This is a genomic window from Campylobacter concisus, assembly GCF_902460845.1.
Taxonomy (GTDB): Bacteria; Campylobacterota; Campylobacteria; order Campylobacterales; family Campylobacteraceae; genus Campylobacter_A; species Campylobacter_A concisus_X.
The window spans coordinates 228662-286332 of the sequence record NZ_CABPVS010000001.1; the positions used below are offsets into that span (position 1 = coordinate 228662).

At 38.2% G+C, this 57671-nt stretch carries 51 protein-coding genes, 1 other RNA gene and 1 pseudogene (3 of these 53 only partly in view); 24 read left to right on the forward strand and 29 right to left on the reverse strand.

What is annotated here, in order from left to right; genetic code table 11:
- The 4 genes from F3H00_RS01230 to F3H00_RS10275 form a co-directional block, all read left to right on the forward strand.
- Positions 1–1423, forward strand: the 3' portion of a protein-coding gene (locus tag F3H00_RS01230; RefSeq protein ID WP_188115303.1) for a ribonuclease J. Its footprint begins 707 nt before the window's first position; only the last 1423 of its 2130 coding nucleotides appear in the window; its start codon lies off the left edge, out of view; the stop codon is at positions 1421–1423.
- Between the two features lie 9 nt (positions 1424–1432).
- Complete coding sequence (locus tag F3H00_RS01235) at positions 1433–2386, forward strand: KpsF/GutQ family sugar-phosphate isomerase (protein WP_149703655.1); 954 nt, start codon at positions 1433–1435, stop codon at positions 2384–2386.
- A 1-nt stretch (position 2387) separates the two neighbouring features.
- Positions 2388–3161, forward strand: coding sequence for a pseudouridine synthase (locus tag F3H00_RS01240; RefSeq protein WP_009295179.1), 774 nt, complete (start codon positions 2388–2390; stop codon positions 3159–3161).
- Between the two features lie 72 nt (positions 3162–3233).
- A complete protein-coding gene (locus F3H00_RS10275; protein ID WP_148799433.1) occupies positions 3234–4496 on the forward strand; it encodes a tetratricopeptide repeat protein in 1263 nt (420 codons plus the stop codon).
- A gap of 57 nt (positions 4497–4553) precedes the next feature.
- Here F3H00_RS10275 and F3H00_RS01250 read toward each other — a convergent pair whose 3' ends face one another.
- From F3H00_RS01250 to pyrE, 15 genes are all read right to left on the reverse strand, one after another.
- Positions 4554–5063 carry a hypothetical protein gene (locus F3H00_RS01250; RefSeq protein WP_103649230.1) on the reverse strand — a complete coding sequence of 170 codons (510 nt, stop codon included), beginning with the start codon at positions 5061–5063 and terminating at the stop codon, positions 4554–4556.
- The gene (locus F3H00_RS01255; RefSeq protein ID WP_148799431.1) at positions 5060–6013 is read right to left on the reverse strand and encodes a hypothetical protein; all 954 of its coding nucleotides are present in this window, start codon (positions 6011–6013) and stop codon (positions 5060–5062) included. The genes F3H00_RS01250 and F3H00_RS01255 overlap by 4 nt, the downstream gene beginning before the upstream one ends.
- Positions 6010–6678, reverse strand: a complete 669-nt coding sequence (locus F3H00_RS01260; RefSeq protein ID WP_148799429.1) for an ABC transporter ATP-binding protein — start codon at positions 6676–6678, stop codon at positions 6010–6012. The genes F3H00_RS01255 and F3H00_RS01260 overlap by 4 nt, the downstream gene beginning before the upstream one ends.
- Positions 6675–7784: an ABC transporter permease gene (locus F3H00_RS01265; RefSeq protein ID WP_148799427.1), complete on the reverse strand. Its 1110-nt coding sequence runs from the start codon at positions 7782–7784 to the stop codon at positions 6675–6677. Before F3H00_RS01265 ends, F3H00_RS01260 begins: the two co-directional genes overlap by 4 nt.
- The gene (locus F3H00_RS01270) at positions 7774–7959 is read right to left on the reverse strand and encodes a hypothetical protein (RefSeq protein ID WP_103625229.1); all 186 of its coding nucleotides are present in this window, start codon (positions 7957–7959) and stop codon (positions 7774–7776) included. The genes F3H00_RS01265 and F3H00_RS01270 overlap by 11 nt, the downstream gene beginning before the upstream one ends.
- A gap of 1 nt (position 7960) precedes the next feature.
- Entirely contained in the window at positions 7961–9082 is a 1122-nt protein-coding gene (locus F3H00_RS01275) for a nitrous oxide reductase accessory protein NosL (RefSeq protein ID WP_148799425.1), read from the reverse strand.
- A 73-nt stretch (positions 9083–9155) separates the two neighbouring features.
- Positions 9156–9980 carry an SEL1-like repeat protein gene (locus F3H00_RS01280; RefSeq protein ID WP_148799423.1) on the reverse strand — a complete coding sequence of 275 codons (825 nt, stop codon included), beginning with the start codon at positions 9978–9980 and terminating at the stop codon, positions 9156–9158.
- 8 nt (positions 9981–9988) lie between these two features.
- Positions 9989–12604, reverse strand: a complete 2616-nt coding sequence (locus F3H00_RS01285) for a cytochrome c biogenesis protein (protein ID WP_149703656.1) — start codon at positions 12602–12604, stop codon at positions 9989–9991.
- 14 nt (positions 12605–12618) lie between these two features.
- Positions 12619–13584 (reverse strand): NrfD/PsrC family molybdoenzyme membrane anchor subunit, encoded by a 966-nt coding sequence (gene nrfD / locus F3H00_RS01290; protein WP_054197341.1) that lies wholly within the window; start codon positions 13582–13584, stop codon positions 12619–12621.
- A gap of 1 nt (position 13585) precedes the next feature.
- Positions 13586–14257 (reverse strand): 4Fe-4S dicluster domain-containing protein, encoded by a 672-nt coding sequence (locus tag F3H00_RS01295; protein WP_072595319.1) that lies wholly within the window; start codon positions 14255–14257, stop codon positions 13586–13588.
- 20 nt (positions 14258–14277) lie between these two features.
- A complete protein-coding gene (locus F3H00_RS01300) occupies positions 14278–15036 on the reverse strand; it encodes an FKBP-type peptidyl-prolyl cis-trans isomerase (RefSeq protein ID WP_021090397.1) in 759 nt (252 codons plus the stop codon).
- Positions 15037–15080: 44 nt separating this feature from the next.
- Positions 15081–17147 carry a multiheme c-type cytochrome gene (locus tag F3H00_RS01305; RefSeq protein WP_021090404.1) on the reverse strand — a complete coding sequence of 689 codons (2067 nt, stop codon included), beginning with the start codon at positions 17145–17147 and terminating at the stop codon, positions 15081–15083.
- Positions 17148–17243: 96 nt separating this feature from the next.
- Complete coding sequence (locus F3H00_RS01310) at positions 17244–18671, reverse strand: c-type heme family protein (RefSeq protein WP_107775664.1); 1428 nt, start codon at positions 18669–18671, stop codon at positions 17244–17246.
- Positions 18661–19350 (reverse strand): response regulator transcription factor, encoded by a 690-nt coding sequence (locus F3H00_RS01315; protein ID WP_148799416.1) that lies wholly within the window; start codon positions 19348–19350, stop codon positions 18661–18663. Before F3H00_RS01315 ends, F3H00_RS01310 begins: the two co-directional genes overlap by 11 nt.
- A 245-nt stretch (positions 19351–19595) precedes the next feature.
- A complete protein-coding gene (pyrE, locus tag F3H00_RS01320) occupies positions 19596–20204 on the reverse strand; it encodes an orotate phosphoribosyltransferase (RefSeq protein ID WP_148799414.1) in 609 nt (202 codons plus the stop codon).
- A 119-nt stretch (positions 20205–20323) separates the two neighbouring features.
- Here pyrE and F3H00_RS01325 point away from each other — a divergent pair, with 119 nt between their 5' ends.
- From F3H00_RS01325 to thyX, 3 genes are all read left to right on the forward strand, one after another.
- On the forward strand, positions 20324–21691 hold the full coding sequence (locus F3H00_RS01325) for a Na+/H+ antiporter NhaC family protein (protein ID WP_148799412.1): 1368 nt from the start codon (positions 20324–20326) through the stop codon (positions 21689–21691).
- A 121-nt stretch (positions 21692–21812) separates the two neighbouring features.
- Positions 21813–24287 (forward strand): flagellar hook protein FlgE, encoded by a 2475-nt coding sequence (gene flgE, locus F3H00_RS01330; protein WP_148799410.1) that lies wholly within the window; start codon positions 21813–21815, stop codon positions 24285–24287.
- A gap of 118 nt (positions 24288–24405) precedes the next feature.
- Positions 24406–25035 (forward strand): FAD-dependent thymidylate synthase, encoded by a 630-nt coding sequence (gene thyX / locus F3H00_RS01335; protein ID WP_072595296.1) that lies wholly within the window; start codon positions 24406–24408, stop codon positions 25033–25035.
- 52 nt (positions 25036–25087) lie between these two features.
- Here thyX and F3H00_RS01340 read toward each other — a convergent pair whose 3' ends face one another.
- From F3H00_RS01340 to ruvC, 4 genes are all read right to left on the reverse strand, one after another.
- Complete coding sequence (locus F3H00_RS01340) at positions 25088–26194, reverse strand: DNA adenine methylase (RefSeq protein ID WP_148799408.1); 1107 nt, start codon at positions 26192–26194, stop codon at positions 25088–25090.
- A 1-nt stretch (position 26195) separates the two neighbouring features.
- Positions 26196–26711: an S-ribosylhomocysteine lyase gene (gene luxS / locus F3H00_RS01345; RefSeq protein WP_148799406.1), complete on the reverse strand. Its 516-nt coding sequence runs from the start codon at positions 26709–26711 to the stop codon at positions 26196–26198.
- A 135-nt stretch (positions 26712–26846) separates the two neighbouring features.
- Positions 26847–27536: an MOSC domain-containing protein gene (locus F3H00_RS01350; RefSeq protein ID WP_148799404.1), complete on the reverse strand. Its 690-nt coding sequence runs from the start codon at positions 27534–27536 to the stop codon at positions 26847–26849.
- A gap of 17 nt (positions 27537–27553) precedes the next feature.
- Positions 27554–28033 carry a crossover junction endodeoxyribonuclease RuvC gene (gene ruvC / locus F3H00_RS01355; protein ID WP_180378673.1) on the reverse strand — a complete coding sequence of 160 codons (480 nt, stop codon included), beginning with the start codon at positions 28031–28033 and terminating at the stop codon, positions 27554–27556.
- Between the two features lie 122 nt (positions 28034–28155).
- Here ruvC and dnaA point away from each other — a divergent pair, with 122 nt between their 5' ends.
- The 5 genes from dnaA (at position 28156) to F3H00_RS01380 (ending at position 34888) form a co-directional block, all read left to right on the forward strand.
- Positions 28156–29466, forward strand: coding sequence for a chromosomal replication initiator protein DnaA (gene dnaA / locus F3H00_RS01360; protein WP_054195855.1), 1311 nt, complete (start codon positions 28156–28158; stop codon positions 29464–29466).
- Positions 29467–29620: 154 nt separating this feature from the next.
- On the forward strand, positions 29621–30694 hold the full coding sequence (gene dnaN / locus F3H00_RS01365; protein WP_149703657.1) for a DNA polymerase III subunit beta: 1074 nt from the start codon (positions 29621–29623) through the stop codon (positions 30692–30694).
- Between the two features lie 14 nt (positions 30695–30708).
- On the forward strand, positions 30709–33018 hold the full coding sequence (gene gyrB, locus F3H00_RS01370) for a DNA topoisomerase (ATP-hydrolyzing) subunit B (protein ID WP_148799402.1): 2310 nt from the start codon (positions 30709–30711) through the stop codon (positions 33016–33018).
- A 17-nt stretch (positions 33019–33035) separates the two neighbouring features.
- On the forward strand, positions 33036–33653 hold the full coding sequence (queF, locus tag F3H00_RS01375) for a preQ(1) synthase (RefSeq protein WP_223155217.1): 618 nt from the start codon (positions 33036–33038) through the stop codon (positions 33651–33653).
- Positions 33653–34888: an HD domain-containing protein gene (locus F3H00_RS01380; protein WP_148799400.1), complete on the forward strand. Its 1236-nt coding sequence runs from the start codon at positions 33653–33655 to the stop codon at positions 34886–34888. Before queF ends, F3H00_RS01380 begins: the two co-directional genes overlap by 1 nt.
- Here F3H00_RS01380 and ffs read toward each other — a convergent pair.
- Positions 34875–34972, reverse strand: an RNA gene (ffs, locus tag F3H00_RS01385) — signal recognition particle sRNA small type. The two genes, F3H00_RS01380 and ffs, sit on opposite strands and share 14 nt — an antisense overlap.
- A 112-nt stretch (positions 34973–35084) precedes the next feature.
- Here ffs and F3H00_RS01390 point away from each other — a divergent pair.
- The gene (locus F3H00_RS01390; RefSeq protein ID WP_148799397.1) at positions 35085–35510 is read left to right on the forward strand and encodes a hypothetical protein; all 426 of its coding nucleotides are present in this window, start codon (positions 35085–35087) and stop codon (positions 35508–35510) included.
- Between the two features lie 45 nt (positions 35511–35555).
- Here F3H00_RS01390 and F3H00_RS01395 read toward each other — a convergent pair whose 3' ends face one another.
- The 3 genes and pseudogenes from F3H00_RS01395 to fliK all read right to left on the reverse strand — a co-directional run.
- Positions 35556–37157 carry a flagellar hook protein FlgE gene (locus F3H00_RS01395; RefSeq protein ID WP_187424089.1) on the reverse strand — a complete coding sequence of 534 codons (1602 nt, stop codon included), beginning with the start codon at positions 37155–37157 and terminating at the stop codon, positions 35556–35558.
- A 5-nt stretch (positions 37158–37162) separates the two neighbouring features.
- Positions 37163–37870, reverse strand: a complete 708-nt coding sequence (locus F3H00_RS01400; RefSeq protein WP_021090228.1) for a flagellar basal body rod modification protein — start codon at positions 37868–37870, stop codon at positions 37163–37165.
- Positions 37871–37991: 121 nt separating this feature from the next.
- A pseudogene (gene fliK / locus F3H00_RS10810) lies at positions 37992–38235 on the reverse strand (flagellar hook-length control protein FliK); the annotation flags it as partial.
- Positions 38236–39437: 1202 nt separating this feature from the next.
- Between fliK and typA the strand changes: the two are divergent.
- The 6 genes from typA to F3H00_RS01435 all read left to right on the forward strand — a co-directional run bounded on the left by typA (position 39438) and on the right by F3H00_RS01435 (position 47228).
- Positions 39438–41240 (forward strand): translational GTPase TypA, encoded by a 1803-nt coding sequence (gene typA / locus F3H00_RS01410; RefSeq protein WP_148799393.1) that lies wholly within the window; start codon positions 39438–39440, stop codon positions 41238–41240.
- Between the two features lie 532 nt (positions 41241–41772).
- A complete protein-coding gene (locus F3H00_RS10465; RefSeq protein ID WP_223155218.1) occupies positions 41773–42150 on the forward strand; it encodes a hypothetical protein in 378 nt (125 codons plus the stop codon).
- Positions 42147–43061 (forward strand): pyrroline-5-carboxylate reductase, encoded by a 915-nt coding sequence (gene proC / locus F3H00_RS01420; RefSeq protein WP_148799390.1) that lies wholly within the window; start codon positions 42147–42149, stop codon positions 43059–43061. The genes F3H00_RS10465 and proC overlap by 4 nt, the downstream gene beginning before the upstream one ends.
- Before the next feature lie 20 nt (positions 43062–43081).
- Positions 43082–43771, forward strand: a complete 690-nt coding sequence (locus F3H00_RS01425) for a tetratricopeptide repeat protein (protein WP_148799388.1) — start codon at positions 43082–43084, stop codon at positions 43769–43771.
- A gap of 425 nt (positions 43772–44196) precedes the next feature.
- Entirely contained in the window at positions 44197–44766 is a 570-nt protein-coding gene (locus F3H00_RS01430; protein ID WP_107785600.1) for a hypothetical protein, read from the forward strand.
- A gap of 20 nt (positions 44767–44786) precedes the next feature.
- On the forward strand, positions 44787–47228 hold the full coding sequence (locus F3H00_RS01435) for a molybdopterin-dependent oxidoreductase (protein ID WP_148799386.1): 2442 nt from the start codon (positions 44787–44789) through the stop codon (positions 47226–47228).
- A gap of 31 nt (positions 47229–47259) precedes the next feature.
- Here the strand turns inward: F3H00_RS01435 and F3H00_RS01440 are convergent, their stop codons facing one another.
- Together F3H00_RS01440 and F3H00_RS01445 are read right to left on the reverse strand one after the other, a co-directional pair.
- A complete protein-coding gene (locus tag F3H00_RS01440; protein ID WP_148799384.1) occupies positions 47260–47568 on the reverse strand; it encodes a YolD-like family protein in 309 nt (102 codons plus the stop codon).
- Entirely contained in the window at positions 47558–48820 is a 1263-nt protein-coding gene (locus tag F3H00_RS01445; RefSeq protein ID WP_148799382.1) for a Y-family DNA polymerase, read from the reverse strand. Before F3H00_RS01445 ends, F3H00_RS01440 begins: the two co-directional genes overlap by 11 nt.
- Positions 48821–49136: 316 nt before the next feature.
- Here F3H00_RS01445 and F3H00_RS01450 point away from each other — a divergent pair, with 316 nt between their 5' ends.
- Positions 49137–50039, forward strand: coding sequence for an autotransporter outer membrane beta-barrel domain-containing protein (locus F3H00_RS01450; RefSeq protein ID WP_187424088.1), 903 nt, complete (start codon positions 49137–49139; stop codon positions 50037–50039).
- A gap of 45 nt (positions 50040–50084) precedes the next feature.
- Here the strand turns inward: F3H00_RS01450 and aroC are convergent, their stop codons facing one another.
- The 4 genes from aroC to F3H00_RS01470 are packed head-to-tail and all read right to left on the reverse strand — an operon-like array spanning position 50085 to position 53272.
- Positions 50085–51152 carry a chorismate synthase gene (gene aroC / locus F3H00_RS01455; RefSeq protein WP_103580300.1) on the reverse strand — a complete coding sequence of 356 codons (1068 nt, stop codon included), beginning with the start codon at positions 51150–51152 and terminating at the stop codon, positions 50085–50087.
- A gap of 8 nt (positions 51153–51160) precedes the next feature.
- Positions 51161–51832 (reverse strand): ribonuclease III, encoded by a 672-nt coding sequence (rnc, locus tag F3H00_RS01460; RefSeq protein WP_103559543.1) that lies wholly within the window; start codon positions 51830–51832, stop codon positions 51161–51163.
- Positions 51829–52263, reverse strand: coding sequence for a ribonuclease HI (gene rnhA, locus F3H00_RS01465; protein WP_021090299.1), 435 nt, complete (start codon positions 52261–52263; stop codon positions 51829–51831). The genes rnc and rnhA overlap by 4 nt, the downstream gene beginning before the upstream one ends.
- Entirely contained in the window at positions 52241–53272 is a 1032-nt protein-coding gene (locus F3H00_RS01470) for a tetratricopeptide repeat protein (RefSeq protein ID WP_223155219.1), read from the reverse strand. Before F3H00_RS01470 ends, rnhA begins: the two co-directional genes overlap by 23 nt.
- 55 nt (positions 53273–53327) lie before the next feature.
- Between F3H00_RS01470 and dnaG the strand changes: the two genes are divergently transcribed.
- The gene (gene dnaG, locus F3H00_RS01475) at positions 53328–55004 is read left to right on the forward strand and encodes a DNA primase (RefSeq protein WP_148799703.1); all 1677 of its coding nucleotides are present in this window, start codon (positions 53328–53330) and stop codon (positions 55002–55004) included.
- 104 nt (positions 55005–55108) lie between these two features.
- Positions 55109–56344, forward strand: a complete 1236-nt coding sequence (locus F3H00_RS01480) for a M20 family metallo-hydrolase (protein ID WP_148799373.1) — start codon at positions 55109–55111, stop codon at positions 56342–56344.
- A gap of 10 nt (positions 56345–56354) precedes the next feature.
- On the forward strand, positions 56355–57671 hold the 5' portion of the coding sequence (locus tag F3H00_RS01485) for an amidohydrolase (RefSeq protein ID WP_148799371.1). It continues 3 nt past the right edge of the window; the window shows 1317 of its 1320 coding nt (coding positions 1–1317); the start codon lies at positions 56355–56357; its stop codon lies beyond the right edge, outside the window.
- Position 57671, forward strand: partial view of a dipeptidase PepE gene (pepE, locus tag F3H00_RS01490; RefSeq protein WP_148799369.1) — a 1-nt sliver only. Its footprint extends 698 nt past the window's final position; only 1 of the gene's 699 nt is visible here; its start codon straddles the right edge of the window (only 1 of its three bases is visible, at position 57671); its stop codon lies beyond the right edge, outside the window. Before F3H00_RS01485 ends, pepE begins: the two co-directional genes overlap by 4 nt.

Consider the following 57671-nt stretch of genomic DNA (forward strand, 5'->3'; position numbering starts at 1 on the left):
CTACTTTTATAAAGAGTTTAAATTTCCGATTTACGCCACGCCTTTGCCACTTGGTATGATAAATAACAAATTTGAAGAGCACGGCCTAAAACAAGAGCGCTCGCTTTTCCGCTCGGTCGAGAAGAGAAAGCCATATCTCATAGGCGACTTTGAAGTAGAGTGGATACACATAACGCACTCTATCATCGACGCCTCCGCACTTGCTATCACGACAAAGGCTGGCACTATCATCCACACAGGCGACTTTAAAATCGACCACACTCCGATAGACGGCTACCCAACAGATCTTGGCAGACTAGCGTATTATGGCGAGCGTGGCGTGCTCTGTCTATTAAGCGATAGCACAAACAGCTACAAAGAGGGCTTTACAAAGAGTGAAAGTAGCGTTGGCAAGACCTTTGACGCGATATTTTCAAAAGCAAAAGGGCGCGTCATCATGAGCACATTTAGCTCAAACATCCACCGCGTCTATCAAGCGATCGAATGGGGATTAAAATACAACCGCAAAGTCTGTGTCATCGGCAGATCAATGGAGCGAAATTTATACACTGCGATGGAGCTTGGCTACATCAAGCTCGATAAGAAAATTTTTATCGATGCAAACGAGGTTGGTAAATTTAAAGATGACGAAGTGCTTATCGTCACTACTGGCTCTCAGGGCGAGACTATGAGCGCGCTTTACCGCATGGCGACAGATGAGCACAAATATATAAAGATAAAGCCGACTGATCAGATCATAATCAGCTCAAAAGCGATCCCAGGCAACGAAAACAGCGTCTCAACGGTGCTAAATTTCTTACTAAAATCAGGTGCGAGCGTCGCTTACCAAGACTTTAGCGAGATCCACGTCAGCGGTCACGCAGCGCAAGAAGAGCAAAAGCTGATGCTTCGCCTCATAAAACCAAAATTTTTCTTGCCGGTGCATGGTGAGTACAACCACATCGCAAAGCACAAAGAGACGGCCATTAGCTGTGGTGTGGATGAGAGAAACATCTATCTAATGAGCGATGGCGATCAAATGGAGATCTGTCAAAAATACTTAAAACGTGTAAAAACGGTAAAAACCGGCAAAGTCTTCATAGACAATCAAATAAATAAACAAATCTCAGACGATGTCGTCATCGATAGACAAAATCTTGCCGAAGCAGGTGTCGTCATGATAATCGCTCAAATTTCACGTCATGGTGCAAAACTTATAAACAAGCCTCGCGTCATTAGCTACGGCCTTGTGGGCAATAAACAAGATGCGGAGTTTAGCAAAGAGATGCAAGAAATTTTGACGCAGTTTTTAAGCAACGTCAAAGAGGAGCTTTTAAAAGATGGTAGACTGCTCGAGTCACAAGTACGCCAAGTGATTAGAAAGCATATCTTTAGAAAGGTCAAAAAGTACCCAACTATCGTGCCAATTATCTATCTAATGTAAGGGAAATTTATGCAAACAATCAACCAAATCGCAGCCGAAGTTTTAAAGATAGAAGCAAACGAGCTTTTAAGACATGCTAAAAACTTAGAGATAGAAGATGCTGTAAATTTGATATATAACGCAAAAGGCAAAGTCATAGTCACAGGCGTGGGCAAGAGCGGTCATGTAGGTGCAAAGATCGCCGCCACGCTTGCAAGCACCGGCACGCCAAGCTTTTTCTTGCATCCAACAGAGGCTATGCACGGCGACCTTGGCATGATAGGAAAAGATGATGTTTTGTTAGCTATTAGCTTTAGTGGCGAAAGCGATGAGCTTATCAAAATTTTACCTCACGTAAAGCGCTTTGGCGTAAAGATCGTCGCAATGGCAAGAAGTAAAACAAGCTCGCTTGGTAAATTTAGCGATGCATTTATTAGCATAGATGTAGAGAAAGAGGCCTGCCCACTAAATGCCGCTCCAACAGCATCAACTACACTAACGTTAGCTCTTGGCGATGCGTTGGCTGTTTGTTTGATGCAAAGGCGAGGCTTTAAAAAAGAGGACTTTGCAAATTTTCATCCAGGTGGTAGCCTTGGAAAGAGGCTATTTTTAAAGGTCAAAGATGTGATGAGAAGCGAAAATTTACCGATAGTTCACTGGAATGCGAGCCTAAAAAAAGCAATCGATACTATGACACACGGTAAACTTGGCACGGTCCTAATCGTCGATAAAGATGGTGTGTTAGATGCTATTTTAAGCGACGGCGATCTTAGACGTGCACTTATGCGAGAGGACTTTGACCTAGACGAGCCAGCAATGAAATTTGCAACCTTACATCCAAAAGAGATAAACGACAAGGAAATGTTAGCCGTGGATGCGTTAGCTTTAATAGAAAAGTATAAAATTCAGCTTCTAGCCGTTGTAGAAAATGGCGTGCCCGTAGGTGTTTTACACATCCATGACCTTACAAATTTAGGACTATAAAATGGAAAAAACAAGACTAAATAAATTTATCTCACATAACACAAATTACTCACGCCGTGAGGCAGATGAGCTGATAAAAGCTGGTAAGGTTAGCATAGCAGGACGAGTGGTTAGCGACCTTGCCACAAGCGTAGATGAAGATGACAAAGTACGTATAAATGGTCGTTTGATAAAGCTAAAAAAGGAATTTACTGTTATCGTCTATCATAAACAAAAGGGTGAACTAGTTAGCAAAAAAGATGACCGCGGACGAAAGACGATCTATGATACACTAGATAAGAAATTTGCAAAATTTGTTAGCGTAGGACGCTTAGACTATGCGAGCGAAGGGCTACTTTTACTAACTGACGCTCCAGCAATCGCCACAGCTTTGATGAATAGTGACTTAGAGCGCGAATACTATCTAAAAGTAAAAGGTGAAGTAACGAAAGAGGTTATTGAGGCCATGACAAATGGCTTTTTTGCCAAGGACGCTACCAAAGGCGCTCACGCAAAAACCACTATAAAATCAATGGAATTTAAGCCATTTCTAGCCTATAAAGTCTTTGGCTCAAGCGGCGGCTATACAAAACTAAAGGTCATCATCAACGAGGGGCAAAATAGGGAGCTTCGCCGCTTCTTTGGCTACTTTGACCTTGAAGTGATGGATCTAAAAAGGGTTAGTTTTGGGCGCGTTAGCCTTGATATGCTAAAGCCTGGCAAATGGCGCTACTTCGAAAATAGCGAATATGAAGACCTAAGAGACTTTTTAAAAGTTAATAACGTTAGATACTAACTTAGGCTTGTTTCTCCATCAAAGAGGCAAGCCAAACCACAATAACTACAAATTTACAAAAATGGAGAAAAAATGAAAAAGGCTGTTCTTTTATACACAATCTTACTAACTATTGGATTCTCCAAGGATCTAGTAGAACTTGGACTTGAGGCTTACAGCAAAGGTGACTACAACAAAGCAGTCGAGATATTTACTAAAACTTGCAATGATGGAAATAATGGCAATTGCTATAATTTAGGACTTTTGTATATAAATGGCCAGGGTGTAAAACAAGACTACAATAAAGCAGCTAAATTATACGAAAAGGCTTGTAATGGTGAAATTATTCAAGCTTGTTATAACTTAGGATTTTTATACTATAACGGTCAAGGCACTACACAAGACTACTATAAAACTGCTCAATTGTGGCAAAAAGTTTGTGATGCCAAATATAGTATTGGTTGTTATAATTTAGGGCTTTTATATGAGGATGGTCAAGGTGTAGAGCAAGACCACAATAAGGCGGCTAGATTATACGAAGAAGCTTGCAATAATGGACATGCACTAAGCTGTTCTAATCTAGGTGTTTTATATATAAAAAACCAAGGTGTAGAACAAAACTATAACAAAGCCATAGAGCTATACAATAAATCTTGTGACGGTAAAAATGCTATAGGTTGTTTTAATTTAGGAAATTTATACGAAGAAGGCAAATATCTAAAGCAGGACTACTATAAAGCGGCCAATCTATATAAACAAGCTTGTGATGGCGGATATGCTAATGGCTGCTATAATCTAGGTAATTTTTATGAAAGAGGACAAGGGGTAGAGCAGGACTACACCAAAGCTACCAAACTATACGAAAAAGCTTGCGATGGCAATATCGCCCAAGCCTACCACAATTTGGGAGTTTTATATGTAAATGGTCTGGGTGTAGAGCAAGACTATTATAAGGCAGCTCAATTATGGCAAAAAGCTTGCAATGACAGATACAGTATGAGTTGTTACAACTTAGGAATTTCATACAATAATGGCCAAGGTGTGAAACAAGACTATTATAGAGCGGCTGATCTATACAAACAAGCTTGTGACGATGGAGTTAATGATAGTTGCTCTAATTTAGGAATTTTATATGAAAACGGTCAAGGTGTAGAGCAAGACTACAGTAAATCCCTAGAATTATATGAAAAAGCTTGCAATAATGGATACAATCGCGGTTGTTTTAATTTAGGAGCTTTTTATCTAAAAGGCAAAGGCGCAAAACAAGACTACCACATAGCAAAAGAATATTTTTATAAAGCTTGCGAATTAGGGCTTCAACCAGGGTGTGACGTTTATAAAAAGTTAAACAAATAAGGCTTTCAATACCAAAAACAACCCAGCGAGCTTTAATAAATTTAGAGCTACGCAAATTTATATCTTATTTTCTGAAAGTAGGATGTTTATATATGGATTTAGTAGCGTCTCACCACGTGCTGCGTATAGCAAGACCTCTTTAAAATAGTTATCGCATATGCCATACAAGTGAAACTCATATGCCCCTATGCCGTACCCCATCGGTGTGATGTCGACCCTTGAGTACCAAGCGTCTTGTGCTAGGATATAGCGGTTTGTATCCTTTGTGTATACATATAGCTTTATCTTTTCTTTATCTTTTTCTGCCATATACCAGATAAAAGAATTTGTAATATCGTTAAAGAAGTAGATATTGCCATTTGGCATGATAGCTTGAGCTGTGTCGTTGTTATCAGCTATAAGCGTCCTACTCTCATAACATATATATTTATTTGGTGTTAGCTCTTCGATCGGCTCTGATTTGCCGTTATTTAAAACCAAAATTTTATCATCGCTTATATCAGCATTATAGGCAAGTACGGCTAAGACTAGAGCTAACAAACATAAAGAAAAAATTTGTTTTATCAAAATAAAAATCCTCTTAACAAATAATATTTTAGGACATAAAGCGCGCAGATCAGCACACAAGCACTTAGCCAGATAGATGAAAATTTAAGCTTGTGTGAGTAGTTAGTCTTTGTGATAATCTCAACAAGATATGGCATAAGGCCGTAAAAAACGCCCAGAAACAAACTGCCCCAGATGAGGTAGCCAACGTAAAAATAGTTACCTTTTAGCATGCAGTATGGGCATTTATGGTTTGGCTGCTCGTAAACATAAAGGCCAAAAAAGTAGGTGATGGCATAGTAACTAAGCACCAAAAACAATAAATTTGCCACAAAGCTCGCCATACTTTGCTTTAAAAAATTTAGCACCAAAATAACAAAAAAGAGCACATAAAATGCACTCACTAAGCCAAAATTTGTATAGCCAAATGGTAGCTTTGGAGCTTGAAAAGTAACAGAACAGCAAAAGACCGGCACTTTTAGTGGAATGTTGTAAAAAAACGAAATTTCTATACCAAGTTCGAGCAATATCATGACAAAAAGACAGATGAAAATGGCGTATTTTTTCTTTAGATAAGGGAAATTTAGAGCCTGCAAGTCAAGCTTATTTATAACCAGCCAAATGCCAAGCCCAAAGATCAGCAAAATTTTAGTGAGCATCAATATGCCACCAAATTTATTTGAGCCGATCACGCCAGCTGAGCACATAGCACCAGGTACAATATCAGAGAGTTCATTTAGGCAAAGTGCAAAAAATATAAACAATACGATCTTGATACAGACGCAAAAAAGTAAGATCGTATTTACAAGGTAGTTTTGTTTTTCAAGCGAGTATTGAAGCGATGTTAGCGCGTTGTAATCCCACGACCTCACGATCCTAACGACGTAAAAGAGCGAAATACTCATCAAAACTAACAGTACAAACTCCGCTAACAAAAAGGCAATAACGGCGTTTGATAAAAAGACACTCATACTATCTCTCCATTTTGTAAGCTGACAACTCTATCTGTTGCACTTAGCTCATCAAAAATGCTATCGTGAGTAGCAACGATAACACTCTTTTTTAGAGCTTTAAAAGACTCTAGTAAGCCTAAAAAAGCACGTGCATTTTGTCTGTCTAAATTTGCCGTTGGCTCATCAGCCAAGATGATGTTAGCATCCATAGATAAAGCCCTAGCTACCGCACATCTTTGACGCTCGCCACCACTTAAATTTGATACGTTTTCATCTTTTTTATGAGCGATATTTGCAAGCTCAAGAGCCTTTTTTATCATCTCATCTCTCACGTTTGCTTTAAAATTTGTTAGAGCAAATGGAGCTAGTAAATTTTCATATACACTCAAGCCATCAATAAGGTTAAAATTTTGAAAAACTAATCCAAGCCTTTTGTGTCTAAGCTCAGAGCAAAAGGCATCAGGCAACTTTGCGATGTTAGTGCCATCTATCAAAATTTCTCCACTAGTTGGCTTTTGAAGTAGGGCAATGAGCGAAAGCAAGGTACTTTTACCGCTTCCACTAATGCCTTTTAGTATCACTAGCTCGCCGTCATTAATATCTAAATTTATATTTTTTAAAGCACAAAACTCATTTTGTTTGTTTTGGTTATAAACTAGGCTAACACCTCTTATATTTATCATTTTAGCCCCTCATTTATGTCACTACTTGCTACTCGCCATGAAGGTATGAGCACAAATGCTAAAAATGGTATCACACCAAAAACAAAGATCAAAAAGAGTTTATCAAACTCTAAAATAGGCGTGAAATTTGTAAAATTTAAAAGCTCATCACCTAAAAATATCCCCTTTAAAAGTGGAGCGTTAAATACAAAAACAAAAAGATAAGCCAGCATAACACCGAGCAAAAAAGCACTAACACTAACGATGAAATTTTGTATAAATTTTAAAAATATAATATCTTTTATACAAAAACCAATGCTTCTTAAAATAGCTATTTCACGCTTTTTGCTACCATAGGCGAGTGAGATTTGGTTTTTAAGCAAGACAAAGAATATAAGCATAACGCTAACGTAAATGCTCATAAAAATTCCACCCTTATAATAGTAAAGGTGCCTAACCTTAGCCACTTCATCTTCTATACTAAGAGCGAAAGAATTTGGATATAAATTCTCTATCTTTAAAGCTACTTCACTGATCTCATCTGTGTTTGGCACCTCAACGTAGAGCTTTGTATACTCTTCATCTTTTAAATTTAATATAGCTCTTAGCGTATTTGGATGCAAAAATATAGCGTTATTTGTGATTAAACCACTTTGTGCCGGCATAGTCTTTAATATCTTTACTGGTATCATGCGCTCTTCAGTTAGAAAATTAAAGCTCTCGTCGTAGTAAAGCTCATTCATCGCTGCCTTTACACCTTCTCCGACGATCATCTCATCCTCTTTTAAGCTATCATCTTCATATAGATGAAACCAAACATGCTTTTGAACGAAGTAGTACTCTCCATCAACTACGCCCCTTACATCACTTACGCCATCGATCTTTGAGATATCGTAGATATAGCCAGGGTGCATGAGATCATTTTTGCCAGTACGAAATGCACTCACTACGATACTTGATCTATCTTTTACTAAATTTATAAGATCATGTTGGATCGATCCAGAGATGAAAAGCACCGAGCTTAGCACAAAGATAATGAGTGCAAAGAGGCAAAAGCTAAAAAGGTGATCCTTCCTATCTTTAAAAAGCAGAACCACAGCATAGTTTATAAAATTTTTACCTATCATAGACAAAGCCTTTTTGCCCCTTTTGGTTAAAACTAAAAGCAGCATTTGCTCTTGTTATCTTAGAAATTTCTCTTAGCTCATCTTGCTTTGCTTTATGATCAAAGCTAAGATAGTGTACCGCTAAAAGCGTATAAGAAAGTCCAAAAAATAACGCCAAAAAAACTAGAAATTTCACACTATTTACCGATAAAATTCTTTATCTCGTCAAATCTTATGACACCTTTGCCAGCATGATCTTTTAAAAAGCTCACTGCCTTTGCTTCATCTTTAAATGGGATAAACTCATCGCCCATTGGTCCGTAAACGTTTGAGCCATGAACATAAAACGCATCTTTTGCGTCAAGCTTTTCTAATGTGTAATAATCGCTCACATAAGCATCTTTCATTTTAATGTCCGCAAAATAAAATTGTGCCATATCTTTTACACCATCAAAATAATAATCTTTGCCATCTGCTTTGATGAGTGTCGCCCATGGAGAATTTTTGACGAGCATGCCGCATACCGCACATCTTGCACCCTTTGGTACGACTATTCTCTCAGGTTTTTTTATTTCTTGTTTAGGTTTTGAAGCTTGGTTGCTAGTGCCTAGATTTGCCGGAGCGTCCCATAGATACAAAGCGGCAGCTTGTAGGTGTTTGTCGTATTCAGGAGCTTTGCTAGCCTCTTTTGAGTCACATACTTGTTTAAGATGAGCTTTTAGCTCAGAGATAGCTTTAAAGCTTTTTGGATCTGTTTTTTCGCAGTTTACCTCGTAAAATTCCTTACCATGTACGTAAACGCCGTCCTCACGTTTAGCTTTTATCATTTTATTATCACCTTCGAAATCCTGTCCAGCAATCTCGTAAGCTTTAGCAAAATTCATTATCTCGCCGCCATTTTCTGCTTGAAATTCTTTTGCATCAGCCTCGGTTGAGAAGGCATATTTACTATTTCTAGTCATTGTGCCCTTGACACTACTACCAACTACGTAAAATGCCTTGTTTACGTCGATCAAATTTAAATTTTTAGTATCAACGACTTGTGCCTCGCTTGGGATCTTGCCTTCTGTTAGCTCGTATAAGCAGTGGAGTGATGCTACTTGCTTGCCGTTATATACGTGATTAGTCTTATAAAATTTAACCAAATTCATTCCACAAACGGTGCAGTACTCCTTACCCTCGCCACTTCCTACTAGTGTAGCCTTGCTAGGATCCACGCTTTGAAACATCGGTTTCATTTTGACGGCTTGTTCATTTGCCGAAGCACCAAAAAGTAGGGTTGCTAGCAGTGCTGAACCCAAGATAGAACGTAAAATCATAATTATCTCCTTTAGTATTTTTATTTTTATATTATATAAGCTTTAAATACCGCTAGGTTAGCTTTATCAAGCATCAATGCTTTCCTAAAATTTCTAAATTCTCACACGCTTCTTTTAAGCCATTTTTGCAGCTTTTAGTGAAAATTTCACGTGCTTTCTCCACGTCTTCTTTTACGCCTTTGCCTTCAGCTAGCATGATAGCGTAATTATTGCAGCCCTTTTCATATCCATATATACACGCTTGCTCATAAAGTTTTGTGGCTTTTGTAAGGTTTTGATCAACGCCCTGAGCATAGACATATAAAAAGCCGAGATTATCACACCCTATGCCAGCTTCGTTTGCACAAGCCATTTCGTAGTTTACTTTGGCTTTTGCATAGTCTTTTTCTACACCTTCACCCCGCGCGTATAGATAGCCAAGGTTGCTACATCCTATGCCGTCCCCTGCCTTGCAAGCCTTTTCGTAAAGCTCTTTTGCCTTTTTAAGATCCTTTGTCACGCCGGTGCCATTTGCATAAAGCAAGCCAAGCTCTGTGCAACCCTCATTATCCTTACAAGCCTTTTCATAAAATTTAACTGCTTTTACTAGGTCTTTCTCTACGCCTTTGCCTTTTTCATAGACGTAGCCAAGATTGCTACAAGCCATAGAGAAATTTTGATCACAAGCCTTTTCGTAAAGCATCGCCGCCTTTGCTTCGTCCTTTTTGACATTGCCATCACCTCTGCTGTAAAGTACAGCTAGGTTATAGCAGCCTGATGCCTTTTTCTCTTTGTCACAAGCATCTTCATAAATTTGTGCTAGCTTGTTGTGATCGTCTTTTGCACTTAAAGCCTCTTTGATATAGCCAGCATTTAATAGTCCCAAACAAGCAAACAATAAAACTAAACCCTTTTTCATCATATCTCCTAAATCTCTTTTATATCCTTACCTCTATAAGCAAAGGCGATTAGCAAAGCCAAGAGCATTAAAAGCAAATAAAGCAAATTTGAAACGCTAAATCCATCACCATTTGCGTATGAGTGAAGTCCGCTTAGATAGAAATTTACACCAAAATAGGTAAAAATAACTGAACCAAAAGAGAGCACGCTAGCTACTAAAAAGGTAAAAATATTTTTTAATCTTGGGATAAATCTTAAATGAAGTGCAATAGCATAAATAATTATCGTAATGTACGACCAGCTCTCTTTGCTATCCCAGCCCCAGTATCTACCCCAGCTCTCATTCGCCCAGACGCCACCAAGGAAATTTCCAATAGTTAGCAGGCTAAGTCCTATGATGAGGCTTAGCTCATCAGTTGCAGCGAGGTATCTTATCTGTTCACTAAGCTTTTGCTCGTTTTTTTGATTTTTTATAGCCATTAAAAGAAGTCCAAAAAGCCCGAGCACAAAGCTAAAACCTAAAAAGCCATAGCTTGCCGTGATGACACTTACGTGCACACTAAGCCAAAATGACTTTAAAACTGGGACTAGATTTGTTATTTGTGGATTTATAAAATTTAGATGAGCCACAAGCAAGCTCACGCTTGCAAAAAGTGAAGCAGCTCCAAGAGCAAAGCTTTGATGTTTAAAAAATAAAACTCCAGCTAATACGCTTGCGAGCGAGATATAGACTAAACTCTCATAGGCATCACTCCAAGGTGCATGCCCTGAGATATAAGCACGAAGAGCTAAATTTAGCAAATGCACCACAAAGCCAAAATAAAATGCAAGGCTAAGCGCTTTTTCAAATCTAAATTTCTTTCCAGAAAATAGCCTATAAAAGCCAAGAGCGAGCGAAACTAGCCCAAGGATCATGTAAAAATATATAAGAAATTTAAAAATTTCCATTTGGTTATAAAGCACCTCAAGCTCCACCTTTGCCTCGCTTGGCGCAAGAGAGCCTAGAGTGCTTCTTTGATAGCTTGAAATTTTCTCCAAGCTCTTATCAGCTCCCTCACACTCGCCACTTTTTACGCAAAAGCTTAAATTTTCTATATAATTGCCTAAAACACTTTTAAGCTCGCTTGAAATTTCACTTGAGCCAAAGGCTTCATTTACGCCTAGCCATGTTAATTTATCACCATTTTTAGCTGGGATAAATTTTAAAATTTCTCCCTTTAATGCAAGGTATAAGACATTTAGTCTCTCATCAAATTTGATCACGTCATTATCAAATTTATCTCTTTTTGAGGCGGATTTTTCATTTGCAGCTTCTACAAATTTAGCCAGCTTATACTCGCCATTTTCGTTAAAAACATCGTTAAAACTAGCAAATTTTTCATTAACTCCCAAAAGCTCGCCCACACGCTCACTTGTGATCTTTACTATCCTTTTGTCCATCCACTCTTTTGGCGAGATGGCAAAAGAGAGCATTAGCTCCTCGCTACTAAGCCCAAATAGCGTAGTTTTGGTTGAAATTTTACTTATCACAGCTCTTGAGTAAGAGCCAGCTGGAGAGATTCTGCTATCAGCCTGAGTCAAAATTTTGGCAAATTTGCTTGCATGAGCGTCTAAATTTTTATTATTTTCGTTAGCAAAATTTGGAGTTGCGCTTAATAAAAGAACAGCCAAAAATGCTATTTGAGAGCCTTTTATGAAATTTAGCAGCCTAAAAAATCGGCTATTTTTGCTAAATAAATTTGCCACAAAGCCAAGGCAAAGCAAAAAATATCCTATGTAAGTTGGGATTTTGCCAGGATCACGGCTGATCTCAAAAGCGCTTCCAAGCTCGTCAGGATCGTATGAAGACTGAAAAATTTTATAGCCATCAATCGTTAGTGGATTATTTAGCGAGATGTCGTACTTGCCGCCAGCGATACTTACTTTACTTGTATAAGATGATGGACTATTTAGCCCTGCATATCGCTCTAAAATAAACTCATCAAGCTTTAATGAAAATGGTAAATTTAAAGCCTTTGAGCTAAAGTAAAATTTCACCTCTTGCCCACCAAAACTTAGCACACTAGGCTCCAGCTCATATCCAGCTCCGCCTTTTAGTTTAATACTCTTTTTTTCGCCGTTAAAACTTATCTCTAAGCTAAGCGTAGCAGGAGCGTTTTTCTCATCTTTTTTATATCCAAGCAAGTTAATTATAAATTCCTTGCCGTCTATAAAATTTTTAAACTCAAGGTCGTTTTTACCAAATAAGCTTAATTTTAATGGATAACTAAAATTTTCTCCAAGCATTTCGACTCTAAGATAAGGCTTAACGCTTTGCATTACATTTGAGCTTTGCAGAGCTCTAAGATGCATAACGCCCTCTTCTCCAAAATACCTTGTAAGCGCAGCTCCGATGAAGATAACGATAAAAGCAAGATGTATCAAAAATGCGCCAAATTTTTTATACATCTTGGTTTTTATGATACTAATGGCTAAACAAATGGTGCAAGCAAACATAACACACTCGTACCAAAGCGCTTCGTAAACAAGCACTCTGGCCGTTTGTGTGTCATAAAAATTTTCTAAAAAAGTCGCAAGCCCTGCACCAAAAGCAAGAATAAATAATAATATCAAAGACAAGCGGTAGATATTTAAAATTCTCATCGCTCGCCTCTACTTTAAATGCTATAAGTTTGTCCCGCATAAAGTATAAACACCCTAAGCAGTAAAACACCGATAACAGCCGCTAATGAACTGATATAAAAGCTAAATTTTAGGCTAGCTACTTTTTTGCCAAATGCAAAATTTAAAACAAAAGGCACAATGAAGCCAACTAGCACAACACCAAGCCAAAAGAAATTTGCCCAAACGCCACTATAAAAAGCAACAGCTGCATTTTGCTGATAACTTGAACCAAGTAAAAGCGATACAAAAAGCATTAAAATGAGTAAAATTTCAGCTCCCAAAACGCTAAATTCTACGCTATGAAGCGAATGAAGGTCGCTTGAATGTGGATCTTCTTTAAATAAAGCTGCTGCGACCAAGCTACTGCCACTTATACCAGCACTTAGTCCTGAAGCTATAAATAAAGCTGGAAGCACAGCTGTGTTTAAGAGTGGAAATCTAATCAAAACTGAGATCAAAAATCCAGTATAAGCACAAATTATTACAGCAAAAATAAGGCAAATACGACTTAAAAATGGATAAAGCGGTATTAAAATTTTCATTATTAGTGCAAAAAGAGTGCTAAAGGATTTTAAACTTTTGGCTAAGAAATTTGAAATCTCATCATTAAATGCATAAAGGCACATCAAAAAGCTAAGCGGTATAAATACACAAAGTCCAGCAACACCGATAGACATGACTGATGTGAAATTATAATTAATCAAAATTTTCCAAAACAAGAGTGGCTTTTCAAGATCAGCTATCAAGCAAACCATACCAAGCATGATGCTAACAAATGCTAAAAGCGAAGCAGCCTTGAAAAATGAGCTAAAACTCTCTTGCTTTTTATAGTGTTTTAAAAGTATGGCAGCGATTAGCGCTCCACCACTCATACCAGCTAGCAAAAGATAAACAGCGATCGGCCAGCCCCACTCTACTCCATGCGAAAATGTTGCAGTAAAATTTAATGCACCATCCATCTTACACCCCCATTTTTACTTTAGGAATATATCTAAGGCTTGGTTTTGTGCCAAGCTCTGCTCTTAGCCTTATGCTATCTTTTACGGCTAGTAGCTTGCTGATGTGTGAATCTTCATCGTTAAGATCACCAAATACGATCGCCTCATATCTACAAGCTTCTACGCAAGCTGGCTCTTTTTCGTCCTTTAAATTTGTATCTACGCAAAAGTTACAGCTTTGAGCTGAGTGCGTAACCTTATCGATATATCTCACGTCATATGGACAGGCTACGATGCAGTATTTACAGGCGATACAATCATCTATATTTGTAGTTTGTATGCCAGTTTTTTCGTCTTTATGACAAGCCTTGGTCGGACAAACAGCCACACAAGGCGCATCAACGCACTGCTGACAAGACACTCTTACAAATCTTTTATCGAGTAAATTTTTAGGATTAGTCTTATCTTCTATAAAAAGTCTCATCTGTCCTTTTGGGACTAAATTTACCTTTCTGCAAGCTATCTCGCAGTCCGTACAGCCAACACATTTATTTTGGTCAAATATCATACCAAAGTGTGGTTTTTTTACACTTTCTTCACTCTTAAAAGCAAAACCACTACTTGCCGCACCAGCACCAGCAGCCACAACTACCATGCTTTTTAAAAAGGCTCTTCTATTTTTTTGATTTTGCATTTTTAACTCCATTTTATATCTTAATGAGGCTTTTTAATGCCCTCATTTAGTTCTTTTTCGTGAATTTTCTTTGCAGCCTCGGCTAACTCACCTGGCTTTAAGACCTTAACAAGCTCTATCTCAAAAACAATAGTCTCGCCTCCAGGTATACCCTCCATGCCGCTATTGCCGTATGCAAGTTCTGGCGGGATAACAAATTTAAACTTATCGCCCTCTTTCATGAGCATTAAGCCCTCTTCAAGACCTGGGATCAAATTTAGCATAGAAAGATGAGCTGGAGCCTCTTTTGTCTCATCAAAGACCTTACCATCGATAAAGCTAGCTTTGTAGTTTGCTATGATGATACTCTCTTGTTTTGGAGTCGCTCCTTTTTTGCTTGATTTTAAAATTTCATATTGCAATTTTGATTTTGTCGTTTTTACGTTTTTATTTTTTGCATTTTTATCCATAAAAGCCTTGCCCTGCTTTAAATTCTCTTTAAGTATGGCGGCTTCTTTTTCTTTTACTATCTTGTCTAAATTTTCAGCTCTTTTGTTTAGTAGCTTTGCTATCTCATCATCGCTTAGTTTTAGCTCTCCTTTTAGTGCATCACTAAAACCTTTGATAACGGCCTCAGCATCGTAGCTAATGCCTATTTGTTTTTGTTCAAGTAACCCTTTTAAAACATATCCACCACTTGTTGCTCCCATAGCATAAGACTCATTTGAATCTACATTTGCAAGCAAACCAGAAGCACTTAAGCTAAGAAGTAGCGTAAATTTTAAAACCTTATTTTTCATATCAAACCCTTAAGATTAAAGGGGCTAAAACTAGCCCCTAAATGCTATAAATTTTTATTCAAAATTCTTTGAGCTTCTTTTATATACTCTTTTGATGCATCGAGTTTTTGTTTAGTAAATTTAAATCCGTGCATACCCCACGAACCATCTTTTTCAACCATATCGATGATCTCTTGAGCATTTTGGATAAGCTCATAAACTCTTACTTTATCACTTGCATCAAGTTTTTTAGTCTCAAGTAGTGAGTAAAGTCCCTCGATGCCTATTTTGACCTCTGAGAATTCATTCTTAACTGGAGTTTGCCAGCCCATAACTTCATCATAAACTTGTTTTTGGTTTTTGAAGTGAAGTGTTGGTTTTAGCTCAGATAATACTGGGCTGTGGCAGCCTTTGGTATCTTTCATATCTTTATCAGCCCAAGATGTTCTAGCGCACGCCCACATCAAGTCAACGTAGTTATGGCCATTTTTATCTCTCTCAAAGTGCCAATCTTTAGCATCTCTTGGACCTTTAGCAGCATCTCCTGGTACTAGAGATTTCTCTTTTGGATCAACCATAATCTTCCAGATGTGAGATCTTCTTTGAGTATCAAAGCCAGCGTTGTCTTGGAACTGAACAGCGTAGAAATTCTCGCAGCTCATCATAAATGGCATGTGGCAAGATGCACAAGTATTATCTTTGTGTGTATCTGCTTTAGATGCGATATATGCTTGAGTTTCGTGGCAATCTTTACACTCTTTTCTAATCTTTGGTTTAGTATAGAATGAGCTTAGATAGCCTTGCTCTGAATTATAGTTCATACCTGTTACACTCTTATCACCTACAACTGGACCTGTGTTATCGTGTGGATCGTGGCAAGTAACACATCTCATACCTTTATCATAGTGAGCTGTAAAGTATGATTGAGAACCTTCAGAACCACATCCTGGTCCCATTGATTTAAATTTAGAGCTAAGTGAGAGATCAAGCTTGCCGTTATTAAGAGGATTAGCACGAGCTAGATCTGGGCTAAAGTTAAACCTTTGGTGGCAGCGTTCGCAGTTTGATGTTCTAAAATTTGTAGCTCCATCAAGGTGACCGCCAGCTCCGTGGCACTCCTCACAGCTTACGCCTTTTGAGATAGTGTGTTTTTGAAGCTCTTTAGCATTACCAAGTGCTGCGTAAAATTCTGCTTTTGATTTGAAATCAAATTTAACTGGGTGACAAACTTCACAATATGATGAGTTTGCTTGGAAAAACATTGATTTTTTATGTTTTGCGGCATATGAAGCAAGGCCTCTAACATATCCGCCATTATCACCGTACTCTTCAAGAGTGCCAGGAAATTCCGGGACAAGCTCTTTTATCTTTTTAACAGTTGCGTCGTCTAAATTTAACGCCCATGTTCTTTGCCATTGGTTACCACCAGCTACGATCTGACCTGTACCATCTCTTAGCAAACCGCCCTCAACGTAGTAAGTACCACGAAGTAGCCATGCATCAACGTAGCCCATTTTGGTTCTTAAGTGACCAACAGTTGCGTAGATAACATCTGGAGTAATACCTTTTGGAAGGATAGAAGCGGTATCTTTGTCAAATACTGGCTCAGTTAGGTTGTTATTAACCTCTGGGTGCTCACCAGGAAAACGCATAGTAGTTGCGTGGCGAGATCTGCTCCAAACTTCATACTGAGCTGGGTGACACTCACCGCACTTTTCTGGTCCTACAAATTTGTTAGGAAATTGAAGTGATGAAGTGGCTGGAATTCTATACATCATAGAACTATAGCCCTTACCGCCATCTCTTTTACTAAGCTTTGACATATCAAAGCCATGTCCCTCGGCAAGCCACTCTAAGCCACGGTCGTGAACGACCATTTTACCGACGGTTTTTCCACCATATTTTGTAAAAATAGGGTGGTTTTTAAATAACCAGTTATACATCTCTTGCTCTTCTACAACGTAGTCTTGCAAGGAGATAACACCTCTACTTTGCAGTGTGCCTTTAGGATTTGCGATAACATCACGTGCTTTATCGGACATCTGCATATTATGCTCTTCGCAACAGGCTTGTGAAGCGAAGATGCTAACACCCATGAGCAAACCAGCTAAGGCTTTTTGTAGATTTCTCATGTGCCCTCCTTTAAATTTTTTATCCTAAAATCAAAATGATTTCATACTGATAATACTAACACCAAAAAAGGGTAGAAAAGGGGGAATTTTAATAAATTATAAATTTTCAAAACTAATTGTAAATGTAATACTATTTTCATCTACATTTCTAGCAAAGATTAGAGCGTTATTTTTACTAGCGATTAGCCGGCTCATATATAGACCAAGCCCGCTGCCGGACTCTTTTGTGCTAAAGTGTGGCTCAAAGATAACTTTTAAAAACGAAGCCTTTATCGCTCCTGCATTATTTTGCACGCATAAATTTTTACGATTATCTTTTATGAAAGTATAAATTTTTATTACTCTTGGCTTTACATAGCTTTGTTTAAATGCATCTTTTGCGTTATTTATAATATTTATTAAAATTTGGATTATTTCATTAAAATTTGCAAAAATCGTAAAATTTTCCCTTATATCGATCTCTATTTCTATTTGATATTTCTTAAGTGAGGCATTTAGAATTTTTATAGTCTGATTTATCACTTCCTCTACGCTAAACTCCCTTTTTAAAGTATTTGGTTTAAAAAAGTTTTTAAAATCATCAACCGTTTCAGACATAAAATTTATCTGTTTGCTAGTCTCTTCTATAAACTCATAAATTTTTGCTTCATCGAGCTTTTTTCGCTCCTGATAGAGTTCTAAATTTATTAAAGCTGAGCTGATCTGTGCCAGTGGTTGCTTCCACTGATGCGAGATATTGCCTATCATCTCACCCATTGAAGCTAGGCGGCTTTGATGTATCATTAGCTGCTCAGTCTGCCTTTTACTCTCTTCGCCACGCCTATGCATCTTATAAACAAGTAGCAAAAATATCCCAAATACAAAGGCTATCGCGCTCATTATGATGACAACCTCTTTTAGATGGTAAGAGAAAATGGCACGTAGTGGGATTTTAAAAGATAGCATTGCCATCATCTCACTTGCTTCAGAAATTTTTCCATTTGAAATTTCATAACGATCCAACATCTGTTTTGGAGCACTTTCGCTATTGTGACAGGCTAAGCAAGATGTATTTTGACTTTTTATAGGAAGTCCTACAAAAAATTGTGAGCCGTTTTCATCTTTTATAATCTTTGAAAACTCACTAAATTTATTCTCTTTAAAGCCTCTTAACACCTGCGCTTCAAATTCATTTGGCTCATGAGCTTTATTTAAAGGTGCCATGGCGACTAGTTTGTAGTCAAAGTCAAGATTGTATTTTTTCTTTTGGATATTATAAATTTCACGGCTTATATATGAAGATGAGAGTAATCTCTCGTCAAAAAAATCCTCTTTTATAATGCCATCATGCTTTAGCTGCTCTATTAGCGGACGCTGAACGCCTGCAATGTACTCTCTTACAGAATTTATACTCTCAAGGACGTAGTACGCCTCTTTTTTGGCATCTTTCATTGCAAGATTATTATAAAAATTTAAAACAAGTGCGGATATTAAGAGATAAACAAAGATAAAAACACTAACGATTAGCTGAAATTTATATTTCACAAAGATAACCTACACCGTATAAATTTTTAATCACATCTTTGCCAAGCTTCCTTCTAAGCTCTTTTACGATCGTCTTTATCGCCTCTTTGCTTGGCTGCTCATACTCCCAAATATAATCAAAAATTTGTTCATAAGTTATAGTTTGATTTTTATTGTTTAAAAAATACTCTAAAAGCCTACTTTCGCTCTTGCTTAGATGAGAAATTTCACCATTTATATAAAGTACTTTTTTGCCAAAATCGTATTCTAATTCATTATTTAGCCTAAGAGTCGGCTTGCGTCCAACAAGCTCTAAAGCAACGTCTTCTAGAGCTTTTATAAATGACTTTTTATCATATGGCTTTGCAAGATATCTTGTGATCTTTAGCTCAACTGCTCTCCACAAATACTCTTGCTCGATGTGGCTTGATAAGATCACGATAGGAATTTTTTGATTTATAGTTCTTACTTTTTTAGCGATCTCTAGGCCATCGATATTTGGCACGCTTATATCAAGCACCAAAACATCATAAGCATCGCTCATCGCTAGCTCAAGTGCATCATAGCCATCTGTTACGCCATTTACTTCGGCAAAAAATAGCTCCAAAGAAGCACAAATATTTTTTAAAATCGCCTCTTCATCTTCAAGGCAAAGGACCTTTTTGTTTGATAAAACGTCTAAAATATCATATTCTTGCATAGCCTCATCTCGCTTTTTGAGCAGATATTATCACTTGGTAGCTTAAAAAATAAGATTATCTAAAAAATAATTCATACCAATATAAAAGACAGATTATTTTTAAAAATTAAACTATAAATTTTTGTTGAAGTGATTTGAAGTCTTGATTAAAATTTTTCTATAAGTACTATTTTTGGATTTTTCTAAAAATTTTAGCTATCGATCAATTTTAAAAAAGAAAGATAGCTATATTTATAGTATAAATTTTAGTTGCCTCTGCTTCCAGGCTTGATCGCTTTGCTTCCATTTTTACAAAGTGGGCAATGCTCAGGCTCATAAATTTCAAACTCAAAATTTCCTAAAGCAAAAAACGGCTTATCGCTTGGTAGTTTTGCATTTGGCTTAGCTTCATTGTCTAAATTTGTAACCTTACAAAAGCCACGGTTCGCAAGCGCTGCAAAGCCAACCACCTCGCCGCCAAGGCTCTCTATCACACGTGCCGCTTCAAGTGCCGAACCGCCAGTTGTGATAATATCTTCACAAACGATAAATCTCTCACCCTTTTTCACCTCAAAACCACGTCTAAGACTCATTACCTTTTCAACTCTCTCTGTAAAGATAAAACGCTTCTTTGCCGCACGTGCAAGCTCATAGCCAGCTAAAATTCCTCCAAGTGCAGGCGAGCAAACACTATCAAATTTAATGCCAAATTTCTCTATCACACGGGCAAGCTCGTCAGCTAGTTTTCCAGCCAAAGCTGGGTCTTCAAGCACCTTTGCGCTTTGGAGATAAAACTGCGAGTGGTTACCACTACTTAGTAAAAAATGTCCCTCTAAATACGCTCCGGCCCCTTTATAAATTTTCTCTAAATTCATCGTTTTTTCCTTTTAAAATTTACTCAAAATTTTAACACAAGCCTACTTAAGCCACTCTTTTTAAAATTTAATAAGCCACACATTTGTATAATCTTCACACTCTTACAAAAAGGACGCTCATGCTTATTTTTAACCCTGTTGTTTTTAGCATTTTAGTGATGACAATACTTTGTCTATTGCGCTTTAACATCTTGCTTTCTATTCTTATCTCTACTCTTTTTGCTGGTGTGATGTATAAACATGGATTTAGCGGATTTGAAAGTGGTATTATAAATGGGATCGATAGCCTCTTTACAGCTCTAAAAGAGACTACGCAAAGCCTCATAAGCGGCATGCAAGGCAATCTTGAGACATCACTTAGTTATATTTTGCTTGGTGCTTTAGCAGCCGCCATCGCAAATACAAATTTAACTGCTATCTTGATAAATGCTTTGAGTAAATTCCTTAGCTCAAATAAAGTGATTTTTATACTAACTATTGCATTTATAGCGTGCTTATCTCAAAATTTAATCCCAGTTCACATAGCTTTTATACCTATTTTGATCCCGCCACTTCTTGCCATTATGAACAAAATGGGAATAGATAGACGTGCCGTAGCTTGTGCTTTGACATTTGGTCTTCAAGCACCTTATGTAAGCCTTAGCGTTGGCTTTGGTCTGCTTTTTCACAATATCTTAAAAAAAGAGCTAGCAAATAACGGCATAACCACATCTATTTCTGATATCTCTTCTGTTATGTGGATAGGTGGCGCTTCTATGCTTATCGGACTTATCCTTGCCATACTTTTTTATGGTAAAAAAAGAGCTTATAAAACTTCAAAATTTGAAAAAGAAGAGCTTGATGAGATCGAGCGCGCAAAAAGCCTTGAGATGACTAAAAAAGAGTGGGCGGTTTTAGCTGGTGCAGTTGTGGCTTTTGGTGTGCAAATTTATACTGAGCTGCTACCTCTTGGCGCACTACTTGGACTTTTGGTTATGGTTGTTTTTGGCGGTATCGAATACAAAAAAGTAGATAAGATTATGGATAACGGCCTTGCTATGATGGGATTTATCGCTTTTATCATGCTAGTTGCTGCAGGTTATGGCACTATCTTAAGGGAGAGTGGCGGAATAGACGAGCTTGTAAAATACGCTAGCTTGGTATCTGGCGGCAAGATAGGTGGAGCACTTTTGATGCTTCTTATTGGTCTTCTCGTTACGATGGGCATAGGCACTAGCTTTGGTACGATACCTATTTTAGCTTCTATCTATGTGCCACTTTGTCTTAATCTTGGCTTTGGCGTACCAGCCATCATCTTGCTAGTTGGTATCGCTGCAGCTCTAGGAGATGCTGGAAGCCCAGCAAGCGATAGCACACTTGGGCCGACAAGCGGTCTAAATGCTGATGGTGAGCACAACCACATATATGATACTTGTGTGCCTACATTTGTATTTTTCAATATCCCACTCATCATCGGTGGCATCGTAGGTGCAATGATACTTGGATAAAATTTGGCGTTAATTACGCCAAATTTCTTTTTATTTCTTCTGCTTTTTATCAATATAAATTTTTGGAACATCTTTTGCTTTTGAAAAATATAAAAATTTAAAATGCAAAAAGGATAAGTCAATGATGAGATCACTTTGGTCTGGTGTTTCAGGCCTACAAGCCCACCAGATAGCCATGGACGTAGAGGGCAACAACATCGCAAACGTCAATACTTATGGTTATAAATACAACCGTGCAAACTTTGCTGATATACTAAGCCAAACTCCAAGAGTTGCTACTGCTCCACAAGGTCAGCTAGGCGGTCAAAACGCTATGCAAATAGGTCTAGGAACGACTATAAACTCAACTACAAGAATTTTCTCTCAAGGCACACTAACATCTACTGATAAGCCAACAGACCTTGGACTTCAAGGAAATGGTTTCTTCGTCGTATCTCCAGATGGTGGAACTACAAGATACTACACAAGAAATGGTGACTTTGTCCGTGATAAAGCGGGAAATTTTGTAAACAATAGCGGATATATAGTTCAAGGTTGGACAAGAGATGAAGAGACTGGCACTATCGACTCAACAGGTCCGATAAAAAATATTGTGATCAAAGAGGGTCTTACAACTCCGGCAAGAGCTACAACAGAAGTAAAGATAAAAGGCAACCTTGACTCAGGCAACACCATCGACCAAAGAAGCACTCCTATTTATTCACTAGATTCGGTTGCTGGTGGACGTGACTATAACAATGACGGAATTTTAGATCCAAACGAAGTCCACAACGAGAATGATGTAAATAACGATCAGTTTTATACGAACTCAAGAAAAGAACAAAGCCTAACAGAGCGTGGCGTAGATCTAGGTGTTACATTTGATGAGCTTGGAAATGGCCTTGCTTTAAGAGATGGACAAGGTATCTGGGTAAGCTACGCAAATGCTAAAACTGAAAAATTTACTATAGGTAGTGGATTACCAAATAATATTGGTTCACTTACTAATGGAACTGCAAAAAAATTAAATATAACATTAAATGGTGTAAATATAACCGGAGATGTAACAAATATAAGTGATGTTGCAGCCGCTATTAACGCTCAATACAATAAAACTGGTGTTAGAGCTGAAATTTCAGAAGGTAATAAACTAACACTTATAAATAGAAATAATTCAGGTACTACAAAAGAGACAAAAAATATTCACTTAACTGTCAATACTGGTGATGAATTAGTAGCAGCAACGACAGCAATGGGAGTGGCAAATGGCGGTTTAAAAAATCGAGATATTATCACAGCTTATCAATATGTCTATACAAGTTCACAAACAACAGCAGTTCACGAATATAATGATGCGAAAGAAAGGCAAGTAACTACAACAGAAGATCTTCGTGCTGCTATGCAAAAAGATGCAAGGAACTACATTGACTACAACGGTGATGGTCAAATAAGAGCAAATTCAGACGCACTTGATGCTGCAAAACAAGCAATAGCGGCACATAGAAGAACGCCTGGAACTGGCGGGGCAGCCATAACTAGCACCGTATATCAAACAGCTTATAATACTGCTTATAACAATACAACTGGTACTCCGGATGCAAAACACGCAGCTGGTATCGCGGCACTTCAAGCACTTGCAGGTGATGATACAAATGATGGTGTAAAGATCACTGTAAATAAACTAGGTCAATTTCAACTAGAAAATCCATCAAACGAAGTAGCAGATCATGCACTTTATATGACAACAACTGGTCTTACAAAGCCAGCTCAAGGTACAAATAATTCAGCAGTAAATGAAAATGTGAGACTTACAACTATTATGAAAGCACTTGATGGCGCACTAAGCCCGGGCCAAGCTCTAAGAGCAAGTGGAAAGATGATGATGTCAAGCCACGGCTCAACGGCAGAAATTTTTGACTCACTTGGCTCAAAACACACAGTTAGTATCAAATGGACAAAGACAGGTACTACAACAGATGGCGGAACTGAGTGGAGCATGGTTATACAAGTACCAGAGCCAGCTAAGATAAACTACACAGGTGAAGGTCCAGATAACGTTATAACTGGAACAGCTAGATTTAACGCAAATGGCTCACTTGCAAGTTTCCATCCAGCAACGATAACATTTTCAGCTAACAACGGCTCACAAAGTGGCCAAAACATTAGTCTAAATTTTGGTCTTGGAACTGATTTTAACGGCTTAACAAGCTTTGATAAAGACTCATCAACTGAGTCAATCTCACAAGATGGCTACACAGGCGGCACATTAAACGGCATAAAAATAGATGAGACCGGAACGATAATAGGCTCATTTTCAAATGGTCAAAGCTTTGGCCTGGCTAAAGTAGCACTTGCTACCTTTACAAACAACGAAGGTCTTCAAAGCGAGGGCGGAAATGTCTTTTCACAAACTGCAAACTCAGGCGAAGCAGTCATCGGTGCAGCTGGCACAGGCGATAAGGGAACGATCGCAGCTTCAAAACTTGAAGCTAGTAACGTCGATCTAAGCCGTGCGCTAACAGATCTTATTGTTATCCAAAGAGGTTTCCAAGCAAACTCAAAAACGATCACAACAAGTGATGAGATGCTAAATACACTTCTTCAATTAAAACAATAACAACTAAGACTTTTACAAAAGGGAGCATTTGCCTCCCTTTGAAATTTATGCTTTAAATTTACAAATAAAATCAGCCTTATTTTTGTAAAATGCTAAAAAATTTTACAAAAGAGAAAAAATGCAAGTAACACTACTAAATCACACTCCACTAAATATCTGCTCTCACGCAATCCGAACATGCTGGCAAAGCTTTGAAAAAGGCGACAACGGTGGCGAAAAAGATATTGAGCTAATAGATAGAGTAGGCAATAAATTCAAACACGCATCAACACTAGAGCATCTTTACTACAACTTCTACATCCAAGGCATCTCTCGCGCACTACTTCAAGAGCTAGCTCGTCACCGCTTGGCAAGTCTAAGCGTCAAATCAACCCGCTACACGCTAAAAGAGCTAAAAAAAGAGGAAAAATTTGAAGTAGGGCAGTTTGAGCGTGCAGCTAAATTTATCGTACTAACAAATGACGAGCTAGTCGATAATGCAAGCATAAAAGCGCTTGAAAATTTACGTGAAATTTTAGCCTCAACTACAAAAAGCCTTGATATCGTTAAATACTGCCTGCCAGAGTGCTATAAAACTGAGCTTACATGGAGCATAAATGCTAGAAGCTTGCAAAATTTCATCTCTCTAAGAAGCTCAAAATCAGCTCTTTGGGAGATAAGAAATTTAGCAAATGCCATCTACGATGTCTTACCTGAAGAACATAAATTTATCTTTGAAAAATGCTTGCCAGAGGATGAGCAAAACTAGCATTTACGTTAGTGCGATTTGTGGTTTAGAAGTGATGAAACGAGCGCTAAATTTACTTTTGTAAAACGTAAAGAAGCTCGTCTACGTGGATGTTTCTGGCTTTTAAATTTCTACTGCCGCGGTAGGCGTTATACTTTTGGCGAAGTAGATGAACTTTGCCCATTTTATTTAGATTTTGATCAAATTCCTCTTGATTTATAAAGCCCTCTGAGTTAAACGAGACGAGGACAAATTTTGCCTTTAAATCTGATATGAGCTCAAAAAAAGCCTCGCTTGCTGATGATTTTTTATTAAAGACTGATCTGTTCCAGTCCTTTGTTATGCCTGAAACTTTTGAAATTTTACTTGGTTCAGTGTTGCTTGCGATGAGATTTAGCATGAAATAGTTTGAGCCGTATGGGTGCTGATTATAAGGCGGATCAAGATAGACTAGATCAAGCCCATCAAGCTCTTTTGCTAGTAAATTTGCGTCCTTTTGATAGACCTCAAATGGCACGCTAAAATTTGAGAAAATTGGCTTAGTCAAATTTATATCAGAAGTAATCCTTGAGATGGCGTTTTGCCCTTGTCCTCCAAACTGACCAATACCATCTTTATTTTTATGAAAACCTTTAAAAATTCCACTCGTATTTGCATGCACGCTTGCATTATAAAGTAGTGGAGCTATGAAAAATTTTCTCATCTCCTCTGGCATTAGCTCATCTATGAGCCTTCTAGCAGTGTCAATGAATATGGCATTTTTTCTAGTATAAAAAACTCTCTCGCCCTCGGTAATATTTTTATCATCTTGTGGGGCATAAATTCTTGTTATAAAGCCCTCAGAAAGGTTATCTTCTATCTCTTTTTCAAGCTTTTTTTGCCAGAAATTTATCTCATCTATTAGCTCATTTGTGGCGTTTTGCAAATAGCATGAGTTTGTGATGAAGCTGTAAAGTTCCAAGTCATTTGCGACTAGGAATTCGCTATTTTGCTTTAAAAACCTAGCCACCACGCCACTTCCACTAAAGAGATCACAGCAGCTAAGCTTTTCTTTTTTAAGTTCGTCTTTTGCGTATTTTACGCCTAGATCTATAAAGCCTAAAAGCGAGCGTTTGTTACCAAGATAGGTTAAAATTTGCTCTTTTAGATAGGCTTGATTTTCTTGTTTAGCTGGCTTCAAATCAGTGCTTTTTTAGTCCCATAGCATCAACGTCAAGCTTGATCTCATCGTTATTTATGATGACTAAGCCAAGATCAAGAATTTTCTTTGCTATGGCGTGTGCTTCATCAAGTGAGTGCATCTTGTAAGTACCGCATTGAAATTTATTTAGCTCTGGGATTTTATCTTGATCTTTGACTTCTAAAATATCTTTCATAGAGGTTAACCATGCCTTTTTTACAGCTTCTTCGCTAGGTGTGCCGATCACACTCATATAAAAGCCAGTTCTACAGCCCATCGGCGAGATGTCGATGATCTCTACGCCGTTGCCGTTTAGATGGTTTCTCATAAAGCCAGCAAAAAGGTGCTCTAAAGTGTGAGTGCCCTTTTCTGGCAAAATTTCTTCATTTGGCTTGCAAAATCTCAAGTCAAAAACACTGATATCATCACCCTTTGGCGTTTTCATACTTTTTGCTAGTCTTACTCCTGGGGCTTGCATTTTTACGTGATCTACACAAAAACTATCAAGTAATGGCATATCTTCTCCTTTAAATTTTTGGTAATTCTATCGTAAAAAATGTTTAAAAATTTAAAGGCTCATGAAAAATTTTACATAAGCCTTGTAATATCTGAATGTTTGTGAGTATTAAAATAACAAAACTTTTACTTACTATTATAAATTTCTCATATATTCCGTACTATAAATACCTTGAATACGTCTTTCCATGTCACCATACCAACTTTTTGGAAGAGTAGTAAGAGAGTTAAATTTCTCTAGTAAATTTAAATTTTCATTTGGTGTAAAAAAGAGCCTATTTATCTCTAAAATGCTCATATGAACTGGATCTTTTTCTATAACTTCTATCACATCGCCCACTTTGCACGATCCTGGAGTGATGACGCGGTAGTACCAGCCAGTAAGACCAGTTTCAAAGATGTGAGTAGCCATATTTTCATTACCCCATCTTTTCGAGAGCTTAAAGCAAGGCTTTCTAGGCTGCGATACTTGAAGGATTAGTGAGCCGATTTTATGTATATCACCTATACAGACACTACTCTCATCGAGTCCATCAATGCATAAATTCTCACCCATAGCTCCATAAGCCATATTTTTTAATCCTAAAAAACTCTCCCAATCGGCGTAATTTGCAAATGAATTTGCAAAAACTGCCTTTTCAGGGCCGCCATGGTGTTTTGTATCAGCGACACTATCACCCACAAAGCCAAGCTCATCTGCGAAAATTTCGCCATTTTGAGCTACTTTAAATATAGCTGAACTCCATGGTGTATTTAGCTTATTAGTAGCACTTTGCGAGCCGTAGTTTTTCACCTCACCAATTAGTAAAGCTTTTAATGTTGCCATCTTTTTCCTATCAAAATTTAGCTTATTCTTAAATTATTCGCATGAGTTAGCGCGATCGCGATTGCATCGGTAATATCAAGCGGTTTTATCTCTTTATTTATACCTAAAATTTTCTTCACCATAAACGCTACTTGCTCTTTGTCAGCTTTGGCCTTGCCAGTGACCGTCTTTTTCACCTGAAGCGGTGTATACTCGGCAAAATCGCCATGAAGCTGTAAAATTTTAAGGCTAAGTGCTCCGCGAAACTGAGCAAGCTTTAAAACCGTTTTTGGGTTGTAAGCAAAAAATATATCTTCGATCGCGACCTCGTCAAATTTATGGTTTTTAAAGATGAGATCAAGCCCCTCGCAAAGCTCGGTAATCTGATATTGAAGTGTGTTTGGTTTTATTTTTATGAGTCCTGCTTCAAGAAGAGTAGTTTTCAATTTATTTTTTTCAAGTATTGCATAACCACAATTCTTCGTACCTGGGTCAATTCCTAAAATTTTCATCACTATCTTTTCAATACTTTTTCACGACTTTTTCACGATGTGAAAAAGTTTGTCAGAGTTTAACAAAGGTTTTATTAAAATTAAGATAGTATCACTATAAAAATTCTCAAAATTTAAGGTATAAAAATTTGATAGCAGACGAAATTTTAGAAAATCTTTCAACACAAATTTCACCTGAAGAATACCAAAGTTATATCAAGCAATTAAAATTTAACGAAAAGGCTTCAGACGATCATATTATCGTATTTACTGCACCAAATGAATTGATGGCTAAATTTATAAATACAAGATATGCTGATAAAATCGCTCATCTATATGAAGTTAGAACAGGCATAAAACCAAATATAGAAATTTCATCTACTAAAAGTAGCAAGGTATCAAAACAAAATCAAATAAATGTTAAGCAGATAAAAACACAAAGTAGCATTTTAAATCCAAGCTACACATTTGAAAATTTTGTCTGTGGAGCTTCAAATCAATACGCATTTTTAAGTGCGAAAGCAGCCGCTGAAAAGCCTGGCGTACTTTATAATCCACTTTTTATATATGGTACGACGGGACTTGGCAAGACTCACTTACTTCAGTCAGTTGGAAATCACTGCCTAAATAAAGGAAAAACCGTTATTTGCGTAACTAGCGAACAGTTTATGATAGATTTTACCAGTCACATAAATAATCACTCAATGCCAAAATTTCGTGAGAAATATAGAAACTGCGATGTTTTACTAATAGACGACGTGCAGTTTCTTGGTAAAACTGATAAAATCCAAGAGGAATTTTTCAACACATATAATGAGCTTTTAGCAAAAAATGGTCAAATAGTTATGACTTCAGATCGACCTCCAAAGACACTAAAAGGCTTTGAGGATAGGATGATTTCAAGATTTGATAAGGCTTTTATGGCTGATATTACGCCACCTGAACTTGATACAAAAATAGCCATCATCATCAAAAAATGCGAGTTTGATAAAATCGATCTAAATAAAGAGGTCATAAACTACATAGCTACAAACATGGGAGATAATATCCGTGAGATCGAGGGAGCTATCATAAATTTAAACGTATTTAAAACTCTTATGAAAGAAGAGATCACACTTGATCTTGCAAAAAGTATATTAAAAGATCTGATCAAAGAAAAACGTGAAAATATAAATTTCGATACTATCGTTGAAATAGTTAGTAAAGAACTAAATATCAAACAAAGTGATATAAAAAGCAAATCAAGAGTTACAAATATCGTAGAAGCAAGACGAATCATCATATATCTTGCAAAGATGCTTACAACAAACTCAATGCCACAAATTGCAAACTATTTTGGTATGAAAGATCACAGTGCCGTTAGTCATAATATTAAAAAAATAAATGAACTAATACAAACTAATGAAATTTTTAGTCTAAAAGTTACTGAATTAAAAAACAAAATTTTGACAAAAGGATAAAATACAATATGAAATTTGTGAATAAATGTGAAAAAGAAAATATAATTTTTCACATTTCAAATAGCTGTATTTCGATGTTTAAAAGTACTTTTCACTTTTTAACATTACCTACTAAAACAAAAAAATTAAATTTAAAAATAGAAGGAAGTTTTTAATGAAAGTTTTAATAAACAAAAATATGCTTGAAAGCATAGTAACAAATACAAACCCATATCTTGAAAAAAGAGATCTTAGTGCTATAACTTCTCACATTTATATCTCAGCAAAAGATGGTGTTTTAAACATAAAAGCAACTGATCATGAGATAGGACTAGCATATAAACTAAGTAATGTAAAAATAGTCGATGAAGGTTACGCAACTGCAAATGGTAAAAAACTACTTGACATTATAAAAAGTCTAAAAGACGAAGAAGTGATGTTAGAGACTGTAAATAACTATCTTTATATAAAACAAAAAAACTCAAAATACAAACTTCCAATGTATAAATTTGAAGATTTTCCAGAATTTCCAACAATTGAGGGTAAATCAAAATTTGATGTCGATGCTGTTATGTTAGGAAGAAGTTTAAAGAAAATTTTACCAAGTATTGATAGTAATAACCCAAAATTTGAACTAAATGGTGCTTTCCTTGATATTAAACAAGACTTTATAAATATCGTTGGCACTGACACAAGAAGGCTTAGTGTATTTAAATTTCAAACACCAACTGAAAAAGAATTTTCACTTATAATCCCTAAAAAAGCTATAAATGAAATACAAAAACTATTTTTTGACAAGATAGAAATTTACTATGATGAAAACATCTTAATCGCGCAAAGCCAAAATTTTGAATTTTTCACAAAACTTATAAATGGTAAATTTCCAGATTACGAGCGTGTAATACCAAAAGAGGTCAGAAAAAGACTTCAATTAAGTAGAGATAAGATGATAGAGGGTATAAAGACTATCTCAATGCTAAGTGATACAATGAAAATATCTTTTGCGAAGGACAATATAACATTTGAAAGTGTTATAGAAGATAACTCTGAAGCAAAAACTACGATTGATTATCAAACTGGTTTAGAGCTTGGAGATGAATTTTTCATAGGTATAAAAAATAGATATCTACTTGACTTTTTAAGTAGCATCGAGGATGAAAATTTTGAGCTTGGATTTAATGAAAGCTCACTAGCATTTGTTGTAAATTCAAAAGAATTAACAACAGTAATAATGCCGATAAATTTATAAGATAAGGCAAGATTATGGAAAATAATTACGGCGCAGAAAATATCAAAGTACTAAAAGGGCTTGAGGCGGTTAGGAAGCGCCCAGGCATGTATATAGGTGATACTAACATAAGTGGTCTTCACCATATGATCTATGAAGTCGTTGATAACTCTATTGACGAAGCGATGGCAGGATACTGTGATACGATAGATGTTGAGCTTACACGTGAGGGCTCAGCGATCATTAGCGATAATGGCCGTGGTATCCCAGTAGATATGCACCCAACTGAGAAAATTTCAGCTGCGACTGTTGTTTTAACTGTTCTTCACGCTGGTGGTAAATTTGACAAGGATACTTATAAAGTCTCAGGCGGTCTTCATGGCGTTGGTGTATCTGTCGTAAATGCACTTTCTAAAAAGCTAGTCGTAAATATCAAACGTGATGGAAAACTTCACAGACAAGAATTTGCAAAAGGTATTCCTCAAAGCGATCTTGAAGTTATAAAAACTACAAACCGCACAGGTACGCAAGTTGAGTTTTGGCCAGATGATAGCATATTTGAAGTGACTGAATTTGACGATGAAATTTTAGTAAAAAGATTTCGCGAGCTAGCCTATCTAAACCCAAAGATAACTATAAATTTTAAAGATCAAAGAAATGGCAGAAGCGAGAGCTTTCATTTTGAGGGTGGACTTGAGAGCTTTGTAACTGATATGAATAAGGCAAATGCTGTCAGTAAAGCAGTATCATTTAGCGGTGGTGAAGATGACGTGCTTGTTGATTTTGCACTACTTTACAATGACACTTACAGTGAAAATTTACTAAGTTTTGTAAATAACATCAAAACTCCAGACGGCGGTACTCACGAGGCTGGCTTTAGAGCGGGTCTTACAAGAGTTATCACAAACTACGTTCAAGCAAATGCTGCTGCACGTGAAAAAGATACAAAGATAACTGGCGAAGATATCCGTGAGGGACTTATCGCAGTTGTTAGTGTAAAAGTGCCAGAGCCGCAGTTTGAGGGACAAACAAAGGGGAAACTAGGCTCTAGCTATGTAAAACCTATCGTTCAAAAGATGGTTTTTGACGTTCTTACAAAGTATTTTGAAGAAAACCCTATCGAAGCAAGAGCGATAATGGAAAAAGCTCTAATGGCAGCTCGTGGTAGAGAAGCTGCTAAAAAAGCTAGAGATCTAACTCGCAAAAAAGAGAGCATGAGTGTAGGCACACTCCCTGGCAAACTAGCTGACTGCCAGAGCAAAGACCCAGTCATCAGCGAGCTATACCTAGTGGAAGGCGACTCTGCGGGCGGTTCTGCAAAGCAGGGACGTGATAGAGTTTTCCAAGCGATATTGCCGCTTAAGGGTAAAATTCTAAACGTTGAAAAGGCAAGACTAGATAAAATTTTAAAGTCCGACGAGATAAAAAATATGATAACAGCTCTAGGCTGCGGTATCGGAGATGAATTTGACGCTGAGAAGCTTAGATATCATAAGATCATTATCATGACCGATGCCGACGTCGATGGTAGCCACATCCAGACGCTTCTTTTAACTTTCTTCTTTAGATTTTTAAATAAAGTTGTTGAAAACGGCCACATCTACCTAGCTCAGCCGCCACTTTACCGCTATAAAAAAGGTAAGAAAGAAATTTATCTAAAAGATGAAAAGGCATTAAATGAATTTCTTATCGAAACTGGTATCGAGGGCGTTGATATAGAGGGCATTGGAAGTGCTGATTTGATTGATTTTTTAAAGATCGTTGCAGCTTATAGAAACGTCTTAAAAGAGCTTGAAAAACGCTTTAACGTCCTTTCAGCGATCCGCTATATGATAGAAAATCCAGACATCGTTTCAAAAAGCTACAATGAAATTTTTGAAATTTTAAAGGATTTCTTAAAAGCTGAGGGTCACAACATCTTAAACCACTACGTTAGCGATGATGAGGTTAGAATTTATGTGCAAACTGAAAGCGGCCTAGAAGAGCTTGTAGTAAATGAAAATTTATTCACAAACCCACTTTATGAAGAGGCACTTTATATCAGCCAAAAAATAAAAGAGCGTGGCCTAGACTTGCATAGTGACGTTATAGATGTGCTTGATGAAGTAGAGAAGAATGCGAAAAAAGGTGCATATATCCAGCGCTACAAAGGTCTTGGTGAGATGAACCCTGAGCAGCTTTGGGAGACTACGATGAACCCTGAGAACAGAAGACTTTTAAAGATCGATATAAACGACGCTATAAGCGCTTCTGATACGTTTAATCTCTTTATGGGCGATGAGGTCGAGCCAAGAAGAAACTACATCCAAGACCACGCAAAAGACGTTAAACACTTGGATATTTAAAAGAAAAAGGATAAAAAATGAGCGAAGAGATGAAATATGGCGAGAAAATTTTAAAAGAATTTGACGTAGAGAGTGACCTTGAGGTCTGGGAAAATAAGCAAACAAGGGACTATGTCATAAAGATCACTCTGCCTGAATTTTGCTGCCTTTGCCCTCGCTCTGGTTATCCTGACTTTGCGACGATCTATCTTGAGTACATACCAAATAAGCTAGTTGTTGAGCTAAAAGCGATAAAGCTTTATATAAATAGCTTTATGAACCGCAACATCAGCCACGAAGATAGTATAAATGAAATTTACTCTGTTTTAGAGAAAAAACTTGAGCCAAAATTTATGAAGATAGTTGGTGACTTTAACCCACGTGGAAATGTTCATACAGTTATTGAGATCAGCTCTGATCTAGTCGTAAAAAAGCCAGCTGAGGAGAAAGAATTTACTCCAAGAAGTAGGGAGAGAAGTTTTAGTGATAAGCCACGTGAGAGACGAAGTACAAGTGATCGTGGCAGCAGCAGGGGCAGCAGAGATGATAAATTTAAAAAAGATGACAAACCAAGAAGAAGCTCAAATAAAGAGGGATTTAGAAAGATAAGCTATGCCGATGATAAGAAGCCAAAAGTAGTCAAAAAGGATAAATAATGATAAGTGCTAAGCTTATAGAACATATCTTTAAAGCAGCATCTATATCACGTTGGAACGACTATCCAAAGATGGCAAATTTAGTCGAGCTTGATAAGCAGGCTCATAAATTTATCATCGCTTATTTCATAGCAAAACAAGAGCAAGACGCCGATATGAACTATATCATTGAGGCTGGAATTTTTGAGTTTTTAAGTAGGGTTGTAGTCACTGACATACGACCAGATGTATTTCATCACATACAAAAGACAAAAAAAGAGCAGATAAATAGCTGGGTCTTAAGCAACCTAGAGGGACTGATCTCAGAAATCGAAGATGGCAAATTTTTAGAGAGATTTAAAAACCACTTTAAAAATGATAAAAAGCATGAAAAAGAACGCCTCATCCTAAAAGCAGCTAGCTATCTTGCCACGAGGTGGGAATTTTCTATTGTCTATCAAACGAGCCAGTTTTTAAGCGATATCGACGAGCTTAAGGCGAAGGTTGAGGAGGAGATGGAGGATTATTACGAATTAATAGGCGTTAGAAAGATCGCTATGAACCAAAAATTAGCCCGCCTTGTTGATCTAAGCGGTAGGCTAAGGTTTCAAAAGCGCTGGGCACAAACGCCTCGCATTCCAGAAACTGCAGTCTTAGGGCATATGCTAGTAGTTGCGATACTTAGTTATTTTTACTCACTCAAAGCAAAAGCTTGCAAAAAGCGCCTAGAAAATAACTTCTTTTGTGCACTATTTCACGACCTACCAGAGAGTCTCACAAGGGACATCATAAGCCCTGTAAAGTACGGTGTAAAGGGGCTAAATGAGATCATCAGCGAGTATGAGATGAGGCTTATTGATGAGAGGATTTTGCCATTTGTACCGGAAAAGATCAAAGATGAGTTTAGCTACATCCTTGGCATTAGAAAAGATGGCGAGAAATTTATAAAAGATGAGTTTGAAAATAGGACTTATGAGCGCAAGATCATCTGCCACGAAGGGACGATGGAAAACGTAAATGAGGATAAATTTAACCCAATCGATGGCAAAGCGCTAAAATACTGTGACAAACTCTCAGCCTACATCGAAGCTGGAATTTCTATAAGCTACGGCGTCAAGTCAAAAGAGCTAACTGACGGCTTTAATAATATGTATAAATTTTTTAGCGAAAAACCTAAGATCGATGGAGTGGATTTTTTAGAAATTTGCGATGATTTTAATGAGCATTTTGGTTTAGAAAGACCCCCTCTCAGATAACTGCGGCACACACTTAATACAAGTGCTCTGCTGTGTTCCCACCCTGAAGCGGTGCTCATAAAAAGCATTGCACAGGTCTAAGAAGGAGCTTCGCAATCATACAGAAACTATACTTAAATTTAGTTTTATAGTTACATTTTTAAAAATTTAGCTTTAAAAGTATATAATCAGCCCAAATTTCATAAAAAGTAGAGTAATGTCTGGAAAGTTTAAACTTCGTTTTTTATCAGCTTTTAGAGATTTTTTTATCTATCATCACAAATCTTTAGAATTTCGTGCAAAAATTTTTGCCGCTATGATCTCTGCAAAATTTGACCCAGACGAAGATGATTTTTTTGTTTTAAATGACATTACAAATGAAATTTATGAAAATGACCAAACCAGAAAAGATTTTTTGATCCAAACTGTTAAAGAGTATGTAGCCAGAGTTAAAAGAAACGATAGGATCACACTTGATACACTACTTTTAAGCATTGATAAAGACCTAAAAGATCACAGAAGATACGCCAAAAAGATAGATTTTTCTCACCTTCGTCGCTTGATGAGTGGCTGTGAGGAAGAAATTTTAGTTCAGCAAAGAGTTTATGAGTTTTTAATAAACGAAGTTAAACTCTATTCTTAAAATTATCATTCATTTTAAATTTTTAATCATCAACTAGCATAAAAATTATTTCTTCATCTGAATAGCAGTCTGGATCATTTCATCACTTGTTGTGATACTTTTTGCACTAGCCTCATAAGCCTTTTGTGTGACTATAACCTCACTTAGCGCTTGACCAAGATCGACATTACTCATTTCAAGTTTATTTGCAAGAATTTGTGAGCCATAAATAGTCTCACCAGCTTTATTTTTATAAAAAAATGCTTCACCTGAATTTGGAGTTGCTTCATAGAGATTATCACCAACTTTTGATACGCCTTGGTCGTTTTGGAAGTGATAAAGTGCAACTTTTGCTACGATAAGTGAACGAGAATTGTCAAAATTTGCCATAATATTTCCACGGTCATCGACGCTATATTTTGTGAGATTTCCTTCGGCGTAGCCATCTGCTTTTATGACAAAGTCTTTTTTTGAATTGGCCGAGCTTGTTATGCCATTATAGACGTTTGAATCTCCATCGCCAAGAAAATTTAAAGCCATGTTTCCAACACTTGTTAATGTATTTGTAATAAGCCTGCCGCTACCATCAAAAGTAAGTGTTCCCATAGCTGTATTTTGTACAACACCATTAGCATCAGTTATCGTAGCTGTAGCATTCCAAATGGTTTGATTGTCACCTTGAGGGATTTGTTTTGTAAAATTTATAGTTACTAAGCTCTTTGTACCATCACTGTTATATATCTCTGAGCTTAGTTTTTCTTTATTAGCTACTTCAACTAGTGATGTAACTTCGGCTTTTACATCTAAGCTAGCAAAATTCATAAATTTTAGGCTTTTATTGTTTATATGCCAGCTGCCATCACTCTCTAGCGTGGTTGAAAACTCACTAAATTTACCATCGCCGTCTTTTACTTTTACCACTACGCTATCGCCTGCTTTTGCACCAAAGTTCGTCTGACTTAGTGGGATTTGCCCATTTAGTGAGATAGTTTTGTTTGTATTATCAAGTGTATAATTAAAATTTGCCGCATCAATGGCTGTTGTTCGTTTATCTGTTATAAGGCTTGAGTCTAGGTTGCCTTTTAAATTTATATTTTTTGTCTGCTTGGCTGGCATATATAAAAAATGAGGTAAATTTATACCTTTTTGTGAGCCAGTATCGCCTAGTTTTAGATCCTCTTCTTTTGCAGTAAATGCTTGCGTGGTGCCTTTTGTTTGACCATATTTTCTAAGAGCATTAGCACTTGGAGTGACTGGAGTAAAACTTGTTAACGTACCAAGAAGCAAGTTGCCTTTATTATCTACTAAATTTCCAGCCCCATCTATATCGAAGCTACCTGTTCTTGTGTAGTAGTTTCTACCATTTTTATCAACGACACCAAAAAAGCCTTTACCACCTATGGCTAGGTCAAAGTTATTATCAGTATTTTGAAAACTACCATTTGTCATCTTTAAAGCTGTCGTTTGTTTTGTAGCTCCAAGACCTACTTGATTGTTAGTTGGACCACTTCCAGCAGAAGCCATATGTTGATTGATTAAATTTTTAAACTCAGGGATTGAAGCTTTAAAACCTACGTTGTTGATATTTGAAATATTATTTGCCCAAACATCCATGCCAAAGCTTTGTGTTTTAATGCCACTAATTCCGTTGTAAAAACCTCTCATCATGGCTTTTATCCTTCGTAAAATTCAGATATTTTATCCATTGGGACATATTCGCCTGCGATTTTTATCATAGCTTTGCCGTCTACAAATTTTACTGCCTCAACCGGATAGCTACCTACTTGAGTCTTGTATGAATTACCATCTTTTCCAGTGTAATTAACAGAGACTGTATATGCACCATTTGGTAATTGTTTTCCAGAATCATCTTTGCCATCCCAAGATATTCTGCGGACTCCTGATTTTAGATCTTTTATATCGATTGAACGAACGACCTCTCCATTTGCATTTTTAATTTCAAGCTTACCATTTGCAAGATCTGATTTAAAATAAAGTGCAAAATTTACAGTTTTTTGCTCATCTGTTAGTAAAACTGAGTTTGAACCAGTTGAGACCATTTTTCCAAGGGCTGAGATAGCGTAGGCATTTGCATTTGATTTTAATTGATTTACAAGCTCTTTCATAGCTGAGTTTGTATTTTGTTGCATCTCTAGTGAAGCTAGTTGGCTAGTTTGCGTAAGCATTTTTTCAGTATCCATAGGGCTTGTTGGATCTTGATACTGAAGCTCTGTTAAAAGTAGCTTCATAAATGCATCTTTATCTAGCTGCGCATTTGGGTTAGTTCCTGTGCCAGCTGCTGCATCTTGCTTTGCTTTTGCCTTTTTCTCGGCGTTTTTTTGTTGAGTTGTTTGTGTAGTTATATCTGAAACTGAAGCCATAATCTCTCCTAAATATATCTTGGTATTACTAGCTCAAGCAAGCTTTGTTCCGCTTGAGTGTTTTCGCTCTCATCGCTTTGATTTGAGCTATATTTATTCTTTGCTTGTTCTTTTTTATCTTGTCTTTGATTTTGATCTGAGAAATTCATCTCAAGCTCGGTAAATCCCATATTCACAAGACTATTTTTAAACTCGGCTTGATTTTGTAAAAAGAGATTCATCGTAGCCGTGGTTGAGTTAAAATTTACATGTAAGTTGTTGCCTCGATTTACCATCGTGATCTCGACCTCGCCTAAATTTAGAGGATTAAGCGTTATGTTAAAACGAGTGATCGGAGCTTTGTAGTTTTGCACCTGCTCTTTTAGCGTAGAAGAGAAGTTGCTAAGCGTCTCTTTTATCTCAGCCTTTGTCTGAAGCTGGTGTTTAGCGCTATTTGCGATGTCTTTTACCATCTGATTTAGTTCTGATTTATTATCACTGCTAAAAGTCTCTTCGATTGGCTCACTTTTGGTCATCTGCTCTCTTTCAGGGAATAGTAGCGACTCAAGAGTTGGAGCTTTTTGTGCTTTTTGCTCGTGTAAATTTACCTTCGCTTTTGGCTCTTTTGGCTGCTCCTCTGGTTCAACATCCACAAGCTCATCATCAAGCTTTACTTCACTATCTAGCTTTTTAGGCTCTTCTTTTACTAAATTTTTAACTTCATTAGTTGGATTTATCACAACCTCTTTTAGCAATGTATCAAGCTTTACGACCTCTTTTGATTCATTTTTTATGATAGTTTGCTCGACCTCGTTTTTTAGCTCTTTTAGGTAAAAAGGCTTCTCCTCGGTTTTTATCGGCGTGAAAAATTCTTTCTTGCCCAAATTTTTAAACATCTCATTTAGTTTTGGCACATCCTCATTTGAAATTTCTATATTTTCAAGGCCAAGGTCAAATTTCTTAGCAAGATTGATAAGGTCACTAACGCTCTTAACATTACTAAGCTCTTCGACGTTTTCAGACACACTTAAGAAATTCGCTATTTTGTCGCTAAAATTTGGAAATTTGCTTACTTTTTCATTGCCATTTAGAATTTCTAAAACTTGCAAAAGCTGCATGAAATTTGCATTTTCATAGAGCTCGTTTTTTGTATTTTCGTCTAAATTTTCTTCAAGTGCAGTTGAAATTTTTGCCGCACTTTCGCTTTGTGCTTTTTGCAGTGTCTCTTTTTGAGTGGTAACCGTTTTTACTATCTCTTTGACATCTTTTTCAGTGATTTTTTGGCCGCTATTTGCCTTGCTCGCAGCCGCATCCAAAACCATCGACAAAAACTCGCCGTTGTTTTGAGACTTCTTCGCAGCCGCAGGCTTTTTAGTAGCCGCAGGAGCTAACAAATCTACGTTGTTTTTCGCTGTATAAGCTTGCATTTAAACCTTTCAAATTTTTAAACTTAATGCCAAACATGCAAAATCTATTCCAAAAATTAATTTCTTGATATCAGCTTAAAATTTATAAAAATTTGGCTATAATCTGCCCCTATTTTAAAACTGACAAACAAAAAATAGCAAACTAATAAACGGAGAAAAATTTGGAAAAGATACGAAATATAGCCGTTATCGCACACGTCGACCACGGTAAAACAACAATGGTTGATGAGCTTTTGAAACAGTCAGGAACATTTAACGAACATCAAAGCGTTGGCGAACGTGTCATGGATAGCAACGACATCGAAAGAGAACGTGGCATCACGATCCTTTCTAAAAATACTGCTATTCGTTACAAAGATACAAAGATCAACATCATCGACACCCCAGGCCACGCCGACTTTGGTGGTGAGGTTGAGCGCGTTCTTAAGATGGTTGATGGCGTTTTGTTGCTTGTCGATGCACAAGAAGGCGTTATGCCACAGACTAAATTCGTCGTCAAAAAGGCACTCTCACTAGGACTTCGCCCAATCGTTGTCGTAAATAAGATCGATAAGCCAGCAGGCGATCCAGACCGCGTTATAAATGAAATTTTTGACCTTTTTGTCGCACTTGATGCAAATGACGAGCAGCTAGAATTTCCAGTAGTTTATGCTGCTGCTAAAAATGGCTACGCAAAGCTAAAACTAAGCGATGAAAACAAAGATATGCAGCCACTTTTTGAGACTATCCTAGCTCACGTACCAGCTCCAAGTGGTAGCGACGAGAACCCACTTCAGCTTCAAGTTTTCACGCTTGATTATGACAACTATGTCGGCAAGATCGGCATTGCAAGGATTTTTAACGGCAAGATAGCTAAAAACCAAAATGTCATGCTCGCAAAGGCTGATGGCACAAAGACAACTGGTAGAATTTCAAAACTCATCGGCTTTATGGGACTTGATAGGATCGATATAAACGAGGCTGGCACTGGCGACATCGTAGCGATCGCTGGCTTTGACGCGCTTGACGTTGGCGATAGTGTCGTTGATCCAAACAACCCTCATCCGCTTGATCCTCTTCATATCGAAGAGCCAACACTTAGCGTTGTATTTTCTGTAAATGATGGCCCATTAGCAGGTACTGAGGGCAAACACGTTACATCAAATAAGATCGATGAGCGCCTTGCAAACGAGATGAAGACAAATATCGCGATGAAATACGAAAATATCGGCGAGGGCAAATTTAAAGTAAGTGGCCGTGGTGAGCTTCAGATCACCATTTTGGCTGAAAATATGCGCCGCGAGGGCTATGAGTTTTTACTTGGCAGACCTGAGGTCATCGTAAAAGAGATAAACGGTGTAAAATGCGAACCATACGAGCTTTTGGTTATCGATGCACCTGATGATACGACAGGCACAGTCATAGAAAAACTTGGCAAAAGAAAAGCGGAAATGGTCTCTATGAACCCAACAGGTGATGGCCAAACAAGGATCGAATTTGAGATACCAGCGCGCGGCCTTATCGGCTTTAGAAGCCAGTTTTTAACTGACACAAAGGGCGAGGGCGTTATGAACCACAGCTTTTTGGAGTTTAGACCACTTAGTGGAACAGTGGAGCATAGAACAAACGGCGCACTAGTTTCTATGGAAAACGGCGTAACGCTTGCCTATTCGCTATTTAACTTGCAAGATCGTGGCGTGCTATTTCTTGATCCACAAGCAAAAGTCTATGTGGGTATGATCATCGGTGAGCATAGCCGTCCAAACGACCTTGACGTAAATCCTATCAAGGGTAAAAACCTAACAAACGTGCGTGCTAGCGGTAGCGACGATGCGATCAAGCTTGTGCCACCTAGAAAGCTAAGCCTTGAGCGCGCGCTAGAGTGGATAGAAGATGACGAGTTAGTCGAGGTTACACCTATAAATATCCGCGTTCGCAAGCGCTATTTAGACCCAACAGAGCGCAAAAGAAAAGCAAAACTCTAATCAAAATTTGTCATCTAGCCCCTTTGTAAAGGGGCTAATAATTAAACTCTAAAAACAGCAAATAAATTTATATAAATTTCTCATACTTTTTTTGCATTATTTATTTAAGTTGGCTTTGTTCAAGACGAAATAGAGCCATTCTCTCTCATTTAAAATTTATCAATCTTAAAACTATTTATGCTTTAAAATACCATACTCACTTTTCTATTTTTGCTTTTAATGTAATCAATACAAAAATGTTTAGTTTATGCTAGAATCGGTGAAAATTTAAAGGAAACCGATGAAAAAACTAAAATTTATCTTTGCTTTTGCCGCGGCGTTTGTTTTTAGCGGTTGCTACGAGACGATGCTGCTTACGCGCGTACCGATCTCGGCGCTTGCTTCGGATAAAGGCGCGGACGTGAAATCCACGATCGTGCTAACGGGTATAACGCCGCAGACGCACGAAACGAAGACGGTAACGGACAACGTGCGGGTTTTTGTCCCCGACGCTAAATTTAAGGATTTTCCGACGGGAGAAACCGCCTACGAGATGAGCGTGAGCGCCGGTAAGGGCGAAAAAGGCGGCAAAAACTCGGATAAGCGCGCCGTGCGGATATATCTAAGCCCAGACGGCGACGTCTACGGCAAGCTTAGCAAAAATATGCTCGAGCAGTACGCGGGCGCGGCAAAACAGGGCGAAGCGCCGACGCTAAAAGCGGCGATCAAATTTGAAAACGACACGAAGGACGTCTATGAGCTGGTCGTGGGCAACGACTTTAAGGCTAGCGATGAGGCGCAAACGGGCGGCGTTTATACCTTGATGCCTGGGCAGGTTACGGGGGCTATCTGGGCGGATAGCGCGGCGGTACGTGACGCGGTCGCGGGCAAAGCGGTTAAAATCGGCACTCTAAAAAAGACGGCGAAATGAAAAACGTAAAAATAGGCTTCATTGGCGGCGGAAATATGGGCGGCGCGATGATAGAGGCGCTTTGGCGCGCGCAATCTGACGAAGCGGACGCGGGGCGAAGCTCGGCCGAGGGCGAGCGAAAATCCAGCGGCGGCAGCGAGACGCAAAGGGCGGAAAATTTAGTGCAAACTGGCAAAAACGTAAGCCAGCGCGAATGCGAAAAAAAGACGAAATTTGAAATCCTAGCCTATGCTAGAAGCAAAAACGAGGCTTTGCGGCAGAGATTCGGCGTAAAAATAGCCGCGAGCGAAACGGATCTAGCGCGCGAAGCGGACGCGGTCGTGCTGGCTACTAAGCCCGCTAGCTACGAGGCTATCTTGCGCCTGATCGCGCCCGATCTTGCGGGCAAAATTTTGCTTCTTTTGGCGCCGGGTTTTGACATAAAACGCGCTAGGCAAATCGTAGGCGAGGGCGTTTATATCGCTCGTGCGATGCCAAATATCGCCGCTTGCATTGGCGCATCGGCCATGGCTCTTTGCTTTGACGCTGGATTTAGCGAGGCTAAGAAAGAGACCGTGCGCGAGATAATCGCTAAAATCGGTAAAATTTACGAGATAGACGAGGCTGGGTTTGCCGCATTTACGGGCATCGCGGGAAGCCTGCCCGCGTATGTTTGCGCCTTTATCGAGGCTGCGGCCGATGCGGGCGTGCGGGGCGGACTGCCTAGGCGGCTTTGCTACGACGCCGTCTGTGCGGCCGTGGAAGGGACGGCGCGCCTGATCCAAAGCGGCAAGCACCCGGCCGCGCTAAAAGACGAGGTCTGCTCGCCGGCGGGAACCACGATTGAGGGACTTGCCGCGCTTGAAAAAGGCGGATTTCGCGGCGCTTTGATGCAGGCCGTCGCCGCTTGCATCGCCAAAGCGCGGGGTTAGGCAAATTTTTAAGGATAAAAATGAAAAATTTATTATTTGCGCTATTTGCGGCGTTAAATTTATTCGCTAGCGAGCCTGGCCTTTCGCCATTGCTAGCCGCAGATACGCTAGAAAAGCTCAAAAAATGCAAAAACCCCGATCTAAACGCTACCAAAGAGTGCGTGCAAGCGGGCATAGTAGCGGCTAACTTAAAGCAAGACTACGGCGCGGCGGAGGGGCTATTTAGCCTAGCTTGCGCCAAAGGAGACGGCGAGGGCTGCTTTTATCTAGGCGAACTTTATAAAAATAATCTAGTAAAAGCCGCAGACAAGAGCGAGCGCGAGACTAAGATTAGCGCGTATTACAAGGCTAGCTGCGTCCTTTACGAGTATTTGCCGGGTTGCTTGGCGCTAGCAAATTTTATGCAAGAAGAGCTGAGCGACGAGGTGCAGTCGTTTGCGATAAACAATACCCTATGCAACAAAAAATACGCTCCCGGATGCTACAACGTGGGTTGGATGATAGAGCGAACGGGAGGCGATATTGGCGAGATGATGGAGTATTACGAGCGCTCGTGTAAGCTAGGCTACGTAGGCGGCTGCGCGAGAGCGGCGTGGCTGTATGAGGGAAATTTCAACGAAAACAGATACGAGCAAGTAAAAAAAGACGCGAAAAAGGCAAAGCAAATGCGAAAAAAGGCGTGCGAGCTAGGCGATAAGCAAAGCTGTTAAATTGACAATAAGGCGTTTTGACAAAAATTTTAAAACGATAAAACTCTAGAAAGTCTTAGCATAGCCAGCAATGTAGAGTAGTAACTTTTAGCATATTTTTGAATTCTGCAAGAAGTTTGCTAGTTTAAGTTTTTAAGTTTATAAAAACTTTGCCATACTTTTTATAGTAGCTAGTGAAGTAAAGTTAAATTTTTACTTCACTAGATCCATAATTAAAATTTTTACAGAGCTTGTAAGCTAGAAAAATTTTACTTATACCTTCAGCAATTAAGCCATCCAATAAAACTCATTGATAAATTTTCTGCCAAATCTTATTTTTAATAAAAATGAATATTAACTTTCTTAAATAAAGCTAAATACAACAATGTAATTTTAAGCCATTAGGTTATAAGATTTTTTTAAATTTTATTTTTAAGGATTGCAACATGAAAATGCTATTTTTAGCCCCTGTCTTAGCATGTAGTCTTGCTTTTAGTGCCGATGTCATCGCAAAAGATGCCAATATAACGCTAGATGGCAAGATGATAGGAAAGATCGAGGTTTTAACACCAGTTGAAGTCGTCGAAAAAGGTGATAAAACGAGTAAGATCAAGGTTAATGGCGTAGTTTCGGCAAACTATTTAGCCCAACTTCAAAGAAGTATAGAAGATCCTGAAGTTTTTGTAGCTTTTAATGACGAGAGCGAGGCAAATTTCAAAAAAGTAAAAGACCTTGAAGACGACTACGGCGAGGTTTGGTATCAAGTTGATGGCGTTTATGAAGTGCCAAATGACGCACTTGGTGGCAACCAAAAAGAGCTTTACGCAAAGGCAAAGAAAATTTACGAAGAGACCTGCTCGGCATGTCACAGGCTACATGAACCAAACAGCTTTACAGCGGCTCAGTGGCCAGCAAATTTAGCTGGAATGGTCGATGCAAAATTTGTAGCACTAGACGAAACTGACCTAAATTTAGTGCTCAAATACTTACAACACAATGCCAAAAAAGTAAAATAAATTTTCATAAGGGAGAAAATATGAAAAGACGAGATTTCATAAAATTTTCTGCGCTTGCAGCCACTGCGGCACAAGCAAGTAGGATTGAAGGCGTGACAAAAACCATTTTTGACCAAAACAAAACCTTTGGCGCAAATAGATTTGGGCTATTTTGGGCAAATACCAACTCAAATCAAATCGTCTCTGTTGATCCATTTGAGGGCGATAAATTCCCAAATACCATGAATAATAGCTTGCCAGACCTCATCCAAAACGAAAGCCGCGTGCTCTATCCATACGTAAGAAAGAGCTACTTAAAGGCAAAAGGCGCAGCAAAAAGTGAGCTTCGTGGCAAGGAAGAATTTGTGCGTGTTAGCTGGGATACAGCACTTGATTTAGCTGCAAAAGCCTTAAAAGAAAATTTTGACAAATATGGCCCTGAAAGCATCTACGGCGAATGCTACTGGTGGGGTGGTAGCGGTAAGATCAGCTGGGGCAGAACTGTTGGTCACAGGATGCTAAAAGTGCTTGGCGGATACGTCGAAGAGAGTGGCGACTACTCAACTGGAGCTGGCCTTGTCATCATGCCTCACGTCCTTGGAAATAGTGCGGTTTATGACGCTCCTACAAAATGGGAAGCTATGGTTAAAAATGCTAAGAACATCGTATTTTGGGGCACTGATCCGCTTGTAACTGGTCAAATTTCATGGCAGCCACCAACACACGATGGTTATCTTGGTATTAAAAAGATAAAAGATGCTGGCATTAAAACCTATAGTGTTTGCGTCTTTAAAAATGACACCACAAGATACCTTGACTCTGAAACTATCATCGTTCGTCCAAACACTGACGTAGCAATGATGCTTGGTATGTGCCACTATCTTTATGAAAACAATCTTTACGACGAGGAATTTATAAAAAAATACACAGTTGGTTTTAATAAATTTAAAGATTATTTGCTTGGTACGACCGACAAAGTAGTAAAAGATATAAACTGGGCTAGTAAAATTTGTGGTGTAAAAGCTGAAGAGATTGCAAAATTTGCTACTGTACTCGCAAAAGAGCCAAGCACTATCATCGCTGGTAGATCACTTCAAAGACAAGACCATGGCGAAATGAGCTTTTGGGGTATCGTAACTCTTAGTGCGATGCTTGGCCACATCGGCAAAGAAGGTCTTGGATTTGAGTTTAACCTCTACTACGGAAACGGCAGTACGGATAAGATAGCACCTGCTCTAAAAGGTATCAGCACTAGAATAAGCGAGAAATATGAAAACGTAGATGGTGCTCCGTGGAAGAAATTTAAAAACGTAACCATCCCATCTTCAAGATCAATCGAAGCCTTACAAAATCCTGGCAAAGAGATAGACTATGATGGCTCTAAGATCAAACTTCCACATATGAGAGTAGCTTATATGGCCTCTGGTTCGATGTTTACAAGACACCAGGATGTAAACAATGCAGTTAAAGCATGGCGTAAATTTGATACTGTTATCACAGCTGAGCCATTTTGGACAAGCACAGCTAAACTAAGCGACATCGTCTTACCAGTGGCGCTTGAGGTAGAAAGAAATGACATCAACCAAAGTGTCCCATCAAGCGAATACATCGTGGCATACAAACCAGTAGTTGAGCCAATGGGTGAAAGCAGAAGTGACTACTGGATCTGCTCACAAATTTGCAAACGCTGGGGTAGAGAAGAGGTCTTTACAGAGGGTAAAGATGAACTTGGCTGGGCAAAAGAATTTTACGCAGATGCGGTGGAACAAGCTAAAACACTAGATCTTAAAATGCCAAACTTTGATGAGTTTTGGAAAGAGGGCTATGTCAAATTTGACAAAGACAATGAAGAGACAAAATACTACACAAGACTTAGTGCATTTAGAGAAAATCCACACAAAAATCGCCTTGGCACGCCATCAGGCAAGATAGAGATCTACTCTCCAACTATTGCTAAATTTGGCTACAAAGACTTTGCTCCACACTTTGCTTGGATCGAGCCGTTTGAGTGGCTTGGTAGTGAAAAAGCTAAAAAATATCCATTTAGCATCACAACCCCACACTCAAGATACCGCTTGCACTCTCAGCTAAATAACTCAATAATCAGAAACTACGCTGAAGTGAGCGCAAGAGAGCCGATGCTAATAAACACAAATGACGCTAAGAAAAAAGGCATCGCAACTGGCGATGTAGTGAGAGTCTTTAACGACAGGGGCGAAATTTTAGTAGGAGCACTTGTCACTGACATCATCCCAGAGCGTGTCATCGCTATTTGCGAAGGTGCATGGTACGACCCTGAAGTGCTTGGCGAAAGAAGCCTTTGCAAGCACGGTTGCATCAATGTCCTAACACGTGATAAAGGTACATCTAGCATCGCTCAAAGCAACTGCGGACATACGATACTAGCGGATCTTGAAAAATATAAAGGCGAGATCAAACCAATAACTGCGTTTTCTAAACCAAAAATTTTACAATCTTTGTAGAATTTATATAAATTTAGCCCTCGTTTGGGGGCTAAATTATTTTTAGGTCATTTATATCTTCAAATTTGATCCTAGTTTTTACAACCATAAGAGTTTTATTTTTGAAATTTACATCGGAGATTAGCCCTCTAGCACTTGCATAGGTATAGCCGTCATAGTAGCTCACGTATACTTCATCAGCTGCTCTTAGCCTGCTTATCTTTTTTAAAATTTCATCCACCATGCTTTCATCAAGTTCAAGCTTTTCTCTTCTCTCACGCTCTTTTTGGCGGAGGGCTCGCTCTAAGGTTGATAGCGGATTAAACGAGCTAAAAATTTTTGCTCTATCTTTACTCGCCACTTTTGTGCCCTCCGATCTTTTTATTTCTATCTTGCCCAGTGGCTTCTGGTAGTAGATCGATAGCTCTTAAAACCGAGTTTTTACCAAATTTTTCTTTTATGATATTTAGGGATTTTAAAACCGCCTTTTCTTTAGTATCATCCTCAAAAAGACTAGAGTGAGCTAGGCTCTCTTTTACTACGTCGTTTACACTGATGCTAATTTGCCTAATCAGCCCAACATTTTTTATCTTATTTAAGAGCAACTCTTCGGCTGAACTCATCAGCATGCTCGAAACATTTGTTGGTGTCTTAAACCGAACGCTCGCACGTTGTAGCGGCTTGAGTTTGTCGGCAAATTTTATATTTATCGTTATTCCACTTGCCATTACTTCTTTGTTGATCAGCCTAAGTGCTAGTCTATCAGCCATTTCTTTTAGTACGACTACCGCCTCACAACGTTCATAGTCTCTTGGTAAAATTTCAGAGCTAAAATAGGATTTTGTGCTTGGTTTATATGTTTTTATGTCAGCTATTGTCGTTGGCTCTATGCCATTTGCGTGATCTATCGTTATATAGGCATCAACTCCAAAAAATTTCTCAAGCAAGCTTCGCGGAGCATTTGCTATATCTTTCATACAAAAAATTCCATGTTTTTCCAGCTTTAGTCTAGTTTGCTTACCTATACGCCAAAAGTCATCTAAAGGTTGATGCGTCCAAAGACGTTCTTTATAAAGCTGCTCGTCTAAAAATGCAATCCCATCATCACTGTGCTTAGCTAAGATATCAAGGGCGATTTTTGCAAGGTATAAATTTGTGCCCATGCCACAAGTGGCAGTCACGCCAGTAGTTTTTAAAATTTCATCCATTATCTTTTTGGCTATGGATTTTGCATCGGTATTATAAAATTTAACATAAGAAGTAAGATCGATAAAGGCCTCATCGATAGAATAGACATAGATATCATCTTTTGAGACATATTTTAGGTATATCTCATAAATTTTAGCCGCATAGTCGATGTAAAACTGCATTCTAGGCGGTGCGATGATAAATTTTATAGCCTTTGGTATTTCAAAAAGCCTGCATCTATTTTTCACACCTTTAGCTCTAAGGGCTGGACTAACGGCTAGGCAAACACTTCCGTTGCCACGACTATCGTCAGCCACGACCAGATCGGCTTTAAACGGATCAAGTCCTCGCTCCACGCACTCAACTGATGCGTAAAAGGACTTTAGATCAATGACGGCATAAAATTTTTGCACTTCGTTTTTCATGGAGTGATTATAGATGAAAATTAGTAAAAGTTCGTTTTTGAAAAATCGATCTTAAGGCTAAAATTTCTAATAAAAATTTTTTAGAAACAAAATAAGTAAAATGGATAAATTTTACTAGTGGAGCCAGAGCAAATGCAACGCACAACGAAGTTAATATAATTGGTTCTACTATCGAAAAAAGTAGACAATCAGGTGTTTATATTGATTTAACAGATAGAAGTGATGTAAATTCTAGCAAAGTAAAAATAAAAATGGCGAGTCTATACTTGGGGCTTTTGCTATACCAATAGATGTGACTTTTAAAATGAATGACTTTATGAGCGACTCAATGGGGGCTATTGAGCTTGATCTAAATGCACTAGAAGTTGCAAATTTGTTTGGCACATCTCATCTTGCTAAATATGCATTTGCTGATGACTTTGGTTATAAAAGCGACGTATATCAGCCAGCATACGAAAGCGATGAAAAAAACGTGATCAGTTTTGCAAATGTAAATGGATTTAAAGCAGACTATGATGAGAGCGGCATTGATCTAAAAGGTGTTGGCTTATCAGCTGGCGTAGCATTTAGTGCAAAAGAGAACATTTATGGAGCTTTTATTGAGAACTCATACGCTAAATTTGATAACAGCGATGAAGATGCCAAAATAGATGGCAGAGTTAGAAACTATGGACTTGGTATTTTTTCAAGGCTAAATTTGCCGCGTGATTTTTATATCGATCTCATGGCAAAAGCTGGTAGGAGTCAAACTAAGTTTGATGCGAAAGACATAGATTATAAAATCTCGATGCCATACTACAATGCTAGCTTTGGCGTCGGCAAAAAGATAAAATTTGATAGCTTTATACTTGATAGTGGGCTAAACTACGCACTCTCTTATGTCGGTAGCGATGAGGCAAATATCGGACAAAGCACATTAAAATTTAGCAGCGTTACATCAAGTAGAGATAAAATTTACTCAAAAATAGCCTATGATGCTGGTAAATTTAATCCTTATGGAAAAATTAGCGCTGAGTATAAATTTAACACCAAGTCAAAAATAGCGGTGATCCAAGAAGACGAGGAGATCAGCCTAACTCAAAAAGGTACAAGTTCAGAGGTTGAGGTCGGTCTAAGATATACGCCAACTTATGTGACACTCATAAATTTTGGCATAGCACAATCTTTTGGTAAAAAAGATCAAAGCAGCGCAAAACTTCAGTTTGCTTATAGATTCTAAAATTTAGTGGCTTTTAGGCCACTAAATTTTACTCGTTTTATAGATTTAGCCGTAAATTTTCTTTAAATTTTCAAGCTTTGTGCTAGCATTTAGTAGTAACATATCGGCGATAACTAGCCTTATCATCGCGGTTGTAACGACGCTTCCTCGTATGCCTATACAAGGATCATGTCTACCCCTTAGCTCAAAGTCTACCACTTCGCCAGCTAAATTTAGCGTCTTTTGCTCTTTAAATATCGAAGGTGTAGGCTTAAAATGGCTCTTTAGCACGATCTCGGCGCCACTGCTTATGCCCCCAAGTATGCCACCAGCGTTATTGCTCAAAAAGCCAAGTTCGTCCATCTCGTCGTTGTTTGCTGAGCCAAGCATAGAGCTTACATTCACGCCAGCACCGATCTCTACGGCTTTTACGCCGTTTATTCCCATCAAAGCCGCTGCTAAAGCGCTATCTAGCTTATCATAAAGTGGCTCGCCAAGACCAGCTGGTACGCCTTTAGCCACGCTTAAAACCACAGCTCCCACGCTATCGTGCTCGCTTCTAGCTTTATTTATCACTTCTTTCATCGCTTCTTCATTGCCAAGAGCATAAATTTGAGAATTTTTAGCAAAGTTAAAGTCTATTTTGTCGCTAAAAACTTTGCCTATACCAAGCACTCCACTTAAAATTTCTATATTAAACTCATTTAAAAGTAGCTGCGCAAAAGCCCCACCAGCTACTCTAACGGCCGTTTCTCTTGCGCTTGAGCGTCCGCCGCCTCTATGATCTCTAAAGCCATATTTTTTGAAATAAGTAAAATCCGCATGGCCTGGACGGAAAATTTCACGTAAATTGTCATAGTCATTTGACTTTTGATTGTTATTAAAAATGGCAAAGCCTATCGGCGCCCCAGTGCTTATACCATCAAAAAGACCACTAAAAATTTCTATCTTGTCAGCCTCGTCTCTTGCGGTTGTGAAATTGCTTTGTCCTGGGCGACGCTTGTCAAGCTCACTTTGGATAAAATCTGTATCGATCTTTAGCCCAGCTGGAAGTCCGTCTATCACGCCACCGATCGCCACTCCATGGCTCTCACCAAAGGTTGTTAAGGTTAGTTTTTTGCCAAATGTATTCAAAATTTTTCCTATTTTTTGATTTTTTCTAGTGCGATTTTTGCTGCAAGCTGTTGGGCTTGCTTTTTAGAGCTGCCAACGGCGCGTGAAATTTCTTTTCCATTTAGTAGCAAGGCTATCTCAAATTCTTTCTTGTGATCAGGACCTGACGTGCCGATGAGTTCGTATGTTGGTATGACACCAAGACTGGCCTGAGTGACCTCTTGAAGAGCGGTTTTGTAGTCCTTTTCAAGGTGTGCAAAGTCGATCTGTGGATAGCAAAGCTCAAGCAGGGCGATCGAAATTTCTCGCACTTTATCAAGTCCAGCCTCAAGGTAGATAGCACCCATCACAGCCTCAAATGCGTCGCTTAAAATGCTATCTTTCTCGCGCCCGCCATTATTCTCTTCGGCCGTGCTTAACCTTAAAAATTTACCCATTTTTAGATGCCTTGCCATATTTGCAAAGCTTTTTTCATTTACAAGCGCAGCTCTTAGCTTACTCATGTCGCCCTCTGCGATCTTGCTAAATTTCTTAAAAAGATACTCAGCCACAAGCAGATCCATTACCGCATCACCCAAAAACTCTAGCCTCTCGTTATTTAACGCCTGTTTGGTGCTCTTGTGCGTTAGTGCCTCTTCTAAAAGTTCAGTTTTTTTAAATTTATATCTAAGACTTTCTTCAAATTCTTCTAAAATTTTCATCTTTCATTCTCATCTTTTATTTTTAATGCCTCATCTCTTGCCATCTGGTCGCACTCCTCGTTTTCAGGGTGTCCAGCATGCCCCTTAACCCAGCTTGCCACGACTTTGTGAGGCTTTGAAATTTCTAAATACTCCTGCCAAAGCTCTACATTTTTTACATTTTTAAAATTTCTCTTTTGCCAGTTAGAAAGCCACTCATTTATGCTATTTACCACGTATGAGCTATCGGTAAATAGTCTCACTTCACAAGGCTCTTTTAGAGCTTTTAGTCCCATTATCGCAGCTTTTAACTCCATTTGGTTATTTGTCGTATATGCCTCGCCGCCGCTTGCTTTTTTCTGCGCTTCATTAAATCTCAATATATATGCCCAGCCTCCAGCTCCAGGGTTTCCAAGACACGAGCCATCACTAAAAAGTGTTACTATCTTCACTTGCTTTTTCTGTGATGTGGGATAAAATTTTGACACTTCCTAGCTCGTGACAGACCGGACAGCGGTAAAAATGCATAGGAAATGAGTTTTTGCAGCTTTTGCAAACATAGTTAAAGCTTAACCCAGCCGCGTCAAATTTAGCATCTTTTAGTTTTTTGATAACGTTTAGCTCAAAGCCATCAATTTCACATGGCTCATCTATATCACCCTTTGCATAAAAGAGTGATTTGTACTTTGAATCGCTTAAATTTATAGGCGTTTTTAGGTTGTAAAGCAGATCGATCACATCTTCAAAACGAGCAAAATCTTTTAAATTTTCTAAATTTTCATTGTGTCTTATGAAAAGGGCTAAGATCATGCGCTTTAAAAGCTCAAAATTTTGGCTAAGATGGGAGAGAATTTCTACCTTTTCATTAAAGCTTAAATTTCTATCATCAAGCGTGCTGATCGCCTTTATATAGGCCTTTTGATCTTTTACATTTACACCAAGCTCTTCAAGAGAATTTAGCGCATAAAGAGCTTCTTTGTAGTTTTTAAGTTTTTCATCTATCATCGTTAAAAAGCGAAGTGCAAGCACATTTCTTGGGCTTAGTTCAAGCACTTTTTCAAAGACTTCACTAGCTTTTTTTAAAAATCCAGCCTTAAAATAGACCTCTCCAAGCTCGTTTAGGATAAATTCTTTTTCATTTTTATCTCTAACTTTGCCAAGCGCTATGAGATAAACACTAATTGATTTTTCAAAATCACCATTTTTAGCAAAAGTTTGCCCTAGCATGCAAAGGCTTTGGGCGTCTATCTCTGGGCTTTGTAGCATCTGCTTATGCTCGCTACTTATGCCGTCTTTGCTATCAAATTTTCTTATAAATTTTTCAATGCGTTTTTTCTCATCTTTGCTTGAAAAGATACCCCAAGCATAGCTTAATGCGGCTATCATCAAAATAATGCTAAATAAAATAATAAGGCTAAATATCGGATCTCTGTGCCCAATGAAAAAAATATCCACGCTCATACTTTGTAATAAAATTTTACTTTAATTATAACAAAGCGGTTGTATAATTTTGCTTATGATAGATCCAAAATCCATAGAAAAACTCAAAAATCAAATCGATATCGTTGACATTATAGAGCACTATTTGCCAGTTAAAAAAATGGGTGCAAACTATAAATGCGTCTGCCCATTTCACGATGATAGAAATCCTAGTATGAGCATAAGTCAAAGCAAACAAATTTTTCACTGTTTTGCTTGCAAGGCCGGCGGAGATGCGATCAAATTTGTAATGGATTATGAGAAATTAACCTATCCAGAAGCTATCGAAAGAATAGCTAGCCTTGTAAATTTTAGTCTCGAATACACAAGCGACAAAGCCCCAACACAAAAAGAAAATAAGCACATTTTAGAAAAGGCGAATGCCTTTTATAGGAGCGAATTTTTCAAGCATGAAGCCGCTGTGAGATATATCTATTCTCGTGGTATAAATGACGCGATGATCGAGAAATTTGAGCTTGGCTGGGCTGGGGATAGTGCTAGTACTATTAGGCTTTTACAAAATGAAAATATCGAGCCAAAAGAGGCACTTGAAGTTGGAATCGTAAAGCAAAACGAGAAGGGAATTTATGCTAGTTTTATCGAGCGTATCACATTTCCCATATATGCTCACACGGCAAAATTAGTTGGCTTTGGCGGTAGAACGATCTCAGATCATCCTGCAAAATATGTAAATTCTCCACAAAGCATGGTTTTTGATAAGTCAAAGCTACTTTACGGCTATCATTTAGCTAGGCAAAGCATTTTTGAAAAAAAGCAGATCATCATCACAGAGGGATATCTAGATGTTATCATGCTGCACTTTGCTGGCTTTACAAACGCCGTTGCTGTGCTTGGGACTGCGCTTACGACTAATCACTTGCCACTTTTAAAAAGAGGAGAGATAAGCGTAGTACTTTGTTTTGATGGTGACTCGGCTGGTATAAATGCCGCTATAAAATCATCTCGTCTTTTAGTGCAAAACGAAATAGATGGAAGTGTTGTCATTATAAAAGATGGTGCAGACCCTGCGGATATGGTTTTTGCAGGTAGAAGCGACGAGCTAAAAGAGATGTTTGGCTCAGGGACTGAGCTTGGCGAGTTTTATATTGAGCAAGTTGTAAAAAAATATGATATTACGCGCCCAGTGCAAAAGCAAAAATGCTTAGAAGAGATAGTGGAATTTACAAATTCTCTAAAGCCAATAATCGCAAAAAGTTACGAATTATTGGTCTCAAATTTACTCAAAATAGAGCTAAATACTTTTAGTCTTCATGGGCAAAGATATATAAATAGACAAGATCAAAATTTTACAAATGCTGCAATAAATAAACAAATGGCTCAAAAAAAAGATAAAACTGATATTTTGGAATTTAGCGTTTTAAAGAGCATGCTTGCAAATAAAAATTACGAAACTATCGTTTTAAACGAGCTTGAGGAGAAATTTTTCTTGCATCATAAAGATTATTTTCAGGCTGTTTTATTGCCAAATATTCAAGATAACGCGGTACTTGTTAGAGAAATTTATGTTGATGAGAGCTCAAACGTAGCTTCTAGTGAAGAGAGCCTTAAAGAGGCCATTTTAAAGCTAAAACTAAAATACTACGAAAAGTTTCGCGAAGATACTAGAAAATCACAAAAACCAAATAAAATCGAAATAATGCAAAAAATTTCAGAGATTATTAAAGGCTTACACAACAAGCTACAAAAAAATTAGATTTCAAAATTTAACACTTATTCAGCTTTAAATCATAAAACTAAATGTAAAATGTTCAAAGTAATAAATGTTTTTAAGATTAGTTTTATTTTTAAGGATTTATTATGATAAATTTTAAAAGATTTGAGGCGAATTTTAATGCTATAAGCAGATTTGGAGCATTAAAAGGTGGAGGGCTAACAAGGCTTGCATTTAGTAAAGAAGACTTGGAAGCTAGAAATTTTCTTATAAATTTAATAGAAGAAAATGGCTTTAAACTTAAAATTGACAATGTTGGCAACATCTTTGCCATCTATGATGATGGCTGTGAGCCAGGCGAGAAGCCAGTTTGTGTGGGCTCTCACATAGATAGCGTGCCAAATGGTGGCTTTTATGATGGTACGCTTGGCGTTATGGCTGGACTTGAAGCATTAACCTCGATAAAAGAAGCTGGCATTAAGCTAAAGCGTCCGCTTTGGCTCATAAATTTTTGCTGTGAAGAATCAAGTCGTTTCAAGACAGCGACCATTGGCAGCAAGATAATAAGCGGCAAACTTGGTCTACAAAGGCTTCATGAGCTAAAAGACGAAGATGGCATTTCGCTTTTTGAAGCGATGAGTAAATTTGGACTTGAACCACAAAATTTAAATGATTCTCTTTTAAAAGAACACTCACTTCATTCATATTTAGAACTTCACATTGAACAAGGTCCAGTGCTTGAGCGAAGCGGCATAAGCGTTGGCGTAGTAAGTGGGATCGCCGCTCCTATAAGATTTGAAATTATTATTCATGGTAAGGCAGATCACAGCGGTGCGACTCCGATGAATATGCGAAATGACGCCCTGCTCGCTGCTTCACACATAATAATCGCTGCAAATAAATTTGCAAAAAGCAAAAAAACAGCTGTAGCAACCGTTGGTTACGCACATGCAAAACCAGGCGTTTTAAACGTCGTGCCAGGCGAGGCAAGGCTTGGAGTTGATCTAAGAGATATTGATAAGACAAGCTTAGAAGAGCTAAATTTAGAGCTTAGAAATTTTATAAAAGAGCTAAGTAGTGAGCTAAAATTTAGTTATGAGATAAGAGAACTAAGTAGTGACGAGCCAGTAAAACTAAGCGATCATGCTATAAATTTACTAAGCGAAGAGGCTGCTAAACTGGGCATAAAAACGCTTACTTTGCCAAGCGGAGCTGGACACGATGCGATGAATCTAACAAAACTTGCAAGTAGCGTTGGCATGCTTTTTATACCTTGCGTTGGTGGCATCAGTCACAATATAGCAGAAGCTATAAATTTTGATGATGCTTTCAAAGCTACACAAATTTTAACAAATGTACTAATTAAACTATCAAATGAATAAGGAGAAATCTATGGATAAGATAGCAAATTTGGCTCTTTCTTTAAAAGATGAGCTGATCAAGGATCGCAGGTATTTTCACTCGCATCCAGAGACTGGTTGGTTTACATTTTTTACAACCGCTGTGTTAGCAAAGAGGCTTAGTGATCTTGGTTATGAAATAAGCCTTGGTGACAAGGTTGTTAAAGCCGATGCAAGGCTTGGTCTTGGCTCAAAAGAGCAGTGCGAAAAAGCAATAGAAAGAGCCAAAAAGCTCCTAAGTCCTGAAGAGGCAAAATATCTTCCTTATATGAAAGATGGCCTAACTGGCTTAACAGCCTTCATCGACACAAAAAGGCCTGGTAAATTTACAGCATTTAGATTTGACATTGATAGTGTTGATGTGACAGAGAGCGACGAGCCTACTCATAGACCTTATAAAGAGGGTTTTGGTGCAGATATCGCTGGTATCACGCATGCTTGTGGGCATGATGGTCATATATCTATAGGCCTTGGTGTGGCAAAACTTATAGCTGAAAATTTAGATGATCTAAATGGTAAGTTTAAATTTATCTTCCAAACGGCAGAAGAGGGCACAAGAGGTGCTGTGGCTATGGAAGCTGCTGGTGTGCTTGATGGTGTAGAGTACCTACTGGGCGGTCATATCGGCTTTCAAGCAAAAACCAATAGAGGCATCATCTGCGGGACAAATAAGCTACTTGCAACTTCAAAATTTGACGTACATATCACTGGTCGTTCAGCTCATGCAGCAGGAGCACCTCAAGATGGCGCAAATGCCCTTTTGGCTGCATCTCAAATGGCGCTAAGCATGCATGGTATCACAAGACATGCAAAAGGCGTGACTAGGATAAACGTAGGCGTTTTAAAAGCAGGTGAAGGCAGAAATGTCATCGCACCAAATGGCTATATAGCTTGCGAAACAAGAGGTGAAGACACAAATTTAAATGATTTTATGTATGAAAAATGCATGGATATTGTTAAAGGTGTGAGCGAAATTTATGGCGTAGAGAGCAAAGTCGTAAAAACTGGCGGCACAAACGGAGCCGATAGCGACAAAGAAGTAACTGAAATTTTCTATGAAGCTGCAAAGCAAAGTCCTTTTATAGATGATGACAAGATCGTAAAAGAGCTTGATTTTGGTGCTTGTGAAGATTTTGCTCATTTTATGAGAGCTTTGCAAGATAGGGGCGCAAAGAGTGGTTATATGATGATCGGCACAAATTTAAAAGCAGGCCATCACAACTGCAAATTTGACTTTGATGAGGAGTGCTTGGTAGCTGGAGTTGATGTCTATCTAAGATCTGCTTACAAATTAAATGGAGTAAAAAAA

Excerpts from the sequence above, each read along its gene's own strand:
- F3H00_RS01235 (WP_149703655.1), top strand. The coding sequence starts at position 1,433 with ATGCAAACAATCAACCAAATCGCAGCCGAAGTTTTAAAGATAGAAGCA.
- F3H00_RS01240 (WP_009295179.1), top strand. The coding sequence starts at position 2,388 with ATGGAAAAAACAAGACTAAATAAATTTATCTCACATAACACAAATTAC.
- F3H00_RS10275 (WP_148799433.1), top strand. The coding sequence starts at position 3,234 with ATGAAAAAGGCTGTTCTTTTATACACAATCTTACTAACTATTGGATTC.
- F3H00_RS01255 (WP_148799431.1), bottom strand. The coding sequence starts at position 6,013 with ATGAGTGTCTTTTTATCAAACGCCGTTATTGCCTTTTTGTTAGCGGAG.
- F3H00_RS01260 (WP_148799429.1), bottom strand. The coding sequence starts at position 6,678 with ATGATAAATATAAGAGGTGTTAGCCTAGTTTATAACCAAAACAAACAA.
- F3H00_RS01265 (WP_148799427.1), bottom strand. The coding sequence starts at position 7,784 with ATGATAGGTAAAAATTTTATAAACTATGCTGTGGTTCTGCTTTTTAAA.
- F3H00_RS01275 (WP_148799425.1), bottom strand. The coding sequence starts at position 9,082 with ATGATTTTACGTTCTATCTTGGGTTCAGCACTGCTAGCAACCCTACTT.
- F3H00_RS01280 (WP_148799423.1), bottom strand. The coding sequence starts at position 9,980 with ATGAAAAAGGGTTTAGTTTTATTGTTTGCTTGTTTGGGACTATTAAAT.
- F3H00_RS01285 (WP_149703656.1), bottom strand. The coding sequence starts at position 12,604 with ATGAGAATTTTAAATATCTACCGCTTGTCTTTGATATTATTATTTATT.
- nrfD (WP_054197341.1), bottom strand. The coding sequence starts at position 13,584 with ATGGATGGTGCATTAAATTTTACTGCAACATTTTCGCATGGAGTAGAG.
- F3H00_RS01295 (WP_072595319.1), bottom strand. The coding sequence starts at position 14,257 with ATGCAAAATCAAAAAAATAGAAGAGCCTTTTTAAAAAGCATGGTAGTT.
- F3H00_RS01300 (WP_021090397.1), bottom strand. The coding sequence starts at position 15,036 with ATGAAAAATAAGGTTTTAAAATTTACGCTACTTCTTAGCTTAAGTGCT.
- F3H00_RS01305 (WP_021090404.1), bottom strand. The coding sequence starts at position 17,147 with ATGAGAAATCTACAAAAAGCCTTAGCTGGTTTGCTCATGGGTGTTAGC.
- F3H00_RS01315 (WP_148799416.1), bottom strand. The coding sequence starts at position 19,350 with ATGCAAGAATATGATATTTTAGACGTTTTATCAAACAAAAAGGTCCTT.
- pyrE (WP_148799414.1), bottom strand. The coding sequence starts at position 20,204 with ATGAATTTAGAGAAAATTTATAAAGGGGCCGGAGCGTATTTAGAGGGA.
- F3H00_RS01325 (WP_148799412.1), top strand. The coding sequence starts at position 20,324 with ATGCTTATTTTTAACCCTGTTGTTTTTAGCATTTTAGTGATGACAATA.
- flgE (WP_148799410.1), top strand. The coding sequence starts at position 21,813 with ATGATGAGATCACTTTGGTCTGGTGTTTCAGGCCTACAAGCCCACCAG.
- thyX (WP_072595296.1), top strand. The coding sequence starts at position 24,406 with ATGCAAGTAACACTACTAAATCACACTCCACTAAATATCTGCTCTCAC.
- luxS (WP_148799406.1), bottom strand. The coding sequence starts at position 26,711 with ATGCCATTACTTGATAGTTTTTGTGTAGATCACGTAAAAATGCAAGCC.
- F3H00_RS01350 (WP_148799404.1), bottom strand. The coding sequence starts at position 27,536 with ATGGCAACATTAAAAGCTTTACTAATTGGTGAGGTGAAAAACTACGGC.
- dnaN (WP_149703657.1), top strand. The coding sequence starts at position 29,621 with ATGAAAGTTTTAATAAACAAAAATATGCTTGAAAGCATAGTAACAAAT.
- gyrB (WP_148799402.1), top strand. The coding sequence starts at position 30,709 with ATGGAAAATAATTACGGCGCAGAAAATATCAAAGTACTAAAAGGGCTT.
- queF (WP_223155217.1), top strand. The coding sequence starts at position 33,036 with ATGAGCGAAGAGATGAAATATGGCGAGAAAATTTTAAAAGAATTTGAC.
- F3H00_RS01380 (WP_148799400.1), top strand. The coding sequence starts at position 33,653 with ATGATAAGTGCTAAGCTTATAGAACATATCTTTAAAGCAGCATCTATA.
- F3H00_RS01390 (WP_148799397.1), top strand. The coding sequence starts at position 35,085 with ATGTCTGGAAAGTTTAAACTTCGTTTTTTATCAGCTTTTAGAGATTTT.
- F3H00_RS01395 (WP_187424089.1), bottom strand. The coding sequence starts at position 37,157 with ATGATGAGAGGTTTTTACAACGGAATTAGTGGCATTAAAACACAAAGC.
- F3H00_RS01400 (WP_021090228.1), bottom strand. The coding sequence starts at position 37,870 with ATGGCTTCAGTTTCAGATATAACTACACAAACAACTCAACAAAAAAAC.
- F3H00_RS10465 (WP_223155218.1), top strand. The coding sequence starts at position 41,773 with ATGAGCGTGAGCGCCGGTAAGGGCGAAAAAGGCGGCAAAAACTCGGAT.
- proC (WP_148799390.1), top strand. The coding sequence starts at position 42,147 with ATGAAAAACGTAAAAATAGGCTTCATTGGCGGCGGAAATATGGGCGGC.
- F3H00_RS01425 (WP_148799388.1), top strand. The coding sequence starts at position 43,082 with ATGAAAAATTTATTATTTGCGCTATTTGCGGCGTTAAATTTATTCGCT.
- F3H00_RS01430 (WP_107785600.1), top strand. The coding sequence starts at position 44,197 with ATGAAAATGCTATTTTTAGCCCCTGTCTTAGCATGTAGTCTTGCTTTT.
- F3H00_RS01435 (WP_148799386.1), top strand. The coding sequence starts at position 44,787 with ATGAAAAGACGAGATTTCATAAAATTTTCTGCGCTTGCAGCCACTGCG.
- F3H00_RS01445 (WP_148799382.1), bottom strand. The coding sequence starts at position 48,820 with ATGAAAAACGAAGTGCAAAAATTTTATGCCGTCATTGATCTAAAGTCC.
- F3H00_RS01450 (WP_187424088.1), top strand. The coding sequence starts at position 49,137 with ATGAGCGACTCAATGGGGGCTATTGAGCTTGATCTAAATGCACTAGAA.
- rnc (WP_103559543.1), bottom strand. The coding sequence starts at position 51,832 with ATGAAAATTTTAGAAGAATTTGAAGAAAGTCTTAGATATAAATTTAAA.
- F3H00_RS01470 (WP_223155219.1), bottom strand. The coding sequence starts at position 53,272 with ATGAGCGTGGATATTTTTTTCATTGGGCACAGAGATCCGATATTTAGC.
- dnaG (WP_148799703.1), top strand. The coding sequence starts at position 53,328 with ATGATAGATCCAAAATCCATAGAAAAACTCAAAAATCAAATCGATATC.
- F3H00_RS01480 (WP_148799373.1), top strand. The coding sequence starts at position 55,109 with ATGATAAATTTTAAAAGATTTGAGGCGAATTTTAATGCTATAAGCAGA.